This is a genomic window from Streptomyces sp. SS8, from assembly GCF_054072955.1.
Window position 1 is genome coordinate 53,070 of sequence record NZ_JBSVCZ010000003.1, and the last position, 55,966, is coordinate 109,035.

The following is a 55,966-nucleotide window of genomic DNA, read 5'->3' on the forward strand; positions in this document are numbered from 1 at the left end:
GAGCAGGTAGACCGCGGGCGCGGCGGCGGTCAGCGGCAGTGCCACGCCGGCCGTCATGTGGACGAAGCGGGAGGGGAAGTCGTAGCTCGCCACCCGCAGCCCGATCAGCGCGCACGCCCCGGCCGCCAGCCCCAGCACCGCGCCGGAACCGCCCAGGGAGGTGAACTGCCCGGCGGCGGCACCGGCCCCCGCCGCGGCCGACAGCGAGACGACCACGGAGACCGCCTGCGGCAGCGGCAGCGCCCGGACGAGCGCGGCGGCCGCCACGGCGAGCGCGCCGGCCGTCACCGCGTCGGGCTCGGCGGCCAGATGGCCGGTGGCGAGCACCGCGAGGGCGGTGGAGGTGACCCCGGCCGTCAGGGCGTACAGGCGCTCGTCGGGCGAGGAGTGGTTGCGCAGCTGGAGGACGAGGACGAACAGGACCCACGCTCCGAGCGTGCCGATGACGACGGCCGAGGCGTGCTCCACGCCGAGCGCCAGCAGGGCGATGTCCGCGGTGACGCCCGCCAGGAACGCCAGGGCGATGCCCTGCCGCGCGGGCCACATGCCGTTGAGCCGGAACCAGCCCGCTGCCGTGACCGCCTGGAGCAGCACCACGGCGACGGCCGACACCGGGCGGGAGAGCTGGGCGGTGGCCGCGAGGAGAGCGGCCAGGAGGGCGGTGAGGGCGGCGGGCGTCAGGCCCGGCGCGATGATCGGGCTGCTGGTGCGCCGCGGGGCGCCGGCGGAGCCGGCCGCGGCGGCGGGGGCCGCGGCGGTGACGGTGGGCGCGGCGGACGCCGCGCCGGGTGCGCCGGCCGCGCCGCCCTGCTCCGGCGGCAGGGGCCCGGGGCCGGGGTGGTGGGGCGGAGCGGGTACGCCGGGTGCGCCGTACGGCTCCTGGCCCGGGGCGGCGTACCGGCCGTGCTGGTCGTACTGCTGGTACTGCTCGTGCTGCTGGTACCGGCCGTACCGGTCCTGCCCGCCGTGCTCCGCGTACGCCTCCTGCCCGCCGTGCCCGCCGTACGCGTCGTACCCGCCGTACGCGGGGCCCGTGCGGCCCGAAGGGCCGTGGCCGTGGCCGTGCTCGCGGTCGTACTCGTGGCCGTAGGGGCCGGGCTGCGAGCCGTACGGCTGCCCGGGCGGGTACTGCTGGTCGGTCATCGGGAGCCTCCCGCGAAGGGGGGAAGCACCTCGACGGTGCCGCCCTCGGTCAGTCGGACGAGATGGTGGTCGCGCTTGCCGACCGGCTCGCCGTCCACCAGGAAGGAGCACATGCCCAGCACCCGGTCGAAGTCCGGCCGGCCGGCGTGCCGCCGGCTCGCCTCGGCCAGCGCCTCGGCCAGCGTGTGGGCCTCGTATCTCTCCTCGGTGATCCCGGCGGCGGCCTTGGCCGCGGCCCAGTAGCGGATCATGCCGCTCGGCATGGTGTGTCCCTCTCAGCCGTCCGTCGTGCCGTCACCATGATGGCGCGGCGCCCGCCCGGTCCGCGCCGTCGCCCAGGCGGCGATCCGCTCCAGCAGCTCCGGGGGCGCGGCGTTCTCGGCGTGTCCGAAGCCGCGCTCGACCCACAGTTCCGTGTGCGCCGGGTCGGCGGCGTCGAGCAGCGAGTACGGGTGGTCCAGCGGGAAGTAGGCGTCCCGGTCGCCGTGCACCACCAGCAGCGGGGTCGGGGCGATCAGCGGTGCGGCCTCCACCGGCGACAGCGGTACCGGATCCCAGTCCTGGTGGTGGATACGGGTACGCAGCCCGTAGCGGGAGACCAGGCGCCCGGCGGGGTGCTGGATCGCCCAGTGGACCCGCCGCATGGCCGGGGTGCCCCGGTAGTACCAGCGGGCGGGGGCGCTCACGGCGACGACCACGTCGGTGTGTGCGCCTGTGCGCCCCCGGTGCATCCTGTGCGCAGCGTCACCGGCACCGCTCCCGGCGGCCGGTCCTCTCCCGCCGGCCGGTCCGGCACCGTATGCCGCCCCGGCCGGCTCCGCCCGGTGGAGCGCCGCGTGCCGCAGCACCACCGAGCCGCCCATCGAGAAGCCCGCCGTCGCCACCGCCGAGTGCCCCAGCGAACGCGCCCAGCGCACCGCCGCGGCGAGGTCGAGCACCTCCCGGTCGCCGACCGTGGAGCGCCCGCCGGAGCGGCCGTGCCCGCGGAAGGAGAACGTGACCACGCCCGCGTGCCGGGCGAAGACCTGTGACACTCGTCGCACCGCGGGCCGCTCCAGCGAGCCGGTGAATCCGTGCGCGACGACGATCGCCGGGCCCCGTCCGGCAGCCCGTGCCGCGCCCTCGTCCCGGCCGCCGGAACCGCCCTCGCGCGGCTGGTAGCAGGCGTCTATGCCCACCCCGTCGTCCGTCCGCAGCCGGGCTCGCAGGAGCGTGCGCGAAGGCGCCCGCCGCCCCGCGTCCCCGGCACCCTCGGTGACCGTCCCGCCACGGGAAAGCCCTTCCTTCCCCTCCGCGTCCTCGCTCATGTGGGATATTGTCGGTGACGAGAAGGATCCGGGCAGCGCCGCCCCCGGGTCCTTTCGTGCTTTCGGAGCGCAGTACGAAGCAGTGCCGCCACACGCCCCACCAAGGGGCCGGGGAAGGACTCGACGTCATGAGCTCACTACTCCTGCTGACCAACGCCCTCCAGCCCTCCACCGAAGTCCTGCCCGCGCTCGGCCTGCTGCTGCACAACGTCCGTGTGGCCCCGGCCGAGGGCCCGGCGCTGGTGGACACCCCCGGCGCCGACGCCGTCCTGATCGACGGCCGCCGCGACCTTCCGCAGGTGCGCTCCCTGTGCCAGCTGCTGCGCTCCACGGGGCCGGGCTGCCCGCTGATCCTGGTGGTCACCGAGGGCGGCCTCGCGGCCGTCACCGCCGAGTGGGGCGTGGACGACGTACTGCTGGACACCGCCGGCCCGGCCGAGGTCGAGGCCCGGCTGCGGCTGGCCACCGGGCGGCGGCAGATCTCCGGTGAGGACGGCCCGGCGGAGATCCGCACCGGCGACCTGTCGGTCGACGAGGCCACCTACAGCGCCAAGCTCAAGGGGCGCGTACTGGACCTGACCTTCAAGGAGTTCGAGCTGCTGAAGTACCTGGCGCAGCACCCCGGCCGGGTGTTCACCAGGGCGCAGCTCCTCCAGGAGGTGTGGGGCTACGACTACTTCGGCGGCACCCGGACCGTGGACGTCCACGTACGGCGGCTGCGGGCCAAGCTCGGCCCGGAGCACGAGTCGCTGATCGGGACCGTGCGCAACGTCGGCTACCGCTTCGTGCTGCCGGAGAAGAAGGAGCCGACCGCCGAGGAGCGCAAGGCGCGCAAGGACGCGAAGGCGACCGTGGACGCCGCCGAGAGGATGGCGCAGGACGCGGCGAACGGCGTCGGCGGGGAGGCGGCCGGGAGCGGGCGGAGGACCGCCGCTCGCCGGGGAGGGAACTGAGTCGGCGCGCGTAGACTTCCGCTGTGGCGAAGGTGACGCGGGACGATGTGGCGAGACTGGCGGGTACGTCGACCGCGGTCGTCAGTTATGTGATAAACGATGGGCCGCGGCCGGTCGCGCCGGCGACCCGCGAGCGGGTGCTCGCCGCGATCAAGGAGCTGGGGTACCGGCCGGACCGGGTCGCGCAGGCGATGGCGTCCCGGCGCACCGACCTGATAGGGCTGATCGTCCCCGACGCCCGGCAGCCGTTCTTCGCGGAGATGGCGCACGCGGTCGAACAGGCCGCCGCCGACCGCGGGAAGATGGTGCTCGTCGGAAACTCCGACTACCTCGACGAGCGCGAGGTGCACTATCTGCGGGCCTTCCTCGGCATGCGCGTCTCGGGCCTGATCCTGATCAGCCAGGGCCCCAGCGAGCGCGCCGCCGCCGAGATAGAGGCGTGGGACGCGCGCGTGGTGCTGCTGCACCGCAGGCCCGAGGCGATCGACGACGTGGCCGTCGTCCTCGACGACGTCGGCGGCGCCCAGATGGTCACCCGGCACCTGTTGGAGCACGGCCACGAGTACGTGGCCTGCCTGGGCGGCGTGGAGTCCACCCCCGCCTACGGCGACCCGGTCACCGACCACGTCGAGGGCTGGCGCCGGGCGATGAAGGAGGCCGGCCGCTCCACCGACGGCCGCCTCTTCCAGGCCCCCTACAACCGCTACGACACCTACCGCGTCGCCCTGGACCTGCTGGCCGGTCCCGACCGCCCGCCCGCGCTGGTGTGCGCCACCGACGACCAGGCCATCGGCGTGCTGCGCGCCGCCCGCGAGCTGGGCCTGGACGTGCCCGGCGAGCTGGCGGTGGCCGGGTTCGACGACGTCAAGGAGGCGGCGCTGACCGACCCGCCGCTGACCACGGTGGGCTCGGACCGCGAGGCGATGGCCCGCGCGGCGGTCGACCTGGTGCTGGACGACGGGGTGCGCGCGACGGGCTCGCGGCGCGAGCGCGTGCGGCAGTTCCCGTCGGGGCTGGTGGTGCGCCGCTCCTGCGGCTGCGGCGGCTGACTGGGCCGGCCGGGGCTCCGGCCGGGACACCCCGGGGGCGGTTCTTCCCCGGGTCTCAGCCCGCCCTCATGAAGTTCTCATGCCGGACGCGCACGGTTGTGCGCATGAGCGACCACGAGACGAATCAGGCGTATCCGCCCCGCCCGCCGTACGAGCCCTCCGTTCCGGACGCCACCACCCCCCAGCCCCAGCCCGCGCCCCAGTCCGCGCCCGGGCCCGCACCCGGGGCGCACGCCCGGCGGCGGGCGCGCCGCCCCGCCGGGCTGCTGGCGGCCGTGGCGATCGTGGCCGCCGCGGTCGGCGGCGGTACGGCGACCCTGGCCGCCGGGGCGTTCGGGAACGGCGCCGCGCCCGCCGCCACCTCCTCCGTCCCCGGAACCAACGCCGCCGACACCGGCACCGGCGTCGCCGAGGTCGTCAAGGCCGTCACCCCGAGCGTCGTGGAGATCGGCGCCTCCTCCCGCTCCGGCTCCGCCACCGGATCCGGCGTGGTGATCTCCGAGAAGGGCGAGATCCTCACCAACAACCACGTCGTCTCCGGCGCCACCGAGATCGAGGTCACCTTCTCCGGCGGCGACACCGCCCGCGCCGAGATCGTCGGCACCGAGCCCGACCTCGACATGGCGCTGATCCGGGTCGAGGACGCGGGCGGCCTCACCCTCACCCCCGCCGAACTCGGCGACTCCGACGCCGTCCGCGTCGGCGACCGGGTCGTGGCCTTCGGCTCGCCCCAGGGCCTGTCGGGCACGGTCACCAGCGGCATCGTCTCCGCCAAGGGCCGCGAGGTCACCGTGGAGCGGACGGGCGAGGAGGGCCGGCCCAGGGACGACCGGTCCTGGCCCTTCGAGTTCGACGGCGACCGGTACAACGGCGAGCTGGGTCCCGAGACCACCACCTACGAGGCCATCCAGACCGACGCCTCCCTCAACCCCGGCAACTCCGGCGGCCCGCTGGTCGACATGAGCGGCCGCGTCATCGGCATCAACTCCGCCATCCACGGCAACGCCTCCGCCGCCGCCGAGGCGGGCAGCGTCGGCCTGGGCTTCGCCGTACCCGTGAACGACGTGAAGGAGATCCTCGACGACCTGCGCGCCGGCGGATGAGGCGGGTGCGACACTCGCCACCATGACCACTGCCTCCTCCGCCACGTCCCACCCCGCCCCGCCCGCGCGCGTGCTGGTCGTCGACGACGAGCCGGCCGTACGGGAGGCCCTGCGCCGCAGCCTGGCCTTCGAGGGCTACGAGACCGAGCTCGCCGCCGACGGCCTGGAGGCGCTGCGGCAGGTGGAGGCGTACCGCCCCGACCTGGTGATCCTGGACGTGCTGATGCCGCGCATGGACGGGCTGACCGCCGCCCGGCGGCTGCGCGCGAGGGGGGTGACCGTCCCCGTGCTGATGCTCACCGCCCGCGACACCGTCGGCGACCGCGTCACCGGCCTGGACGCGGGCGCGGACGACTACCTGGTCAAACCGTTCGAGCTGGACGAGCTGCTGGCCCGCATCCGCGCCCTGCTGCGCCGCAGCTCCTACGCCCGCGAGCAGGCCGGCGCCGAGGAGACCGAGGCGCTCTCCTTCGCAGACCTGCGCATGGACCTCACCACGCGCGAGGTCACCCGCGGCGGGCGGCCGGTGGAGCTGACGCGCACGGAGTTCACGCTGCTGGAGATGTTCATGGCCCACCCGCGCCAGGTCCTCACCCGCGAGCAGATCCTCAAGGCCGTCTGGGGCTTCGACTTCGAGCCCTCCTCCAACTCCCTGGACGTGTACGTGATGTACCTGCGCCGCAAGACCGAGGCGGGCGGCGAGCCGCGCCTGGTGCACACCGTGCGCGGTGTCGGCTACGTCCTGCGGGACGCCCCGGGCACCGCTCCCGGCACAGCACCCGGCCCCGCACCGGGAGAGGCGCACCCGTGACCTCCCGGCTCAACTCCCTGCCGCTGCGCTCACGTCTGGCACTGCTGGTCGCGGCGGCCGTGGCGGTCGCGGTGGCGGCGTGCTCGCTGGCCGCCTGGCTCCTGGTGCGGGCGGAGCTCGTCGACTCCCTCGACGACGCCCTGCACGCCAACCGGGTCCCCGGCAGCGGGCTCATCGAACTCGTACGCGCCGGGCAGTGCCGGGCGGTGCCGGAGGAGGAGCGGCTGGACACCCCCAACCCGTTCGACTCCACCGTGCAACTCGTGGACCGCGACGGCGACAGCTGCATGGCCTTCGGGGAGCGGCCCCTGCCGGTCTCCGCCGCCGACGTGGCCGTCGCCCGCGGCGAGCGCGCGGAGGCCCTGCACACCGTCACCGCCGGGGGTGAGGAGTACCGCGTGCTCACCACCCCCCTGCGCGGCACGGACGCCGCCGTGACCGTGGCCCGCCCGATGACCGAGATCGACCAGAGCCTGGACACCCTCGCCCTCGTCCTCGGCCTGGTCGCCGCCACCGGCGTGCTCGGCGCGGCGGGCGCCGGCGTCCTGCTCGCGCGCGCCGGCCTGCGCCCGGTGGACCGGCTGACGGACGCGGTCGAGCACGTCGCCCGCACCGAGGACCTGGCCGTCCGCATCCCCGTCGACGGCGACGACGAGATCGCCCGCCTGTCGCGCTCCTTCAACGCCATGACCGCCGCCCTGGCCACCTCCCGCGACCTCCAGCAGCAGCTGATCGCCGACGCCGGACACGAACTGCGCACCCCGCTGACCTCGCTGCGCACCAACATCGACCTGCTGGTGCGCAGCGAGCAGGCCGCCCGCCCGCTGCCGCCCGGGGACCGCCGGGAACTGCTGGAGTCGGTACGCGCCCAGATCGGCGAACTCGCCGCCCTCATCGGCGATCTCCAGGAGCTGTCCCGGCCCGACGCGGCGTCCGCCGGCGGACCGGTGGAGATCACCGGCCTCCACGAGATCGCCGAACGCGCGGTGGAACGCGCCCGGCTGCGCGGCTCGGACATCACCATCACCCGCGACCTGGCCCCCTGGTACGTGCGCGCCGAACCGGCCGCGCTGGAGAGGGCGGTGGTCAACCTGCTGGACAACGCGGTGAAGTTCTCCCCGCCCGGCGGGACGATCGACGTACGCCTCGACGGATCCACCGGCACCCTGCGCGTACGCGACCGCGGCCCAGGCATCCCCGAGGACGAACTCCCCCACGTCTTCGACCGCTTCTGGCGCTCCCCGTCCGCCCGCAGCCTCCCCGGCTCGGGCCTGGGCCTGGCCATCGTGGCCCGCACCGTGCGCCGCAGTGGCGGCGAGATCGCCCTCCACCCGGCCCCCGGCGGCGGCACGGAGGCCGTCCTGCGCCTCCCCGGCGCCCCGGTGCCCCCGCCGGATCAAAACCCCTGATCGTCCGATCCGCCGAGCGCAAGGTGAACACCGGATTCCCGTGCCGCGGTTTCCTCGGGGAGGTGCCCACGGGGCCGGACGGCCTTGCGGATGGGGGCGTTGACGGAATCGACCGCGTTCGTCGAGCGGATCACCCTGCGGATCTCCCCCTGCGGATCTCCACGTCGAAGGAGAGAAAGGGCACGAACTCGGCCCAGGAGTTCTCCCGGAGCCGGACGACCGCCGGGTACTTCCTGCCCCAGACTTCCCGGAACTCGCCGAACCGCTCGGCCGCGGTTCCAGCAGGTCGCCTCTCTGATCGGCGGAGATTCCACCAAGCCGTCATCACGCACCAGGCAGACGAACTTGCTCAGGTTCCGGAGGTCGTCCTCTTCGATCGAGGGACGCCGCAGGGACCGCCGGTCGCCGGTCTCGCGGAACTCCATGGGACGACCGTAGGGCACAGGCCGGCGCGCCGCGGCGGAACGGCGCGGAACGCGCTACGGGGCGAGGCGCTCGGCGAGTTCCGTCTCGTCGGCGACGAACCACGTCTGCCTGCCGCGGTCGCACTCGCGGACGAAGTCCCGCAGCGCCGTCCCGGCCGCCGTGCGGGCGGAGACGTCGCCGACGACGGCGAGCCCCATGCGGTAGTTGGCGAACTTCTGGACGATCTCCCCGGCGAGGCCGGTGCGCAGCCGGAAGAAGTCCTCGTGCAGCCGCCCGGCGGGCACGGCGACCCACCGGGCGCCCTGGTACCCGGCGTCGCCGATCAGGTCCAGCGCCTCGCGCTCCCCGATGGCCGCGCCCTCGTCGGCGCACATCAGGACGGGGATGCCGTGGAACGTCCGGAGGGTGGTCATGGCGGTCGAGCCTAGGCGGGACGGCGCGCGGCGTCGAAGCGTTTTCCGGCCCGCCGCGCGGAGCCGCCGCGGACGCGGAACGCCGCCGACCGGTCGGGGGACCGGTCGGCGGCGTTGTGGGGGGCTCCGCGGGCCGGGGGAAGGCGGCCCGCGGAGGGAGGGTCATCCGCCGTGGGGGGTTACCGGATGACCGTGATCCGGTCCGCCGCCGGGGCGCCCAGCGGGTCGCCGGCGGAGGAGTTGGCGGTCAGGTAGTCCTGGAGGGCGGCCAGGTCGTCGCCGCCGACCAGCGGGTCGGTGCCCCGCGCCAGCGTCGGGAAGCCGTCGCCGCCGCCCGCCAGGAAGGAGTTGACCGCGACGCGGTAGGAGGCCGACGGGTCGATCGGCTCGCCGTTCAGCCGCACCGAGTCCGCGACGATCCGGTCCGCGCCGGACCGGGTGAGGTCGAGGGTGTAGGTGAGGCCGGAGGAGACCTGGAGGATCTTCGGGGAGTCCTCGTTGGCGCCGCTGACCTGCTCGCGCAGCACCGTCAGGAGCTGCTCACCGGTGAGGGTGGTCAGGTTGACGGTGTTGGAGAAGGGCTGGACGGTGAAGCCCTCGGCGTACGTCACCACACCGTCGCCCTCGGCGCCGGAGGCCGCGTACACCAGGTCGGCGCGGATGCCGCCGGGGTTCATCAGCGCCAGGTCCGCCTCCGGGTCCAGCCCGCGGGCGTGGGCGAGCTGGGCGTCGGCGATCAGGTCGCCCAGCGGGGACTCGGGCCTGGTGCGGTCGGCGGTGATGTCCTCGGAGATCCAGCCGATGGGACGGCCCGCGACGGGCGCGGCCAGCCCCTTCCAGTAGTCGATCAGGGAGGTGAGGTCGGCGGCCTTCTCCTGGTTGCGGTGGACGACGCGGTTGGAGCCCTGGACCGAGGCGCGCACGATGTCGCGGGTGCGGCGGTCGTACTCCATGTTCAGCTCGGTGAACAGCCGGCCGAAGGAGGCGGCGGAGGTGACCAGGCGGTCCTCGCCCCGCGGGTCGGGGACGGAGCAGACGTACGGCTGGTGGGTGTGGCCGGTGATCAGCGCGTCCACGCCCGCGTTCGTCCGCTTCGCGATGTCCACGATCGGGCCCGACAGCCTGCCGCCGTCCTTGCCGCAGTCGGCGTTGTAGGCGCTGGACTCCGGGATGCCGCCCTCGTGGACCAGGGCGATGACGGCGTTGACGCCCTTGCGGCGCAGCTCCTCGGTGTACTTGTCGATGGTCTCGGCCTCGTCGAGGAACTTCAGTCCCTTGACGCCCTCGGCCGAGACGATGTCGGGCGTGCCCTCCAGCGTGACGCCGATGAAGCCGACCTTGACGCCCTTCATCTTCTTGACGGTGTAGGGGGCCATCAGCGGCTTGCCGGTCTTCTCGTCGGCGACGTTGGCCGCGAGGATCGGGAAGTCGGCGCCGCCGAAGGTGCGGCCCTCGTCGTAGCAGCCGTCCTCGGGGTGGCAGCCGCCCCTCTGCAGGCGCTTGAGCTCGGCGGCGCCCTCGTCGAACTCGTGGTTGCCGACGCCCACGACGTCCATGCCGAGGGCGTTCATCGCCTCGATGGTGGGCTCGTCGTGGAAGAGGCCAGACAGCAGCGGGCTGGCGCCGACGATGTCGCCGGGGGCGACGGTGACCGAGTACGGGTTGCCCTTGCGGGCCTCGCGCAGGGAGGTGGCGAGGTACTCGGCGCCGCCCGCGTCGATCTGCTCGGTGGTGCCGTCGGGGTGCTCGTGGGTCACACGGCCGGAGGAGCCGGCCGGGGGCTCCAGGTTGCCGTGGAAGTCGTTGATGGCGAGCACCTGGAGGTCGACGGTGCGGCCGTGGTGAGCGCCGCGGTCGCCGGGGGCGTCCGACGGGGCGTCCTGCGCGGCTGCGGGCATGGCGGCGCCGAGGGCGCCGACCGTCAGCAGACCGGCCGCGGCTGCGGTGAGTCTGCGGGAGAGGGGAGACCGCTTGGGCGGAGTGGACATGTTCTGTCCCCTTCTGTTCCCTTGTCGAGGCCGGGAGTTGGCCCGGAAGTGGCCGGTGGTGGCGGGGGGAAGCCTAGGTCAACGCGCGTAGCGTGTCATTGTCGCGTTGGTAACCGCATGGTTTCGATGCTGCGTAGGCTTCTCCCCATGAGCGACGTGGTGGTTGTGGACGAGCTGACGCCCGAGGCCGTGCGGCAGGCCCAGGCGCTGATCGACGAGGCCGCCCGGGTGGACGGCCAGCCCGCCGTCTCCGAGCAGGGCCGCCTCCAGCTGCGCGGCGGGCGCCGCGCGGGAGTACGGCACCTGCTGCTCTGGCAACAGGGGGAGCTGGCCGGCTACGGGCAACTGGAGGACACCGACCCGGTCGAGGCCCCGACCGGCGAGTTCGTCGTCCACCCCGACCACCGCAACCAGGGCCACGGACTGGCCCTGGGCCGCGCGCTGCTGGAGGCGTCGGGCCGGCGGCTGCGGGTGTGGGCGCACGGCGGCCACCCGGCCGCACGCCACCTGGCCCGGCTGCTCGGCCTCACCCTCTTCCGCGAACTGCGGCAGATGCGGCGCCCGCTGGCGGGCCTGGACCTGCCCGAGCCGTCGCTGCCGCCGGGCGTGCGGCTGCGCGCCTTCGTACCCGGCCGGGACGACGTCGCCTGGCTGGCCGCCAACGCCGCCGCCTTCGCCCACCATCCCGAGCAGGGCGGCATGACCCAGCGCGACCTGGACGACCGCAAGGCCGAGCCGTGGTTCGACCCCAAGGGCTTCTTCCTCGCCGTGCGCGACGGCGGGCGTGACGGGGAGGGCGAGGGTGAGGAGCTGCTCGGCTTCCACTGGACGAAGGTCCACAGCGCCGAGCAGCTCGGCGAGGTGTACGTCGTCGGCGTCGCCCCGGGCGCCCAGGGCGGCGGCCTGGGCAAGGCGCTGACGCTGGTGGGCCTGCGCTACCTCGCCCGCGACCGCGGCCTGCCGACCGCGATGCTGTACGTGGACGCCGACAACACCGCGGCCGTGAAGGTCTACGAGGGCCTGGGGTTCGAGACCCACGAGGTGGACCTGATGTACCGCACGGAGGGCTGAGCCGGCCGCCGGCCGGGGGTGGCCGACGGGGACCGCCCGGGGCGGCCGGTGGCGGGCTCAGACCGCCACGGGCGCCCCCAGTACGTCCCGCAGCCGGCGGGCCTCCTTCACCAGGCGGCCGCCGCCGCCCCGGTCGGCGGCCTGGGCCACCCCGCCGACCGGACCGCGCGCCCCGCAGGTCCCGGCGCACTCGGCGGCCAGCGCCAGCAGATCCGGCAGCCCCCGCACCGGCTCACCTGTCGCCAGCATCCCCGGCAGCGCGGCGGCCAGCACCGCGAACACCGTGGCCGGGGCCCCGGCACGCACCGCCTCCCGCAGCGACTCCAGCAGCCGGTTCGGCTTCACCGTCCCGGCCGCCACTGTCTCGGCCACATCCCGGCCCAGCCGCGCCGCGTCCAGATCGCCGCGCGCCGCCAGCACCAGCAGCGCGTCCACGGCCGCGGTGCGGTCCTCCGGATGCCGCGCGCCCAGGGTGTGCGCCAGCCCCAGGTGGACGGCCGGCCCCGCCGCGCCCCCGGCCTCGGCCAGCGCGGGCAGCAGCGCCGCGCCGCCGCGCAGCTCCTCGTCGCCGGTGGCGGCGAAGGTGGGCTGCAGGCGCAGGGCCACCAGCTCGCGGTGGACGGGCAGGACGGACGGCCACAGGCGGGCGCCGGTGTTCCAGGACGTCTCGTCCCGCTTGCCGTCGGCGATGTACACGCCCAGCAGCCGCTGGAAGGCGGTGCCGAGCGGGCAGGGCGGGGTCGCCGCCGCGCTGGAGAGCCGCACCCGGACGACGGGGCTGCCGTAGCCGCGCAGGCGGTGCGTGGGCCGTGCGTCGCGGACCGGCTCGGGCAGCGACGGGCCGCCCGCCTCCAGCCAGACGCGCACCCGCCGCCCGGCCTCGCCGTCCAGCCGTCCGGCGGCGGCCAGGACGTCCGGACCGGCGGCGGAGATGTCCAGCCGGAGCAGTGCCTGGTCCAGATCGCAGGGGCCGGGCACGGCGCCCGTCCGCTCGTACTCGGCCAGCCGGGCGACCAGTTCGGCCGGGTCGATCCGCCCGTCGGCGGTGGTGGGGGCGGCCAGCAGGAACGGCGGCGGGTCGTTCAGCACCCGCCACGCGGCCTCCAGCAGACGGGCCGCGAGAGCCTCCCCGAAGGGCGTGAAGTCGCGTCCGCGCGGATGTGGCACCGCATGGGCGCCCGATGTCGACGGTGGGAGAGGGGAGTCCTCGCCGCACAGCACCGCCGCCACGTAGTGGATGTGGCCCGGCCCCGGATCGCCCCACCAGGCATGCCGCCCGTTCCAGGGGCGGTCGCGTATGACCGGCTCCAGCGCCCGCACCAGGCCGTCGCGGTCCCGGTGGGCGTGGCGGACCAGACCGTCCAGGGCCCGCTCGAAGGCGGCCGCGTCGACACCGGGTGCGGTGGCGGGCCGGAACTCGGCCGCCCGTACGGCGGCCATGACGGCGCCGACCTCCTCGGCCACCTCGGCGGCCGTGGCGAGCGGCGGCGCCAACGGCACCGGCTCGGGGACGGGTGGCAGGAGATCCTCCCAGGGCCCGGCGGCCCCGTCGTCCGGCGGCTCCACCCCCAGCAACTCGGCGGCGCGGGGACGCAAGGCGGGGCTCAACGCCTCGGCAGACGAGGCCAGTTCGGGGAGCACCGCGTCCCCGGCGTGCTTCAGGTGGCGGGCGATCAGGTTCAGCGCCCGCTCCTGGAGGGCGGTGTCCTCGTGTCCGAGGGCGTCGGCGGCGGCGAGCACCACAGCCCCGGCCCGCCCCCGGTCGCGGCGGGCGGCGGCGTCCAGCCAGCTCAACTGGGCGCGCACCAGCTTCTTCTCCGTCCGGAACAGCACCGCCCGCGACGCCTGGGCCAACCGCTCGTCGTCCAGCCGCCCGGCCGCGTCCAGGGCGGTCAGCCGCTCCTGGGCGTGGGCCGCGACGGTGGAGGGCGCGTCGGGCAGCAGCCGCAGCAGGGTGGTGGCGCGGGCCGCGTACTCGTCGTCGGTGGGGGCGAGCCCGTTCAGGACGGAGAGGAAACCGCGCAGCTCGGCCGGGCGTCCACCCCGCAGCAGCCGGGACAGGCAGCCGTCGAGCAGTGCGGAACGCTCCAGCCGCCCCTCGGCGGCGAGCGCCGCCAGGGCCTTCGGCCAGGAGTCGGTGCCCTCGGTCAGCAGGGCGCCGACGCCCTCCACCTCAAGCATGAGCGGGGCGAGCGCGTCCAGGAACGGATCGGCGCGCAGCCGCTCCAGAAGCGAGTAGGGGGTGCCGTCCGGGGTGCCGGGCCGGTGCTGGGGCCGAGAAGGCCAGCTCCGGTTCCGCACCCATTCCTGGACGAACGCCCCGCCGGTCGGCACGGCGCATCCCGAGCGCAGGACCAGCGCCTCGACCAGGGTGTAGTGGCCCCAGCCCCACTCGCTGTCCGCCTGGCGGCGCCCGGCGACACGGTGGGCGACATCCCCCTGCCAGTGCGCCGGCCGGTCACCGAGGACCGCCAGGAGACAGGGGGTGTCGGCGGGCTCGACCAGGCTCAGATCGGTGTGCCCGAGCCACTGGGCGGCAGCGGCCGCGCCCGTGTGGCAGCCGGCGCCCGCGATGACCAGCGCCCGCCTGCGCGGCCGGGCCTGGTAGCCCCACTCCTCGCGCAACCGGGTGCGCCACGCCTTCAGATGAGGCACGCACGAGCGCCGCTGGGCGTCGGACAGGGCGGCGATCAGGTCGGGCAGCCGCCGGTGCTCGCCGCCCGCCACGGCGAGCAGCACCGCGTACGAGTCCCCGTCCAGCTCCCGCTCGGCTGCCGCCAGCACCTCGCGTTCCCCGTCGGTCAGATGGTCCGTGCGCGCCCGTCCGCGCACCAGCCGGGCCAGGGCGCCTCCCATGCCGCTCACCGGGCACCCGCCCGGGTGGTCGTGGCGGCGGAGGCCGGGGTGTCCCGGGTGTCCTGGCCGCCCCGGGCGTCCAGGGCGATGCGCACGGCCAGGGCGTGACGGCACGGGCCACGCCCGCCCCGGTAGCGGGCCCACCAGCGGCAGGTGCAGCTCAGTCCTTCGCCCCCGGCCCGCACCCGGTGGTCGTGGTCGCCGGCGGTGACGGTGAAGGTGCCGTCCGCCTCCGCGCGCACCGCACCGGCGGCCACCAGCTCGCGGGCGGCACGCAGCCGGGGGTTGTGCCGCTCGGCCCGCCCGGCGTCGTAGGGCAGCTCGCGGTGGAAGTACGCCGCCTCGGCCGCGTCGTAGCCGATCCGCCCGGCGGTGCCCAGCACGGTCAGGGCGGCGCGCACCCGCTGCGCCGTCAGACCAGACCGCCGGGCAAGCTCCCCGACGTCCACGCGCGGCTCCCAGGCCAGCAGCACCGAGACCAGATCGGCGTCCTCGGCCGCCTCCTCACCGGACAGCGCCTCCAGCACCGCTCCCTCCCCCGAGAAACCGCGCGCGGGATCGGGGGAGAGGGTGAGCGTCAGCCGCATCCCCGGCAGCAGCAGCTCCCAGGCGGAGGCCGCCGCGCCGCTCGCGGTCGTCGCGGGCGGCCCGTACAGGCGCAGCCCGGTGGCGTGGCGCAGCACCCGCAGCAGGGCCGAGAGCCGGTCCGGTCCGGGCAGGCAGACGGCGCCGGGCACGGGCCGGGTGGTCGGCCGCAGGGAACGCCCGGCCTGCACCACCCAGAGAGCGGACCCCGAACCCGGACGGGTGCGCGGCAGGGAACGCAGGAGGCGCACCGCCTCGGCGGCGGTGACCTCCGCGCGCAGGTCGAAGGCGGAGGCGATCACCTGGGTCTCGGCGAAGCCGCGCAGCCAGCGGTCCGGCAGCGGCACCTTCTTCTCCACCACCGGCCCGTCGAAGGTGGTCACCTCCAGCTCCTCCGGACCGACCCGCAGGTGGAGGGGATCGGAGGGGCCCACCCGGACCAGCGCCTCGCGCAGCGGGTTGTTGACGTCCACGTTGGTGGTGCCGTGGCCGATGTCGTCCCCGTCCAGGCCCTCGCCGAGGATGTCGAGACGGGCGTAGACGCCGCAGCAGCCGGAGAACGACTCGAACCGCAGCCGGTCGCCGTTGCCCGTCACCACCGGGTCCAGGGACGCGGCCGCCAGGCGCTGGTAGTAGCGGGCCGAGGCCACGTCGGCGACGGACAGCAGAGCCGCGGCGGCGGCCTCGGGAGCGGTCACGAACCCGGAGAAGAACCGGGGATGCGCGCTCATCCCCGTCGGCGTCGCCCCGCCCGAGGTCTCCAGCCCCAGCTCGGGCCCGCCCGCGCCGCCGCGCACGGCCGAGGGCCGGAGATAGGTGTAGGTGTGCACCGCTGATGCCGTGGTCGTCATGGCACACGAACGTAGAGGCGACCTCTGACAATCAGTCCGAGCGGCTGTGGAGGGCCCGGTCAGCGACCGGCGGCGTACGCGGTGAAGTCGGCCCACGCCTCCGGCGTGAACGTCAGCCGGGCTCCCCGTATGCGCTTGGAGTCGCGGACGTGGACCGTGCCGGAGGCGGTGGCGACCTCAACACACGCGGGTCCATCGTTGGTGCTGTGGCTGCTCTTGGTCCACTCCAGCTCCGAGCCGTCTCCGGCGGAGGGCTTGAGAGTCATGTCATCTCTCCCAGCACTTTCCTGATGAAGGCCAGAGACTCACGCGGTGTGAGGGCCTGGGCACGAAGCATGCCATACCTCATCTCCAGAATCCGCACCTCTTTCGGGTCGGAGATCAGGCGGCTGGTGAGCTGAACTTCGTTCTGGGCGACTGCTGTTCTGTCCTTGAAGCTCAGAACCCTCAGCGATCCGCTGAGCGCGGCATGCTCCTCGATCTCCGTGGGCATCACCTGGATCTTGACGTGCCGCAATTCGCTCAGTTCCAGGAGATGTTCAATCTGGCGTCGCAGGACAGCCCTGCCTCCGAGCGGGCGCCGAAGTGTGGCCTCTTCCTGAACAAAGGTCAGAAGAGGGGCGGGATGCCGCGTCAGGATCTCCTGCCTGGCCATGCGTGCGGCCACCAGTCGTTCGAGTTCCTCCTCACTGCATGCGGGGAGGCGCAGGCCGAACAGCGCTCTCGCGTACTCCTCTGTCTGGAGGAGGCCGTCGATGACGGTGTTGGTGTACGACCCCACCTCCACGGCCTCGGACTCCAGCTTGGCCAGATCCCGCACCTTCTTCGGGTAGCTGGCCTCCTCCACGTCCTTCTTCATCGCGGCGAGCTTGCCGTCCGCGCCCATGACCCGGTCCGCCTTGGTCAGGAAGTCCGGGTGCGGCAGCCGCTTGGCGCGCTCGACGGCCGAGACCATGCCCAGGCTGTAGCCGATGGCGTCGCCCAGCTCCTGCTGCGTCAGGCCCGCTCCTTCTCGCCACAGCTTGATCTGGCGGCAGGTGGCCCGGATCGCCGGGCCGTAGTCGTCCTCCCAGTCCTCTTCCCAGGAGGCGCCGTCCGCGCCGTCGGTGGTGTGGTCCGAGCGGTCCCTGCCGCCGTTGTCCGTGCTCATTCGCACCATCCCCTCAGTCACGCCCGTGTCCAACAGGCCCGCCCCCGGCCCGTCACCCCGTACAGGCCGCACAGATCCGGCCCGCGATTCCACAGCGCCCGATGTCCGGAACACGGCCGGAACGCCGCCATCGACCACGGTAGTGATGTATCGGTCACTATGGGTCACAAGGGTTCGAAAATCGCTCGAACGAGGAATTCCGCCTCGCCCGGCCCCGGCTCGTACCCCACTTCGCCCCCACCCCGGCGGCGCCCGCCGCACCCCGCCGTACACTCCCGGAGCACCGCCGCGACGGTTCGCCGGAGCGAACCGTTCCGGCGCGCGGCACCCGCGCGAAGTGCGGGGATCGCCTGACAGCCATGTCGGCTTAACCGGCGATTCAAACTCGCTTGCGAGCATCGCGGAATGCAGCCCGTCGTGCCGAAGGCGTCGGCCCCGGGGCCACGCCCCGGGCCGCAGCTTCCCGACGCGCCGTTGCCTCTGGCGGCGCGGAACAATGGAGGAATGAGCCAGCCTGTCCAGCCTTCAGTCGGTTCCATCGCCGCCTCGCGCCCGCACGCCATGATCGCGCCGGGGCACGCGCTCGAGCCCGGCCTCGACGCCGACTCCGACGCCTACCGGGAGGGCGAGGGCCCCGACGGGGCGGACGAGGAGCTGCCGCAGGGACGTTTCCTCGACCGGGAGCGCAGCTGGCTCGCCTTCAACGAGCGGGTGCTGGAGCTGGCCGAGGACCCCGCCACGCCGCTGCTGGAGCGGGCGAACTTCCTGGCCATCTTCGCCAGCAACCTCGACGAGTTCTTCATGGTGCGCGTCGCCGGCCTCAAGCGCCGTATCGCCACCGGGGTGGCCACCCGCTCCGCCTCCGGCCTCCAGCCGCGCGAGGTGCTGGAGCTGATCTGGAACCGCTCGCGCGAGCTCATGGCCCGGCACGCCGCCTGCTTCCAGCAGGACGTCCTGCCCGCCCTGGCCGACGAGGGCATCCATCTGGTGCGCTGGCCGGACCTCACGGAGAAGGAGCAGGCCCGCCTGTTCACCCTCTTCCGGCAGCAGATCTACCCCGTGCTGACCCCGCTGGCGGTGGACCCGGCGCACCCCTTCCCCTACATCTCCGGGCTGTCGCTGAACCTGGCCGTGGTGGTGCGCAACCCGGTCAGCGGGCACAACCACTTCGCGCGGGTGAAGGTACCGCCGCTGCTGTCCCGTTTCCTGGAGGCCTCCCCGCAGCGCTACGTGCCCATCGAGGACGTGATCGCCGCCCACCTGGAGGAGCTGTTCCCCGGGATGGAGGTCCTCGCCCACCACAGGTTCCGGGTCACCCGCAACGAGGACCTGGAGGTGGAGGAGGACGACGCCGAGAACCTGCTGATGGCGCTGGAGAAGGAGCTGATGCGGCGCCGCTTCGGCCCGCCGGTGCGCCTGGAGGTCGAGGAGTCCATCGACCCGTACGTGCTGGACCTGCTGGTGCGCGAGCTGAAGGTCACCGAGGCCGAGGTCTACCCGCTGCCCGGCCCGCTGGACCTCACCGGCCTGTTCGGGATCGCCTCGCTGGACAGGCCGGAGCTGAAGTACCACAAGTTCGTCGCCGGCACCCACCGCGACCTGGCCGAGGTCGAGTCGGCCTCCGCACCCGACGTCTTCGGGGCGCTGCGCGAGCGCGACGTGCTGCTGCACCACCCCTACGACTCCTTCTCCACCTCCGTGCAGCGCTTCCTGGAGCAGGCCGCCGCCGACCCGGACGTGCTGGCGATCAAGCAGACGCTGTACCGCACCTCCGGCGACTCCCCGATCGTGGACGCGCTGATAGACGCGGCCGAGTCCGGCAAGCAGGTGCTGGTGCTGGTGGAGATCAAGGCCCGCTTCGACGAGCAGGCCAACATCAAGTGGGCGCGGAAGCTGGAGGAGGCCGGCTGCCACGTCGTCTACGGCCTCGTCGGCCTCAAGACGCACTGCAAGCTGTCGCTGGTGGTGCGGCAGGAGGGCGAGACGCTGCGCCGCTACAGCCACGTCGGCACCGGCAACTACCACCCCAAGACCGCCCGCCTGTACGAGGACCTGGGCCTGCTGACGGCCGACCCGCAGGTCGGCGCCGACCTGTCCGACCTGTTCAACCGGCTGTCGGGCTACTCGCGCCGCACCACCTACCGCCGGCTGCTGGTCGCGCCCAGCTCGCTGCGCGACGGGCTGATCCAGCGCGTCAACCGGGAGATAGCCCACCACCGGGCCGGGCGGCCGGCGTATGTGCGGATCAAGGTCAACTCGATCGTCGACGAGGCGCTCGTCGACTCCCTCTACCGCGCCTCCCGGGCCGGGGTGCCCGTGGATGTGTGGGTGCGCGGCATCTGCGCGGTGCGGCCGGGGGTGGCGGGGCTGTCGGAGAACATCCGGGTGCGCAGCGTGCTGGGGCGCTTCCTGGAGCACTCCCGGGTCTTCGCCTTCGCGGGCGGAGGCGATCCGGAGGTGTGGATCGGCAGCGCCGACATGATGCACCGCAACCTCGACCGGCGCATCGAGGCGCTGGTACGGGTCACCGACCCCGGCCACCGGGCCGCCCTCGACCGGCTGCTGGAGACCGGCATGGCGGACACCACCGCCTCCTGGCACCTCGGCCCGGACGGCGAGTGGACGCGTCACGCGACCGACGCCGAGGGACGGCCCCTGCGGAACGTCCAGGAAATGCTCATCGACGCCCGGAGGCGCCGACGTGGTCCAGCCACATGACCTGCCCCTCAACGCGGCCGACGGGGGAGGGGAGCCGTATCCGCAGACGCTTCCGGAGGTCCGCGAGGACCCCGGCGAGGCGCCCTTGGATCTGGGGGAGGCCACGGCGGGCGAGGTGCTGGCCGAGTACCTCCACCGGCAGGCCACCGGTTTCCTGCGCGGCCTGCGGCTGCACGAGGAGAGCGCGGGCAGCGCGGAGTCTGCGGCCGTCGCGGCCGAGGCCGTGCGGACGATGCGCCGCTGCGCCCGCCGCATCGGCGCGGCACTGCGGGTCTACCGGCCGCTGACCGAGGCGGCCCGGGCCGACCAGCTCTGCTCCGAGCTGGCCTGGCTGTCGGGCGTGCTGGGGCGGGAGCGGGCGTACGAGGCGCGGCTGGAGAGACTGCTGGGGGCGCTGCACCGGCTGTCGTCGGCGCCGACGGGGGCCGTGGGCGCCGAGCCGCCCGGCCCGCCCGCCCAGCGCGGCTCCTCCTCATCCGGCGGCGGCCTGGGGATCGGGGCGGCCCGCGCCGGGGCGCTGCTGGAGCGGCAGCTCACCCTCGCCCGGACCCGCGCCCACTCCGCAGCCCTCCAGACGCTCGGCTCGGCCCGCTTCCACGCCGTGGCCGACGCGGTCGCCGTCCTGGCCTCCGAGGCGCCGCTGACCGGCGAGGCCGCCGCCCGCCCGGCCGTACGCGTGCTGCCGCCGCTGGCCGAGCTGGCCCACCGGCGGGCGGCGGAGGCGGTGGAGGCGCTGCCGCTGACCCGGGCCCGCCAGTCGTACAACGGCGAGGCGTTCGCCCACACCCTCGTCGTGGACGGGGAGCTGGACGCGGCCTGGAACCAGGTGCGGCTGCTGGTGCGGTTGCGCCGTTACGCCCACGAGGTGCTGGGCGCCGACGATCCCGCGCTGACCGCCGCGAGCCGGGCGCTGGACCGGCACCGGGACGCCGCCGAGGCCGCCTCCGCGGCGGCCGCCGCGGCCCGCACCCCCCGTATCGCCCCCGCCACCGCCTACGCGCTGGGGGTGCTCCACGCCGACCAGCGGCACGAGGTGGAGGCGGCGAGGTTCGGCTTCGGGCGGCTGTGGCGCCCGGCGGCCTCCGCCCACCAGAGCCGGCAGGCGGGAGCGGACCGGCGGGCGCCCGGGGCGGACGCGGCCGCGGTGGCCTCCGGTGCGGAGCGGGGCCGCTGATGGGCGGCCCGGGCGCCGGCCCCGCGCCCGGCTCCGGCTCACGCTCCGGCCCCGGCCCCGGCACGCGTACGATCCGCGCGGCCGGCTGTGTGCTGTGGCGCCGTACGCGCTCCGGTGCGGGGGCGGGCGCCTGCGCCGGCGAGGCGGGCATCGAGATCGCGCTCGTCCACCGGCCCAAGTGGGACGACTGGTCGCACCCGAAGGGCAAGCTCAAGCAGGGCGAGGCGGCCCTGCCCGCGGCGGTGCGCGAGGTGCGCGAGGAGACCGGCATGTCCTGCACACCGGGCGCGGTGCTGCCCACCACGCGCTACGAGACCGGCGGCCGCACCAAGGAGGTCCGCTACTGGGCCGCCGAGGCGACCGGCGGGGCGTTCACCCCCGGAGACGAGGTGGACCGGCTGCTGTGGCTGTCCCCGGAGGAGGCCCGGCGGCAGCTCACCCAGGAGCAGGACCGGCTGCTCGTCGACGCCCTGCTGGCGGCCCTCCACCTCGACTGAGACCCGGCCGGACTCCCTCACCGCACCTCTGAAGAGACCGCTCTGACCTGCCCTTTCGATAAAGTTGAGTCCGCACTTGTCAATTTTCCTCCCTGGAGTTATATATGGAGTCAGAGGGCATCACAGGACGCAGTGCCAGGGAAGGAGATGACCCGTGATGCTGATGCGCACCGACCCGTTCCGTGAGCTCGACCGCCTCACCGAGCAGCTGCTGGGCACCACCGCCCGCCCGGTCGGAATGCCGATGGACGCCTACCGCTCCGGTGACGACGTGGTGGTCCACTTCGACCTCCCCGGCGTCGACCCGGAGAGCATCGACCTCGACGTCGAGCGCAACGTCCTGACCGTCCACGCCGAGCGCCGGTGGCTCGGGCCGGAGGACGCCGAGCGGATCGCCGCCGAGCGGCCCACCGGCAAGTTCAGCCGCCAGATCTTCCTCGGCGACACCCTCGACACCGACCGGATCGACGCCTCGTACGACGCCGGTGTCCTGACGCTGCGCATCCCGGTGGCCGAGCAGGCCAAGCCGCGCAAGATCCAGATCAGCGGCGGCTCCGGAAAGAAGCAGCTGACGAGCTGAGCGGCCGGCCCCGAGGGCGCCGGGGCCCGAGGAACTCGAGACCCGCGCCCTCACATCCCCTTCCTGCCGCTGCCGCCCGGCGCCAGGGCCTCCCACCGCACGGTGACCTCGCCCTGGCGCCAGCGGCGCGGTCCGTCCACGACCGGCCAGCGGGCGGCGACCTCCTTCACCGAACGCATCCAGCGCTGCCGCGCGCCCAGCGCGGCGTACGGTGAGGCCGCCGCCCAGGCCCGGTCCATGTCGAGCAGGAAGGCGTGCACCGGCTCACCGGGCACATTGCGGTGGATGAGCGCCTTGGGCAGCCGTTCGGCCAGGTCGGAGGGGGCGCCCAGGGAGCCGAGCCGGGTCGCGAACGTCACCGTGCGCGGCCCCTCCGGGCCGATCGCCACCCACACGTGCCGCCGCCCGATCTCGTCGCACGTCCCCTCCACCAGCAGCCCGCCGGGCGCCAGGCGGGCGCGCAGCCGGTCCCAGACGGGGGCGACCTCCCGCTCGTCGTACTGCCGCAGCACGTTCGCGGCCCGGATCAGCATGGGCCGCCGCCCGTCCGGCAGCGGCACCTCGAAACCGCCGTGGGCGAAGACCAGACCGGGGCGCTCGTAGGGGCGGGCCGCCTCGACCCGTGCCGGATCGATCTCGATCCCGGTGACGCTCACGGACCCGCACGCCGCCCGCAGCCGCTCCAGCAGCTCGACGGCCGTCCAGGGTGCGGCGCCGTACCCCAGGTCCACGGCGACGGGGCCGTACGGGCCGGCGGCGCGGCGCAGCGCGGGCCCGTGGACGGCGGCGATCCAGCGGTCCATGCGCCGCAGCCGGTTCGGATTCGTCGTTCCCCGCGTGACGGCCCCCACGGGCCGCTCCGCCCCACGCCTGCCCATGCCCGCAACCCTACGGTTTCCGCCGGGGCGCGGTTACCGCTGCCGCCCGAGGTCACGAGGCCTCGCCGCCCTCACGGACGCAGGACCGGAAAGTCGGCCCTGGCCCAAAGAGCACGGATGGCGGCGGCTCTGTCGTCGACGGGGTCGTCGTCGGTGCTCCATATCCTCGCCTGGACGGTGGATTCGTCGACCGACGGCCAGCCCGGGTCTCCGGTGGCGGCGAAATCGGCCCACGCGCGCATCATGCGGCGCGCCAGTCCGTGATCCGCGGGTGTGGGCGCGCCGCCGATGAGGAAAGCCAGGCAGTCGGTGTCGAGGTTGCCGAAGGCGAAGGGGATGTCCGCACAGTGCCAGGCCCGGACGGCCCCGTGCGGGCCGGTGCGCCGACGATCGAACCGCGACAGGAACGCCCTGCCACCGGCTCGGGCGTGAATCTCGGCGAGCCGATTGCTGTACTCGCCGAACAGCAGATCCCCGAAGACGGCGAGGTAGACGTCGAGCACCGGGGCGTGGTGGGGCATCGCGGCGCGGTAGCCGGCCACCAGACCGTCGGGGAGGCCGAAGCCTTCGGCGAAGACAGCCAGCTGTTCGTCAGTGGTGACCCTGGCGCTGCTGCCGACGGCGTCGAGCAGCCAGTACTCCTCCGTGGTGTGGCAGACCAGCAGGTCCACTCCCCGGGTCGCACCGGCGGCCATCCCGGTGAGGGGGTCGGCGGGCAGGACACCGCCGTCGAGGACGGGAGCGTAGAGCGAGGGGTCGTAGTGGCGGGACCCGGAGGCGGGATCCCGCCGGTAGTCGTCGACCACTTGGTCGGAGGCGGCGACCAGGGCGTGCGGAGTCACAGACGTCAGGCCCTCCACCGTGGCGGGGCAGCCCGCCGCGGCGGCGATCTCGCGGGTGGTCGCCGCCGCGATCTCGTGTGTGTAGCAGGGACTGGCGGCGCTGTGGGCGATGGCGCGGTGGAACAAACCCCGGGCGCGGTCCATCACCATCAGGCACGCGACCGAAGAGGCTCCCGAGGACTGGCCGGCGACCGTGACGTTGCCGGGATCACCGCCGAAGGCGGCGATGTTCTCACGGACCCAGCGCAGGGCTGCGACTTGGTCGAGCAGGCCCCGGTTGTCCGGGTAGGCGGTCGCTTCCGCGTCGGGGATGTGGCCGAAGCCCTCGAAACCGAGCCGGTAGTTGAGGGTGACCACGACCAGATCGGCGCGAGCCAGCGCGGTGCCGTCGAAGTCGGGCTGAGCCGAGGAACCGAAGGTGTAGGCACCGCCGTGGATCCAGACCAGGACAGGCAGACGGCCGCCCTCGGGGGCCGGGGTCCATATGTTGAGGGTGAGGACGTCCTCGTCGCCGGCCGACCACACCGGTGAGCCGGGCAGCTGCGCCGACTGCGGGGCGATGGGGCCGAAGGCCGTGCAGTCCCGTACTCCGGTCCATGCCGGTGCCGGGAGCGGTTCCCGGAACCGGTTGGCGCCGAACGGCGGCGCGGCGTAAGGGATGCCGAGGACGGCCACGACTTCGGCGGAGGCCCGAAAACCTCGGACCGGACCGTTCGTCGTCCTGAAGAGGTCCATGGGAAGAACGCCTCTCATCTCGTGACGCGCCAGATCGCCGGGAGGACGAGGCCCCAAGCCTTGCATCGCGCGGTACGCCATGACCAACACCGGGATCACGACGATCGACGCGCCGGTGATGTCAATCGCCCGCCGCCACCAGTTCGCGGTGTCGGCGGACGGCGGCACCTTCGAACGATCAACGCACCACCCGGGGATGATCACGTGGTCGTGGAGGCGCAGGCGCGTGACCACGGGTTCTCGCCGGCTTGGCGGGATGGGATCCGAAGACGCCGGCGAGAGGGCCGGACGCCCGGCGAGAGGGTTGGCGAGAGGGCCGGCGAGGTGCCGCGCACCGGCGTGCTCCGCCTGCCGTGCGGGTGACCGCCGGTGCCCGCGCCGAGCCGTCGCGTCACGTTTTGGCAAAGCGGGCGGGCGCGGGAAGGGAACGGCCCCCGCCGGTGTTGACGACCCGAGAGAGCGGACGGTCGCTCGGCGTCCCATCCCGGAGGAGGCAGCGCAGGTGAGCCCGCACCCCACCAGGCTCGGTCGGCGGCTGCACCGGTTCACGCGACGGCCCCGCCGCGTGGCCATGCTCAGCGTCCACACCTCGCCGCTGCACCAGCCCGGCACCGGCGACGCCGGCGGCATGAACGTCTACATCGTGGAGCTGGCCAGGCAGCTCGCCGCCCAGGGCACCGAGGTGGAGATCTTCACCCGCGCCACCGCCGCGGCCCTCCCGCCCGCCGTCGAGCTCGCCCCCGGCGTACTGGTGCGGCACGTGGACGCCGGCCCCTACGAGGGGCTCGCCAAGGAGGACCTGCCCGCCCAGCTGTGCGCCTTCACCCACGGAGTGATGCGCGCCTGGGCCCGCCACCGGCCCGGCCACTACGACCTGGTCCACTCCCACTACTGGCTCTCCGGCCACGTCGGCTGGCTCGCCGCCGAGCGCTGGGGCGTCCCCCTGGTGCACGCCATGCACACCATGGCCAAGGTCAAGAACGCCGCCCTGGCCGAGGGCGACACCCCCGAGCCCGCCGCCCGCGTCATCGGTGAGACGCAGATAGTGCGGGCCGCCGACCGGCTCATCGCCAACACCGCCGAGGAGGCGGGCGAGCTCGTCCACCACTACGGCGCCGACCCCGCCCGCACGGCCGTCGTCCACCCCGGCGTCAACCTCGACCGCTTCCGGCCCGCCGACGGCCGCGCCGCCGCCCGCGCCCGCCTGGGCCTGCCGCAGGACGCCTTCATACCCCTGTTCGCCGGGCGGATACAGCCGCTCAAGGCCCCCGACGTCCTGCTGCGCGCCACCCGTCTGCTGCTGGACGAGGACCCCTCCCTGCGCGAACGCCTCGTCGTCCCCGTCGTCGGCGGGCCCAGCGGCAGCGGGCTGGCCAAGCCCGAACAGCTCCAGAAGCTCGCCGCCCGCCTCGGCATCACCGACGTGGTGCGCTTCCACCCGCCGGTGGGCCAGGAGCTCCTCGCCGACTGGTACCGCGCGGCGAGCGTGCTGGTGATGCCCTCCCACAGCGAGTCCTTCGGCCTGGTCGCCGTCGAGGCGCAGGCGTGCGGCACCCCCGTCGTCGCCGCGTCCGTCGGCGGACTGCCGGTGGCGGTGCGCGACGGGGTCAGCGGCTTCCTCGTGGACGGCCACGAGCCGGCCGGCTACGCGCGGGCGCTGCGGTATCTGATCGACGGCCGCGAGCTGGCGGCCCGTATGGGCGAGGCCGCCGCCCGCCACGCGAGCGGTTTCGGCTGGGACACCGCCGCCGCCACCACCGCCGAGGTGTACGCCGAGGCGATGACCGGACGCCGCCGTCACCTACGATCGGCGCATGGGTGACAAGCGCGACAACAGCGGCGGCGGCAACAGCGGCGGCGAGGCGACCGCGAGGGCCAGGGCCGCCATCGAGCGGACGCTGCGCGAGGCCGAACTGGAGTGGGAGAGCCCGTCCGACGGCAACTACGTCGTCACACTGCCGGGCACCCGCAAGCTCTCCACGACCTGCTCCCTGATCGTCGGCAGACACTCCCTGTCCGTCAACGCCTTCGTCGTCCGCCGCCCGGACGAGAACCACGCCGAGGTCCACCGCTGGCTGCTGGAGCGCAACACCCGCCTGTACGGCCTGGGCTACGCCCTCGACAGCCTCGGCGACGTCTATCTGGTGGGGAAGCTGCCGCTGCCGGCCGTCACCCCCGAGGAGGTGGACCGGCTGCTCGGCGTGGTCGTGGAGAACGCCGACGGGGCGTTCAACACCCTGCTGGAGATGGGCTTCGCCACCTCCATCCGCAAGGAGTACGCCTGGCGGACCTCCCGCGGCGAGTCCACGCGCAACCTGGAGGCTTTCGCGCACCTGCTGCGCGACGAGTGAGCGGACGGGCGGGCAGGCGGAACGGCGGGCGGTCCGGCGGGGCCGCACCGCGCGAGCGGGACGCCCCGGCGCACATGTGGCCACAGCCCATGCGCCGGGGCCTTCCTGTGTACGGCACGGACATTGCCGGTGGATGCGGGTGGGGCGGACGCTGCCAGGCATCACCACCGCGAGCCGGCCACCCACCGGTGGCCGCCCGTACACGATCCGCCGAGGAGCCCTCCCGCCATGCGCAGACCCGCCATCACCTCCCTCGCCGCGGCAGCCGTGGCAGCCGCACTCGCCACCTCCTGCTCCAGCCCCGGCTCCACCGCGTCCGGCGACGGGGGAGCGAAGGAGGTCGAGGTCGCCCTGATCACCTCCACCAGCGGCCCGCTGGCCTCCTACGGCGAGCAGTACCTCCAGGGCTTCGAGGCGGGGCTCGACCACGCCACCGGCGGCACGGGCAGGATCGACGGCGTCGAGATCAAGGTCAGCAGGTACGACGACGGCGGCGACCCCGCCAAGGGCGTCTCGCTGGCCAAGAAGAGCGCCGGCCAGGGCGTGCGGATCATCGCCGGCACGGCCGCCTCCGGCGTCGCCACCCAGATCGCGCCGGTCGCGGCCCAGAACAAGATCCTCTACATCTCCGGCCCCGCCGCCACCGACGCCCTCACCGGCGCCAACAAGTACACCTTCCGCTCCGGGCGCCAGACCTTCCAGGACGTGGCCACCGCCCAGCAGATCCTCATGAAGCAGGACGACGGCGAGGGCGGCGGGAGCGGCGAGGGCGGCAAGGGGAAGAAGGTCGTCGTCCTCGCCCAGGACAACGCCTTCGGCCAGGCCAACGTCGCCGCCGTCGAGAGCGTGCTCGGCACCGGCGGCACCACCGTGGACTCCGTCCTCGCCCCGCCCAGCGCCACCGACCTCACCCCGACCGCCACCAAGGTCAAGGCCGCGAAGCCCGACATGGTCTTCGTCGCCTGGGCCGGCGACACCGCCCAGTCGATGTGGACCACCCTCGACCAGCAGGGCGTGCTCGACGCCGCCACCGTCGTCACCGGACTCGACAGCCGTGCCAGCTACCCCGTCTTCGGCAGGGCCCGCGACAAGGTCACCCTCCTGGCCCACTACGTGCCCGGCGCCATCGACACCCCCGAGGCGGAGGCCGTCGAGGAGTACTTCGGGAAGAAGGGCTGGAAGACCGACCTGTTCACCCCCGACGGCTTCAACGCCGCACAGATGGTCGCCCAGGCCGTCCGCGAGGCCGGAGCCGACGGCGACACCGACGCCATGGTCGAGGCCCTGGAGGGCCACACCTTCGCGGGCGTCAAGGGCGAGAACACCGTCCGCGCGAGTGACCACGCCCTGCTCCAGCCCATGTTCCAGGCGGAGTTCGACGGCGACACGCCGAAGGTGGTCCTCACCGCCGACGCGCAGGGGGTCGCCCCCGCCGAGAAGAAGATCGGCTGACGGCTGTGGCACCTGTCCTCGAACTGAGCGGACTGAGCTGGTCCGTCGGTGCGGCGACCATCGTCGACGGGATCGAACTGGCTGTGGAGGAAGGTGAGTTCGTCGCCGTCATCGGCCCCAACGGCGCCGGCAAGACCTCCCTGTTCAACCTCGTCTCCGGCATCACCCGCCCCACCGCGGGCGCCGTCCGCCTGGACGGCGCCGACATCACCGGCCTGCCGCCCCACCGCCGCGCCCGCCGCGGGCTGGGCCGCACCTTCCAGTCCTCCTCCGTCTTCCCGACCATGACCGTGGCCGAGCACGTCGCCCTGGCCGCCCGCGCGGCCGGCGCGAAGCGGGTCGCGGAGGACGGGGAGGGCGTGCGGGGCGTACTGGAGCGCGTACGGCTCGCCCACCGCGCCGGCGACCTCGCCGGAGGCCTGTCCCACGGCGACAAGCGCAAGCTGGAGCTCGCCGTGCTGCTCGCCCCCACCCTCGCGCGGGGCGGCTCCTCACCCGGCGGGCCCCGTCTGATGCTCCTGGACGAGCCCATGGCGGGCGTCGCCGCCGAGGAGGTCGGAGAGCTGACCGATGTCGTCCGCACCCTCCACCGCACCGAGGGCCGCACCGTGCTGATGGTCGAGCACCACATGGACATCCTGCTCGGCCTGGCCGACCGGGTGGCCGTGATGCACCACGGCACCCTGCTGGCCACCGGCACCCCCGACGCGGTGATGGCCGACCCGACCGTCCAGGAGGCGTACGTGGGGGAGGAACTGTGAGCACACCGGCCGGGCACGAGAGCCCGCCGCCCATCCTGTCCGTGCGCGACCTGCGGGTGCGCATCGGCCAGTCCAGCATCCTCCAGGGCGTCGGCTTCGACGTCGCCCCCACCGGCACCACCGCCCTGCTGGGCCGCAACGGTGTGGGCAAGACCACCACCGTCCGCGCCGTGCTGGGCCTGCTGCCCGAGGAGGGCGAGGTCACCGGCGGCACCGTCCGCCTGGACGGCGAGGACGTCACCGGCCACCGCACCCACACCGTGGTACGGCGCGGCATCGGCTACGTGCCCGAGGACCGCGGGGTGTTCGGCACCCTCACCGTCGCCGAGAACCTCACCCTCGCCGAACGCGCCGGCGGCCCCCACCACTACGACCTCGTCCACGACCTCTTCCCCGAGCTGAAGACCCGGCGCGCGCAGCGGGCGGGCACCCTCTCGGGCGGTCAGCAGCAGATGGTCGCCCTCGCCCGCGCCCTGCTCAACGACAACCGCCTGGTCATCGTCGACGAGCCGACCAAGGGGCTGGCGCCCCGCGTCGTCACCGAGGTCGCCGAGGTGCTCCAGCGCGCCGCCGAACGCGTCCCCGTGCTGCTGGTCGAACAGAACCTGGCCGTCGTACGCCGCCTGGCGCGCGACGCCGTGGTGCTGGACGCGGGCCGCACCGTCCACACCGGCGACGCGGCCGAACTCCTCGCCGACCGCGAGCGCACCACGAGCCTGCTCGGCGTCGGCCGCCACGAGCGGTCCGGGCAGGCCGGGGCGCAGCCCGGGGCGCGGTCCGAGGCGCGGGAACAGCGCGAGCACGCGACCAAGGAGGCCACCTGATGAGCACGCTGGTCCTGCTCACCCTCACCGGACTGGGCCTGGGCGCCCTGTACTTCCTCATCGCCTCCGGCCTCGCCCTGATCTTCGGCCTGATGGACGTCCTCAACTTCGCCCACGGCGCCTTCCTCACCGTCTCGGCGTACGCGGCCTGGCGCACCGCCGAGACCGTCGGCGGCACGGGCGGCCTGGCGCTGGCCGCGCTGGTCGGCACCGCCACCGGCGCGCTGCTGGCGATCGTCGTCGAACTCGTCCTCATCCGCCGCCTCTACGGCCGTCCGCGCGAGCAGATCCTGGTCACCGTCGGCCTCTCGCTGGCCGTCCCCGCGCTCGTCCAGGCCGTCTGGGGCGCGGACTCCCGCCCCTTCCCCGTCCCCGACGCGCTGTCGGGCACGGTCTCGGTGCTGGGCGCGCAGGTGCCGGTCAGCCGCTTCGTGCTGATCGCGGTGGCCCTCGCGGTGCTGGCGGCCGTCAACCTCTTCCTGTCCCGCACCCGCTACGGACTGATCGTGCGGGCGGGCGTGGAGGACCGGGCGATGGTCACCGCCCTGGGCATCGACGTCACCCGCGCCTTCACCCTCGTCTTCGCCATCGGCGGCGCCCTCGCCGGACTGGCGGGCGTACTCGGCGGGCTCTACTTCGGCTCGCTCTCACCCCACCAGGGCACCTCGCTGCTGGTGTTCGCCTTCGTCGTGGTGGTCATCGGCGGCATGGGCTCCATCCCCGGCGTGGCACTCTCCGCGCTCGCCGTCGGCCTGGTGCAGCAGTACGCCAACTACTACGTCGACGGCTACGGCGACTTCGCCGTCGTCGTACTGCTCGCGGCCGTCGTCCTCGCCCGCCCCGCACCCCGACTCGCAGGAGGAGTCGCATGACAGCCTCCCCGGCCGCCAAGGCCGCCGCACCGCACTCCTCCGGCGAGCGGCCCGCGCCCACCACCGGACCCGCCGGGTCCAAAGGCCCCGCCGCCCGGCCCGCCCGCCGCCGGCGGGGGTTGGCCGCACCGGCCGCCGTACTGGCGGCCCTGGCCCTGCTGCCGTACTCCGCCCTGGAGATCCCGGTACTGCTCGACGGCCCGGTCAACTCGCCCGGATCGCTCCAACTGCTCGCCCTGTGCCTGGTGTTCGGCGGACTCGCGCTCGGCTACGACCTGATGTTCGGCCGCACCGGCCTGCTCTCCTTCGGTCACGCCCTCTACGTCGCCGGCGGCGCGTACGGCACCCAGCTCGCCATGACCGAACTGGGCCTGGGCCTCCTCCCCGCCGTCGGCCTGGCCCTGGCGGGCGGCACGGCAGCCGCCGTCCTCCTGGGCGCCGTCTCGCTGCGCGGGCTGGCCCTGGGCGGCATCGGCTTCGCCATGGTCACCCTCGCCTTCGCCCAGGCCGGATCGATCTGGGTGCAGCGCAACCCGGGCGGCCTCACCGGCGGCGAGGAGGGCCTGCCGCTGCACACCGGAGGGGTGCCGGACGCGCTGGTCGGCGTGGAGAACACCGCCAACGTCTACTGGCTGGCCCTGGCCTACCTCGCCCTGACGGCCGCAGTGGTGTGGACGGCCGTTTCCCGGCCGGTCGGCAGGGTCTGGCAGGGCATCCGCGACAACGAGCAAAGGGTCTCCGTCCTCGGCTACGACCCGTTCCGCCACAAGCTCGGCGTCTTCGTCCTGGCCTCCGCCCTCGGCGTGCTGGGCGGTGCGACGCACCTGCTGGTCACGGCGGGCGCCACCCCGCGCTCCAGCACCCCGGAGTTCACCCTCACCCTGCTGGTGATGGTCGTCCTGGGCGGCAGCGGCACCCGCTGGGGCCCGCTGATCGGCGGCGTGCTGTTCACCTTCCTCGACCAGCGGCTGGCGGTGCTGGCGAGCTCGGACCTGGTGCACGGGCTGCCGGGTATCCTGCGCGCGCCGCTGTCGGAGCCGATGGTCGTCCTCGGCACGCTGTTCGTGATCGCCGTGTACGCGGCACCGGGCGGCATCGCGTCGATACGGCGCTCGCTGACCTGGCGGAGAGGAGAGGAGGCCCGATGACGGACCCGACGACGGACCCGACGACGGACCCGACGACGACCGGACGCACCCGGCGCACCGGACGCACCGCGGAGGAGACGGCCGTCCCGGTGCGTGGAGGGGAACTGGCCGTCTCCCGGTGGCCCGGCACCGGGGAGCCGGTGATCGCCCTGCACGGCATCACCGCCAACGGCCGCTCCTTCGCGCCCCTGGCCGCCGCCCTGGGCGAGGGCACCCCGCTGTACGCCCCCGACCTGCGAGGCCGGGCGCGCAGCGCCGCGCTCCCGGGGCCGTACGGGCTCGCCGCCCACACCGAGGACGTCATCGCCCTCCTGGACCACCTGGGACGGGAACGCGTGGTGCTGGTCGGCCACTCCATGGGCGCCTTCGTCGCCGCGCTGACGGCCGCCCGCCACCCGGACCGGATCGCGGGCGTGGTGCTGGTGGACGGCGGCGTGGGCTTCCCCGCCCCCGGGGGGACGGACATCGACGAGCTGCTGGAGGCCGTCATCGGCCCGGCGATGCGGCGGCTGTCGATGACCTTCCCCGACCGGGAGGCGTACCGCGCCTTCTTCCGCGAGCACCCGGCCCTGGGCCCGCACTGGAACGACGACGTCCAGGCCTATGTCGACCGCGATCTGGTGGGACGGGAACCGGAACTGCGCAGCAGCTGCGTACTGGAGGCGGTACGGGCCGACGGGGCGGACGTCCTGGCCGGCCCGGAGACCCTCGCGGCGGTACGGACCGCCGCCTCGGCCGGGGTGCCCATGACCCTGCTGTGGGCCGAGCGCGGCATGCTGGACGAGCCGCGGGGGCTGTACGACGAGGACCGCCTCGCCGCGGCCGGTCTCGGCCCGGGGCATGGCAGCGGTGTGACCGTGCGGTGCGTGCCCGGAGCCAACCACTACTCCGTCCTGCTCGCCCCCGGCGCCACGGCGGCCGTCCGCGCGGCACTGGACGCCGTACGGACCGCCTGACCCGCCTCAGGACCGCCCGAAACGCCGCCGCCCGCGGGCGGCGGCGTGTCGCCACGGGGGCTGCCGGGGCGGCCCCTCCCTTCATCGGCCCGCGGCCGAACCGACCCCGTCCGCCGCGTCACTCGCCGCAGCCGTCCCTGCGCCCGACGCCTCCGCGTCCGCGGCCCCGCCGCCCTGCCGGGCCGCGGCCCGCACCAGCAGCACATAACCCGCCGCCGCGACCGCGCCCACCACCGCCGAGGCCGCCCACAGCGTCCCCGCCCCCCAGCGGTCGATCACGGACCCGGCCGCCAGCGGCGCGACCAGCGCGGCCAGCGACCAGGAGAGCGTGTACACCCCCTGGTACCGCCCCCGCCCGTGCACCGGGGAAAGCCGCGCCACCAGCCCCGTCTGGACGGGCGCGTTGACGATCTCGCCGAGCGTCCACACACAGATGACCAGCGCGTACGTCCCCGTCGACCCGGCGAACGCCGTCAGCCCCATCCCGCCCCCCACCAGCAGCGAGGAGACCACCAGCAGCCGGGTAGGGTCCCGGCGCTCGATGAGGCGGGTGACGGGGATCTGGAGGACGACGATCAGCACGCCGTTCGCCGCGATGGCCAGCCCGTAGTCGGAGCTGCCCAGCCCCTTGGCGGCCATGTCCAGCGGCAGCGCCACGTACGCCTGCATGAACAGCACCGACACCAGGAAGCTCAGCCCCACCACGGCCATGAACGGCCCGTCCCGCAGCACGTCCCCCAGGGACACCCCGGCCGCCCCCTTGCCGCCCTCTCCGCCCTTCCCGGCGCGCCCGGCCACCGCGTCCGTCCCCGCCACCGCGTCCGGCCCCGCCACCGCGTCCGTCCCCGCCCCCGCGTCCGGCCGGGACTCCGGGAGCTTGACGTAGACGAGCACCGCGCACACCAGCGTCAGCGCCGCCTCGCCGAGGAACAGCAGGAGGTAGCCGTGCTCGGCGATCAGCCCGGCGGCGGAGGCCGAGACGGCGAAACCGAGGTTGATGGCCCAGTAGTTGAGCGAGAACGCCCGCATCCGGTCCTCGGGCGCCACGATGTCGGCGATCATCGCCTGCACCGCCGGACGCGAGGCGTTGCTCGTGGTGCCGACGGCGAAGGCGGCCGCCGCGATGGCGACCGGATGCTCCATGAAGCCCAGCAGCGCCACCGAGAACGCCGTACCGAGCTGTGAGGCCAGCAGAGTCGGACGCCGCCCCAGCCGGTCGGTCAGCACCCCGGCCCCGACGGAGGAGGCCACCCCGCCCAGCCCGTGCAACGCGGCGACCAGACCGGCGTACGTCGCGGAGTGGCCGCGCTCGACGGTCAGGTACATCGCCAGGAAGGTGGCGACGAAGCCACCGAGCCGGTTGACCAGCGTGCTCGTCCACAGCCACCAGAACGCTCGGGGCAGCCCCGACAGACTCCGCACCACGGTACGCCTCCCACAACCCGTCGGCCGGTGACGGCCGCCCCTGGAGCACGCACGCTACGGACGTCCCGTCCCGCCCCTCCACCGAATTGACGCGGACCGTCAACCGGCCGCCCCCGTACGCCCGCCCGGGGCCGTGTCTCGCCAGTCGGCCGCCCCCGGCCCGCCCACCGGACGTCGATTAGGCTCGGGCCCATGGCCGACGCACCGTACAAGCTGATCCTCCTCCGCCACGGCGAGAGCGAGTGGAACGCGAAGAACCTGTTCACCGGCTGGGTGGACGTCAACCTGACCGAGAAGGGCGAGAAGGAGGCGGCCCGCGGCGGTGAGCTGCTCAAGGACGCCGGCCTGCTCCCCGACGTCGTGCACACCTCCGTCCAGAAGCGCGCCATCCGCACCGCGCAGCTCGCCCTGGAGACCGCCGACCGCCTCTGGATCCCCGTCCGCCGCTCCTGGCGCCTCAACGAGCGGCACTACGGCGCGCTCCAGGGCAAGAACAAGGCGCAGATCCGCGACGAGTTCGGCGAAGAGCAGTTCATGCGGTGGCGCCGCTCCTACGACACCCCGCCGCCGGTCCTGGAGGACGGCGCCGAGTGGTCGCAGAGCGACGACCCGCGCTACGCGATGATCCCCAGCGAGCTGCGTCCGCGCACCGAGTGCCTCAAGGACGTGGTGATCCGGATGATGCCGTACTGGTACGACTCGATCGTCCCGGACCTGATCACCGGCCGCACCGTCCTGATCGCCGCGCACGGCAACAGCCTCCGCGCGCTGGTCAAGCACCTCGACAACGTCTCCGACGCCGACATCGCGGGCCTGAACATCCCCACCGGCATCCCGCTGAGCTACGACCTGGACGCCGACTTCCACCCGGTCAACCCGGGCGGCACCTACCTCGACCCGGACGCGGCCAAGGCCGCCATCGAGGCCGTCAAGAACCAGGGCAAGAAGTAGCCGTACGGCACGAACGAGCCCCTGCCGGCGACTCCGCCGCCGGCAGGGGCTCGTCGCCGTTCCGCGCGGCGGCTCCCGTCCGTAGCCGCCGCACCGCCCCCACCGCCCCCACCACCCCCGTCGTCCTGGCGACATCCGCTCGGAAAGTTCTGGAAAGCCGCGATCACCGCCGTATGGCAGAAGCGCGGCTCCCGGCGGGGCGGACGCTCCAGCGGATCCGGGACGTCTCCGGGGGCCGGGAGGCGGTCGCGCTCCACACTGCCCGGAGCGTGACGTGGCGCGACTCCGCGGGGGCCGATGCCGACGAGGAGGTGCGGCCCGACATCGTGCTGGGATTCCACGCCCTGTGCCTGGTGAAACCCGTCGATGACGAGGACTGGTACATGGGTTGCCTCAACGACGACGGCGGTGCCGACCGCTGGAGCGTCTGCGGAGACCTCTCCGAGGCCCTGCGCGGGCTGTAGCCCGTGACGTCCGGAGCCGGGCGGTGTCCGGGACCGCGCAACGCACCGATGCCACGCGGTGGTTCCACCGCGTGGCATCGGTCGGCCCGTCACATGGGTGAACCTACGGGGCGGGCTCCCTGCGCCGGCATTGTCCGGATCAGGTTGTGGAGGTCGCCTTCCGGTGTCTCCACCTTCAGGCCTCTCAGCCCGACCGTCGACGTCGGCCTCAGCGGAAGCCGAAGCTTTCCGCCCAAGTCGGCTACTCCGGTCGAACTCCCTCGCTCGTCCCGTAGGTCCAATTCCACGGTAACTCTTCTGCGGTGAAGCGGAAGGGGTTAAGGGCGGTTTTTTCGCTTTTTGCCCCTTCGCCGGGGTCGAGGCCGTGACGGGGTCCGGGGCGGGGGCGGATCGGGTCCCTTGGCGGCCCGTCGTCCCGCCGCCCTCCGGGCGGCGGAGCCGGGAACTCGGACTCGTTTGCGTATCGGTCCGCTCGGAAGGGTGGTCGGGATACGGACTGAGCGTTACCTTTCAGCCACCCTGCGGTGGCTTCCAGGGGGGTGCCGCGCTCCGGCTTCCGAATCGGTTCCAGGCGTGGTTCTCAGTGAACGCCGACGCGGGAGCAGTACCGGTTAAGTGAGGGGTGGCACGGATGCGAAGAAGACGGTTCCTGGGCCTGGCGTCGGGGGTGGCCGGATCTGTCGCATTGACGGCGACCGGGTGCGGCAGCGGGGGCGGGGCGTCCCGTACCGGTGACGTCACCCTGACGATGGTCGCGTCGGATCACGGGGACCTGGAGGGCAGCAACCCGGCCCAGGAGTACTGGGACGGGGTGGTCGCCTCGTTCGAGAAGCAGAACCCCGGCATCAGGGTGAAGGTGTCCGTCCACCCCCCGGGGAAGGCCGAACAGAAGGTCGCGCAGATGGTCGGGGACGACCGGGCACCGGACCTGGCGCAGATCGATTCCTTCGCCGACCACGCGGCGGCCGGGCGGCTCCACCGGGCCGACGACGTGCTGTCCATCCCCGTCCAGGCCGACTTCGTCTCCGCGCTCAGCACGGCGGGCGAGCTGCGCCGGGTGCGGTACGCGATGCCGTTCACCGCCGACGTCCAGCTCCTCTTCTACAACAGGGATCTCTTCGCCGAGGCCGGTCTGGACCCGGAGAAGCCGCCGCGGACCTGGGAGGAGCTGAAGCAGGCCGCCGTCGCGCTCAAGGCGGCCGGTGTGGACGTGCCCTACGGACTGCCGCTCGGCAGCGAGGAGGCGCCCACCGAGGCGATGACCTGGATGCTGGGCAACGGCGGCGGCTACACCGGCGACGGCGGCATGTACGCCATCAACGACCCGGCCAACGTCGAGGCCATGGGGTGGCTGCGCGACGAACTCGTCGACCAGGGCCTGACCACCTCCAACCCCGCCGTCACCAACCGCCAGGGGCTGTTCAACCTGTTCACGGGCGGGCACGTCGGCATGCTCAACGGGGATCTGTCGCTGACGCGGCAGGCCGACCGGAAGAAGACCGACTACGGGACGGCCCCGCTGCCCGGCCGCGACGGGCTGTCGGACACCACCACCGCGTCGGCGGGCTGGATGCTGGCCTTCCGCCGGGAGGGAAACCGGGAGGCGGTCGCCGCGTTCCTCGACCACGTCTACGACGTGGAGAACCAGTTCGCCTTCGCCGACCGCTACCACACGCTGCCGGTCACGGTGTCCGCCTCGGACCGGATGCGCGGCGACAAGCGCCACAAGCGGATGCGGCCCTTCCTGGACCAGCTCGGGGCCGCGGAGTTCTTCCCCTCCAACAAGGTCTCCTGGACGAAGGTCAGCCGGGAGATCGGCCTCTACGTCGGTCAGTCGGTACTGGCCGACGGCGACCCGGCCGCCGTGCTCGGGACCCTCCAGCGCACGGCGGAGAAGGAGGAGGAGGCGGCCAAGGACCTGTGACGGGCCGCTCCGGGAGCCGCGGCGGGACGGCCGGGCGCCGGGTCGTCAGGGCGCGGCGGCTTCGCCGTCGGACGCCGCGCGGACGTCCCTGACGCCGGGGACGGGCGTGGTGCCGGAGAAGTCGTCCTTCATCGTGTCCACGCCCCACTGCGGGCGGGCCAGGTCGAGGAAGGACTGGCGGTCGGCCCGGTTGGCCTCGGCGTCCAGACCCATGGCCCGGTCGCGGTCCCGCTTGAGGTCCTCGTCGCACTCGCCCTCGCGGTTGAAAGACCACATGAGCTTGGGGTCGCCGTAGGGGAGGTCCATGCCGGATCCGTGGCCGTGCCCGTGGCCGCTGGTGTGCCAGGTGTGCCAGGTCTTGCCATAGGAGTTGACCAGCTGCTTCATGAACGCCGTCTCCGCGGAGCGGGGGAGCCCGGGGGCGGCGAGCTGCCCGGAGAACACCTCGAAGTTGTGCGGGTGCCAGTAGGCCCGCTCCTCCTCGGGCAGGGTCCCGAACAGCCGCTCGGAGACGATGTACTCGATGCCGATCAGGTTCGCGTCCCCGGTGTTGCCGTCGAACAGGACGCACTGCAGCAGGTCGTCGTTGACCACGCGGCAGTAGTGGTGGGCCTCCATCTGGAAGTCCGGCTCGCCCTTGGCGCAGTGGAAGCCGACGACGTAGACGTCGAAGCCCTTCAGCGGTGTCGCGGACTGGAGCAGGTTCGAGCCCTGCTCCAGTGCGGCGAGCCAGGCGCCCTTGTCCTGCCCGGTGTCCTGCCCGGCCGGGGTGGTGCCGGTCATGCGGTCCCTGATCCTCGGGTTGAGGGCCATCTCCGCTGCCTCCGTCGTGTCGGCGTCGCTGTCGGAAGGAACCGGACCCGGCCGGCTCCGTGGCTCCGTGGCGACTACCCCGCTGCCCGTCTCCCTCACCCGCCGGGGCGGTCCGGGGGCTCGCGGGACCCGTACGGCGGCGGAGTACGCGGCGGGGCCCGGCCGGTGGTCCGGCCGGGCCCCGCTCCGGTGCGGGCGTGCGCACCGGTGGTCGCTTCGACGGGTCAGCAGCTCCCGCCGCACTGGCAGGAGCCGCCGGACTGGCAGCCGCACGAGCACCCCGATCCGCAGCCGCAGGCCCCCAGTACGGGCAGCGAGGGCCTCTCGCCGGAGTGCTCGGCCGTGGTGGGTGGAGTCGGGAAGTCCGCCATGAGTGCCTCCTCCGCGTCGCGCCGGCTGTCGCCGGCTCGTCTCGCCACCCATTGACGGCCCGCACCGCCGAGCGCGTCAACGGCGTGCGGGGGCACGTACCGCGTGCTCGGGGACCGGGGGCGCATCGGCCCGGCCGACAGGCGCTCCGCGCCCCTCGCGCGCTCCGGGCCCGCGCCCCGCGCCCGCGGTCACGCGTCCCCGGCCGGAGCCTCCTCCACGCCGGACGCGCCGGCCGAGGCGGCCGCGGCGGTGGCCGGGTCGACCTCGTCCGCGTAGTCGCCGGTGACCAGGTAGACGACGCGGCGCGCGACCGAGACCGCGTGGTCGGCGAAGCGCTCGTAGTAGCGGCCCAGCAGGGTGACGTCCACGGCCGTCTCGATGCCGTGCTTCCAGCGGTCGTCCATCAGGTGCTGGAAGAGGGTGCGGTGCAGGAGGTCGATGGCGTCGTCGTCCTGCTCCAGCTGGAGCGCCAGGTCGACGTCCTTGGTGATCAGGATCTCGCCCGTCTTCGCCATCAGGCGCTGCGCGAGCTGGCCCATCTCCAGGATGGTCGCGTGCAGGTCGCGCGGGACGGCCGACTCGGGGTAGCGCAGCCGGGCGACCTTGGCGACGTGCTGGGCCAGGTCGCCGGAGCGCTCCAGGTCGGCGCTCATCCGCAGCGAGGTGACGACGATCCGCAGGTCGGTGGCGACCGGCTGCTGCCGGGCCAGCAGGTTTATGGCCTTGGTCTCCAGATCGCGCTGGAGGTTGTCCACCTTCTCGTCCGCTGCGATCACGCTCTCGGCGAGATTGAGGTCCGCGTCCAGCATCGCCGTGGTGGCGCGGCCGATCGCGGAGCCGACGAGCCGGGCCATCTCGACCAGGCTGTCGCCGATCGAGTCCAGCTCCTCGTGGTACGCGTCCCGCATGACTTTCCTTCCCCTCGCATGACGTGACCGTAGGGCCGCGGGTCTTCCGCGAAGAGCGCGCGGGCCCCGGTTCTCCCCTACGCTCCCACGTTCTGTCCGAAACACGTCCGGTTCCGCCCGACCAAGTGAACCGGCGCCGACACCGGCGTGAACTCTCGGAGACGTCTGTTCGAGCAGGTGCCCGAACGGCTGGGGCGGTGTTCCGGGGCCCGCATAACCTGGACACATGGACGTGAACGCGGCGGTCGCCGCAGCGGCAGCGATCGCCGGGGTGTGCACCGGCGTGTTCGCGATGCTCGCGTTCCGCTGGAGCGAGCGCGAGCAGACCCGTCCCACGCGCAGCTCGCTGCACACCGAGGCCGTGCTGCCGCCCGGAGTGGACACCGTGCTGTCGGTGCTGCGCTCCTCCGCCGTGGTGCTCGACGAGGCCGACGCCGTCGTCAAGGCCAGCTCCGCCGCGTACGCCCTCGGGCTGGTGCGCGGCGGGAAGCTCACGGTGGAGCCGATGCTCAAGATGGCCCGCGACACCCGCCGCGACGGCGAGATCCGCCAGGTGGAGCTGGACCTGCCGCGCCGGGGCACGGGCCGCGGCGAGGTGCTGGCGGTCTCCGCGCGGGTGGCGCCCCTGGGCTCCCGGCTGGTGCTGCTGCTGGTCGAGGACCTGACCGAGGCCCGCCGTATCGAGGCGGTGCGGCGCGACTTCGTGGCGAACGTCAGCCACGAGCTGAAGACCCCGGTCGGCGCGCTGTCGCTGCTGTCGGAGGCCGTGATGGACGCCTCCGACGACCCGGAGGCGGTGGAGCGCTTCGCCGGGCGCATGCAGACCGAGGCGACCCGTCTGACCAACCTCGTCCAGGAGCTGATCGACCTCTCCCGGGTGCAGAACGACAATCCGCTGGAGGACTCCGAACCGGTCCGGGTGGACGAGCTGGTGGCCGAGGCCATAGACCGCTGCCGCCAGGCGGCGGGCGTGAAGCAGATCACCATGGCCACCGGCGGCACCGCCGACCTGCACGTGTGGGGCAACCGCGGCCAGCTCGCGGCGGCCCTGGGCAACCTGGTGGAGAACGCCGTGAACTACTCCCCGGCCCGCACCCGGGTGGGCATCGCCGGACGCCGGGTCGCCGCCCCGGGCGGGGACATGATCGAGATCGCGGTGACCGACCAGGGCATCGGCATCTCGGACAAGGACAAGGACCGGATCTTCGAGCGGTTCTACCGCGTCGACCCGGCCCGCTCCCGGGCCACCGGCGGCACCGGCCTGGGCCTGGCCATCGTCAAGCACGTGGCCGCCTCGCACGGCGGGGAGGTCACGGTGTGGAGCGCGGAGGGCCAGGGCTCCACCTTCACCCTGCGCCTGCCGGAGGCGGCCAGCGCGCGCGAGCGCGCCGAAGCCCGGAGGCTGGAGAGGGAGCGCGCCGCGGGCGCGCTGCGGGAGCCGGCGGACTTCGGCGACGACGACGCTGACGACGGCGATGACGGCGCCGGCGAGGAGAACGACGAGGGCGCCGGGCGGGGAACCGGGGACTACGGCGACGTGCGCGGAGCCGGCCCGGACCCGGACGGCGCGAGCGACCCGGCAGGCCCCGGAGCCCCCGGCACCCCCGGCACCCCCGGCACCCCCGACGGCCCCGCGTCCGGCGGCCCGTACGGCGCGGGCGACGGCCCCGGCCCCGTACCCCCGTACGGGGCCTCTCACCGGACCCCCACCACGTCCCGCGGACTTCCCCGCGGGACCCGCAGAACCCCCCACGACCCCATCGATCACCACCCTGATCCCGCCCCGGAGGTCCTCCCGTGACCCGAGTGCTCGTCGTCGAGGACGAGGAATCGTTCAGCGACGCACTGTCGTACATGCTGCGCAAGGAAGGCTTCGAGGTGGCCATCGCGGCCACCGGCCCGGACGGGCTGGAGGAGTTCGAGCGCAACGGCGCCGATCTGGTGCTGCTCGACCTGATGCTGCCGGGGCTGCCCGGCACCGAGGTGTGCCGGCAGCTGCGCGGCCGCTCGAACGTGCCGGTCATCATGGTGACCGCCAAGGACAGCGAGATCGACAAGGTCGTCGGCCTGGAGATAGGGGCCGACGACTACGTGACCAAGCCCTTCTCCTCCCGCGAGCTGGTGGCCCGGATCCGGGCCGTGCTGCGGCGGCGCGGCGAGCCGGAGGAGGCCGCCCCGCAGGCGCTGGAGGCCGGCCCGGTGCGGATGGACGTGGACCGGCACGTGGTGACGGTCTCCGGAGCCAAGGTCGATCTGCCGCTGAAGGAGTTCGACCTGCTGGAGATGCTGCTGCGCAACGCCGGGCGCGTGCTGACCCGTATGCAGCTCATCGACCGGGTGTGGGGCGCCGACTACGTGGGTGACACCAAGACCCTGGACGTGCACGTCAAGCGGCTGCGTGCCAAGATCGAACCGGACCCGAGCGCGCCCCGCTACCTGGTGACGGTGCGGGGGCTGGGCTACAAGTTCGAGCCGTGACGGGCCCGTTACCGGCCCATGACGGGCCGTGCCGGACGCCGCCGCGCCCGGGATCCGGTGCGGCGGCGTCCGAGGCACGGTACGACGCGGGTGGGGGCCGCTCCCCGATCAGGAGCGGCCCCCACCCGCGTCCGTGCCCCCGGCCGGCGCTCGCGCGCCGGCCGGGGACGGGGGTCACTGGCCCCCGATGCCCTCGCCGCCGTCCTCCTGGGAGTTCCCGATCTCGCCCTGGGTGCCGTCGTCGCCGCTGTCGTTGGCGCCCTCGTCCTCGGCGCCCGCGTCGTCCTCCTCGGGCGCGCCCGGGGTCTCGGTCGGGGAGGCGCCCGGGTCGGGCAGGCCGGACTCCGTGGGCGCCGGGGCGCCGCTGGGTCCGAAGTCCTTCCAGGTGCCCTCGGCCGGGACGACGGTGGCGCGCAGCTCCACCCGGCCGGTCGAGCTGAGCTCGAAGACCAGCGGCTGGGCGTTCCCGGCCTCGATGCCGGCCTGTCCGGGGTCGTCGATGATCGCGGACGCGTTGCCCTCGCCGCCGAGCGCCAGGGAGCCGCCCGCGGGGACGGTCAGCTCCTGCTCGCCCTCGGCCGGGCTCAGCTCCACGCGCTGACCGTCCACCGTGATGGACTCCAGCGTCTCGTCCTCGGTGCCGCCGTTGAAGATGCGCGCCGAGACGGAGGCGGGGCCGGAGCCCTCCTCGGAGGTGACGACGTTGACGTTCTGGACCTCGATCTCGTCGACCTGGGCCGAGGCGTTGTCGGGGTTGATGTTCAGGCTCTGCGCGTTCGGCCCGGCCCCGCAGGCGGTCAGGGACGCGATCGAGAGCGCGAGAGAGCTGGCGGCGAGGGCGCCGCGTCGAAGGCTGCTGCTCACGGCGGCGGCAACTCCTTGCGGGATGGATGGGTCTGTCGGCGGGCTCAGAGTACCGACCCCGTGAAACGCCCCCGCACCCGACCCGCCCCACAGGCGTCCGAGTGCCGCACCCCGGCGCGCGCGTGAGGGATCCCGGGCGGTGCGCGCGGGGGCGCGGCGTACGGGGTTTGCGCGCGAGGCCGGGGGAGGGGCGGAGGCCGGCGGGCGCCTTCCGCGGAATATCGACTGCACGTCCGTACGAACGATTACGAGCATTCCGGGGAAGTGCCGGTGAAGGAGGCGGGGGAAGTTCGCCGGAAAACATCCCCGGGGCCGTTCGCCCGTGCGCTGATCAATTCGCTTCCGGCCGTTCGGCCGGATCAACGATACCGACAAAACGGACGTACAGGTGTTTCGGTCAAGCTCCGAAGGGCGCTTCCGTGTGCGATTCCCGCCCCGTTCAGACCCCCTCCGACCTGCGGATTCCTGCCCTCCGGGGGGCCGCGCAGCACGATCCGGGCGTTGTTGTCAAGCCCCGAGATATGCCCTGACCTGCGAAAACGCCATTCAGAAGAGGGCGTTCCCGTGTTACCCTGGATAGCCACGGAAGGGGTACCTGTCACATGACGTTCAAGGTTGGCGACACCGTGGTCTATCCCCATCACGGGGCCGCGCTGATCGAGGCTATCGAAACTCGCCAGATCAAAGGCGTGGACAAGACCTACTTGGTTCTGAAGGTTGCCCAGGGCGACCTGGAGGTGCGTGTCCCGGCGGAAAACGCGGAGCTCGTCGGCGTGCGTGACGTGGTCGGCCAGGACGGCCTCGACCGGGTCTTCGAGGTGCTCCGCGCGCCCTACGCCGAGGAGCCGACCAACTGGTCCCGCCGGTACAAGGCGAATCTGGAGAAGCTCGCCTCCGGCGATGTCATCAAGGTCGCCGAGGTCGTGCGCGACCTGTGGCGCCGGGAGCGTGAGCGCGGACTCTCCGCCGGTGAGAAGCGGATGCTCGCCAAGGCCCGCCAGATCCTGGTGAGCGAGCTGGCTCTCGCGGAGAACACCAACGAGGACAAGGCCGAGACGCTGCTGGACGAGGTCCTGGCGTCCTGACCCGGACGGCGCCGGCCCCGAGCGAGCCGGCGGCCCCTGCGGCGGAAGCCCGCCGCCCGCCGCCATCCGTCGGCGGGACACGACAACGACGCACGGCGCGGCGCCGGCCGGTGACCGGCCGGCGGACGTGAGGACGCGGAGATCGCCGCGGTGCCCGGGTGACGGCGCGAGCCGTCGCCGGGCGCTGTGGTGTGTCGCAGCGCTGCGGCATGTCGCAGCCATGTCGGTGGAGCGCGCACGGGGACCCACTCGGATCCCCCGGGCGCGCGGGGCTGCCGGGATGCGGTTGTAAGGGGTCGTACGGGCCGCCCGCGATACTCGATGCCGCACCGTCCGGTGCGGAGAGTGCCGGGCCCGGGCGGCTGCTCGACCGGTCGTCACGGAAGGGTCCGGTCGGGGCTTCGCGCCCGGCACGCTGAGTGCCATACCCACCTCCGCCGAGGAAACAAACCTGAACGGGCGACCAATGCCAGACGAAACCAGGTACGCAGAAGCGACCGACGGCGCGCCGTCCCCGCGCACCGCGGCGGTCATCCCCGCCGCGGGCCGCGGCGTACGGCTCGGCCGCGGCGCCCCCAAGGCGCTGCGGCCGCTCGGCGGCACCCCGATGCTCGTCCACGCGGTCCGCGCGGTCGCCCGCGCCCGCACGGTCTCGCTCGTGGTCGTCGTGGCGCCGCCCGACGGAGCCGCGGCCGTCCGCACGCTCCTGGACGAGCACCCCCTGCCCCAGTCCGCCGGGGACACCGAAGTGATCGTCGTCACCGGCGGCGGCACCCGGCAGGAGTCGGTCGCCCGCGGGCTCGCGGCGCTGCCCGGCGACGTCGACACCGTCCTCGTCCACGACGCCGCCCGCCCGCTGGTCCCGGTGGAGACGGTGGAGGCCGTGGTCGCCGCCGTGCGGGCCGGGGCGCCGGCGGTCGTTCCCGCACTGCCCGTGGCCGACACCGTCAAGCGGATCGAGCCCGGCACACCCGCCGGGGAGCCCGAGCCGGTCGTGGCCACCCCCGAGCGGTCCCTGCTGCGCGCCGTGCAGACACCCCAGGGCTTCGACCGCACCACCCTCGCCAAGGCGCACGCGGACGCCCCGCGCGAGGGCGAGGGCGCCACCGACGACGCCGGGCTGGTCGAGCGGCTGGGCGTGCCCGTGGTGCTGGTGCCCGGCCACGAGGAGGCCTTCAAGGTCACCCGCCCCCTGGACCTCGTGCTCGCCGAGGCCGTACTCGCCCGCAGGAGGGTGACCGATGGCTTCTGAGCCCGCGCTTCCCCCCGCCCTGCCGCTGGTAGGCGTCGGCACGGACGTGCACGCCTTCGAGGAGGGCCGCGAACTGTGGTGCGCCGGCCTGCTGTGGGAGGGGGAGACGCACGGCCTGGCCGGGCACTCCGACGGCGACGTCGCCGCGCACGCCGCCTGCGACGCCCTCTTCTCGGCGGCCGGACTGGGCGACCTGGGCGCCCACTTCGGCACCGGCCGCCCCGAGTGGTCCGGCGCCGCGGGCACCGTGCTGCTGGCGGAGGCCGCCCGGATCGTCCGCGCCGGGGGCTTCGAGATCGGCAATGTGGCGATCCAGGTGATCGGCGTACGGCCCAAGATCGGCAAGCGCCGCGCGGAGGCGCAGAAGGCGCTGTCGGAGGCGGCCGGCGCGCCCGTGTCCGTCTCCGGCACCACCACCGACGGCCTGGGCCTGACCGGCCGCGCCGAGGGACTGGCGGCCGTCGCCACGGCGCTGGTCGTGCGCCGCGCCTGACCCGTGCCCGGCCCGCGACCGGTTCCCGCCCGGTCCGCACCGCCCCTCTTGCGTTTCCGACTACCCTTGACTCGTGACTCTTCGCCTGTACGACACCAGCACCCGGCAGATCCGTGACTTCACCCCGCTCGCACCGGGCCGCGTCTCGATCTACCTGTGCGGCGCGACCGTGCAGGCGGCCCCGCACATCGGTCACATCCGGTCGGGGCTGAACTTCGACATCATGCGCCGCTGGTTCACCCACCGCGGCTACGACGTGACGTTCGTCCGCAACGTCACGGACATCGACGACAAGATCATCGCCAAGTCCGCGCAGCAGGGCCGCCCCTGGTGGGCGATCGGCTACGCCAACGAGCGCGCCTTCGACGACGCCTACACCGCGCTGGGCTGCCTGCCGCCCACCTACGAGCCGCGCGCCACCGGTCACATCCCCGAGATGATCCGGATGATGCGCGAGCTCATCGACCGCGGCCACGCCTACGCCGCCGACGGCAACGTCTACTTCGACGTGCGCTCCTTCCCCGGCTACCTCTCCCTGTCCAACCAGGACCTGGACGACCTGCGCCAGCCTTCGGGCGAGGGCGAGACGGGCAAGCGCGACCCCCGCGACTTCGCGATGTGGAAGGCCGCCAGGCCCGGCGAGCCGAGCTGGGAGACCCCCTGGGGCCCCGGCCGCCCCGGCTGGCACCTGGAGTGCTCGGCGATGGCCCACAAGTACCTGGGCCGCGCCTTCGACATCCACGGTGGCGGCGTCGACCTCGTCTTCCCGCACCACGAGAACGAGATCGCCCAGTCGAAGGCGTACGGCGACGACTTCGCCGCCCACTGGCTGCACAACGCCTGGGTGACGATGAGCGGCGAGAAGATGAGCAAGTCGCTGGGCAACTCGGTGCTGGTCTCCGAGATGGTCCAGCGGTGGCGGCCCATCGTGCTCCGCTACTACCTGGGCACCCCGCACTACCGCTCGATGATCGAGTACAGCGAGGACGCCCTGCGCGAGGCCGAGGCCGCCTTCGGCCGGATCGAGGGCTTCGTCCAGCGGGCCGTGGAGCTGGCCGGATCCGTGGAGCCGGCCGCCGAGGTGCCCGAGGAGTTCGCGGCGGCCATGGACGACGACTTCGGCGTCCCGCAGGCGCTCGCCGTCGTCCACACCACCGTCCGGCAGGGCAACGCGGCCCTGGCGGAGAACGACAAGGACGCGGTGGCCGGCGCGCTGGCCGGTGTCCGGGCGATGCTGGACGTGCTCGGCCTCGACCCGCTCGACGCGCACTGGGCCGGGGGCGACTCCACCGGGCGCGGCGAGGAGCTGGCCGGAGTGGTGGACGCCCTGGTCGGGCTGGTCCTGGAGCAGCGTCAGGCGGCGCGGGCCCGCAAGGACTACGCGACCGCCGACGCCATCCGCGACCAGCTCCAGCGCTCCGGCCTGGTCATCGAGGACACCCCGTCCGGACCGCGCTGGGAACTGGGCTCGCGCGACGCCCGCTGAGCCCGCGCGCCCCACCGCACCGAACCCGACCGACCACCCGTTCCACCGAGTTCTACCGAGCTCCACCGAGCAGCAAGAAGAGATGAGTGATCCCGATGGCCGGGAACAGCCAGCGCCCCAACCGCCGCACGTCCAACAAGAAGGGCGCGCAGGTCGGCAGTGGCGGCAAGCGGCGCCGCGGCCTTGAGGGCAAGGGCCCCACGCCGCCCGCCGAGATGCGCAAGGGCCACGTCAAGAACCGCATGGCCAACGCCAAGGCCCGCCAGTCCGCCCGCCGCCCCGCGGCCCGGCGCGGCGGCAAGGGCACCTCCGAACTGGTCGTCGGCCGCAACCCGGTGGTCGAGGCGCTGCGCGAGGGCGTGCCCGCGAGCACGCTGTACGTGCAGCAGTTCATCGACAACGACGAGCGCGTGCGCGAGGCCCTCAAGCTCGCCGCCGACCGCGGCGGAATCCACCTGATGGAGGCCCCGCGCCCCGAGCTGGACCGGATGACGAACGGCCTCAACCACCAGGGCCTGGTCCTCCAGATCCCGCCGTACGAGTACGCCCACCCCGAGGACCTGTCCGCGGCCGCGTACGACGACGGCGAGGACCCGCTGATCGTCGCGCTCGACGGCGTCACCGACCCGCGCAACCTGGGCGCGGTGGTCCGCTCCGTCGCCGCCTTCGGCGGCCACGGCGTGGTCGTCCCCGAGCGCCGCGCGGCCGGCATGACCGCGGGCGCCTGGAAGACGTCGGCCGGCACCGCCGCCCGCACCCCGGTCGCGCGGGCCACCAACCTCACCCGCGCCCTGGAGGCGTACCAGAAGGAGGGTCTGTTCGTGGTCGGCCTGGCGGCCGACGGCGAGGCCGAGATCCAGGACGTGGCCGCGCTGGACGGCCCGCTGGTGATCGTGGTCGGCAGTGAGGGCAAGGGCCTGTCCCGGCTGGTCGGCGAGACCTGCGACATGCGGGTGCGCATCCCGATGCCGGGTGGCGCCGAGTCCCTCAACGCCGGTGTCGCCGCGGGTGTCGCCCTCTACGAGGCCGCCCGCCGCCGCAGGGGGTGACCCCGCCTCCGTCCGGGCTTTGACGGACCCCCGACAGATCGGGGCCGTCAAGGCAGTGTCCTATGCGTCCGTCACTCGGTTAGATGAGTGTGGACACCAGAACACCCCGCGGTTTCTTCGACGACGAGCCGGTGCTGAGCACGGTCAAGGTGCCCAGCGACCCGGCCGAGGTCGTCGTCAACCACGCCAGCTTCCGGGTGCGGCTCGCCTCGCCGCCGCCCCGCGGCCGCGTGCTGACCGGGGCCGCCGTGCCACCGGCGGTGCGCGGCGCCGTCCCGGTCCGCCGCCCGGCCGCCGGGCGGCGCGCCGCGCCCGTGGTGTGGAGCGGCCGTACGGAGCCCGGTGACGTACGGGCCACCCGGCTGCTCCAGGCGGTACGCCGCGCGAGCGCCGCGATGGAAGGGAACGGCGGGGAGAAGACGGGCAACGCCGCCACACAGGTGCTGCCGCGCGTGGTGCCGCGCCCCGCGCCGGGCCCGGACGGCGGCCCGCGCACCACGGTGATCCCCGCCCTCGACGACACCCTCGGCGACCGCGGTCCCACGATCATCGCCCCCCGCGCGCCCCGGCCGCCCGAGCGTCCGCTGTCGGCGGGTGTGCGCCCGGCCGGGGGCGCGTACGGCGCGCCGGGCGCCCCCATCCACCCCTTCGAGCCGTACGAGCCCGACGCCCACGACCGGGACGGCGGGTACGAGGACGGGTACGACGGCTACGCCGCCTACGACGACGAGCCGGAGGGCTACGACGGCCACGACGGCCATGACGACTACGACGGCTACGGGGAGGAGAGCCCGCGCGAGGAGGCCCGCCGCGCCCGGCACGGCTTCTACCCCGACCGCCGCATCAACCTCGGCGTCGTGCTGCTGCCCCTGCGGACCCTCCTCGGCTTCGTCTCCGTCTACGCCGGGATGGGCAAGCTCTGCGACCCGGTCTACTTCGACGGCGACGAGCGCGGCTCCCTGGTGGCCTGGCTCGGCTCCCTCCAGCCGTGGGCCGTCGCCGCCCCGCTGCGCGACTTCGCGCTCGCCCACCCCGTCGGAGCCGGGCTCACCGTGGCCTTCCTCCAGATCATCATCGGTGTGCTGACCTTCATGGGGCTGTGGCAGCGGGCCGCCGCGGGGCTGGGCGCGCTGCTGTCGGCGGCCCTGATCCTGACGGTGAGCTGGCGCACGGTCCCGGTGTACGACGCCCCGGACTTCATCTACCTGGCCGCCTGGAGCCCGCTGGTCATCGCGGGAGCGCCGTACTACTCGCTGGACGCGCGCCTGGCGGGCGAGGCCTGGCGGCGGCTGGGCCCGCGCGTGGAGGTGTGGGAACTGCGGCGGCGCGTGCTGCGGCGCGGCACGGCCGTCGCCGCGGTGGTGCTCGGCCTGACGCTGCTGGTCGGCTCGGTGCTGGGCAGCGCGGTGCGCTCGGCGCAACTGGCCACCGTGCCGCGGCCGGGCGAGCCGCTGACGAACAACCAGCCGGGCTCGCCGCTGCCGCAGCGGTCCACCGGCGGTCCGAGCCCGTCCACCTCGGGCACGGGAGCCGGAGTGCCGGAGGCGGAGGACGGCTCGTCGCCGAGCCCGTCCACCTCCGGCGCCGGGGACTCCGCCCCGAGCGCGGGCAGCACCGGCACCGGGGAGCGGCCGGGCACACCGAGCCAGGGGCAGACGGTGGAGGCGCCGCGGCAGCCCGCCGCCCCGCCCGCACCCGAGCCGGGCACCCCGACCGGCCCCGGAGGCCCGGGCGGCGGTGGGGAAACCGGTGACGCGGGCGGTACGGGCGGCGGCGAGGACGACGACACGGACGACGGCGGAGCCGGCTCCGGCGACGGTGGCGGCAGCGGCGGCGGTGCGCTGGGCGGCCTGCTGGGCTGAGCGGGGCCGCGGGGCGGGACCGCCGAGCGGTCCCGCCGGGCGCGATCCGCGCACCACCCGCGCGGGCCACGGCCGCACCTTTGGGGCCCCGTGCACCGGGTTGTGCCCGGACCGGGCTACCGGTGGGAACGGCCGTGGCCCGCGAGCTCCCTGGCGGCCTCGCTGAGGTCCTTGGCGGTGTCGATGGCCCGCCAGTACGCGCCCTGCGGGATCTGGAATCCCGCCAGGGCGCGTTCGCGCGCCAGCCGGGGGAAGGTGGTCCGCTCGTGGTCACCACGGTCGGGCAGCAGCGCCGTGAAGGGCGCGGAGAAGACGTAGACGCCCGCGTTGATCAGATACGGCGAGGGCGGGGCCTCGATGAAGTCCAGGACGTGGCCGAACTCGTCGGTCTCCACGGCGCCCCAGGGGATGCGCGGGCGGGCCAGCGCGAGAGTCGCGGTCGCGTCGCGCTCGGCGTGGAACTCCGCCATCTCCCGCAGCGGGAAACGCGTCCAGATGTCCCCGTTGGTGGCGTACCACGGCTCGCCGGGGCGGGGGAGGGAGGCGGCGGCGTACTTCAGGCCGCCGCCGCGGCCGAGGGGCTCGGTCTCGACGACCGTCGTCACCCGCAGCGGCAGGTCGGCGCCGTCCAGCCACTCCTGGAGCACCTCGGCGAGATGCCCGCAGGAGACCACGGCGTCGGTGACGCCCTCGGCGGCCAGCCAGGCGAGCTGGTGGCCGATGATGGGGGTGCCCGTGCCGGGGATCTCGACCATCGGCTTGGGGCGGTCGTCCGTATACGGACGCAGTCGCGATCCCTGGCCGCCGGCCAGGACCACGGCCTGGGTCGGATACGTGTGCGCTAGCTGGTCGTCGAGTGTCATGCGGTGACGATATGCGCACTCCTCCCCTGCCCCTCCGGCACCCGTCGTCCCGCGCGGTCACGCGCGGGAGCCGGAGGTGCGAGGAACGCCGGAGAAGCGGGGTGTGGGGGTGTACGGCGAAACGGCCCCCATGTGCCCGGGGCAGCGGTGCCCGGGGCCGCGCCGGTCAGCGGGCGTCGGCGACGCCCGCGGCGAAGGAGGTGTCGCACACCGGCCGGGAGTAGGCGTGGGCGCGCGCGGGGCCGTACTTCTCGACCGCGGCCCGGCCCAGCGCGCGGGCGATGGAGGTGCAGTGCCGCGCCAGCGACGGCCGGCGGGCGATCTCCTTCTGCAGGCCCGTCAGGGCCACGCCCGGATTCTCCCGCTGGAGCTCGGCGACGAGCCGGTCGCGCACCACCTCGTGCGGGGCGCGGGGCCTGTCGCGAGGGGCCGCCGCCTGCTCGGCGGAGGCGGTCAGCATCTGCGTCCCCGACCGCGGCGCCCAGGGAACGGCGGTGACGGCGAGGGTCCCGGACAGGACCAGGACGACCGGGAGGACGAGGGCGAGAGATCGGCCGATGCGGCGCGCTGCCTGATTCACTGTGGAGTCTTCCTCGCGAGGGACGGTGTCGGGGGCCCGTTGCGGGGCGTCTGCGATGGTAGCGAGGAGTGGTGATTTGGCGACATTCGGTCACTCTCACGGGTGACGGAGAAACCCGTAGTCCCAGGTGCGGGGACGTTCCCGTGTTGACGCGGGCCCCGGGCCGGGAGGCCCCGCGATTCCGCCGGAGACGGCCGGGAACGGCCGAGGGGCCCGTACGGTCCGCTGCGCGCGGACGTACGGGCCCCGTGTCGGCCGTGTGGAGGACGCGGCCGGCCGATGGCCGACCGGTCGCCCGGACGGTCAGTCGCTCAGGCGCTCACCGGTGGAGGTGGAGAACACGTGGGTCTCGCCGGCGCGCGGCACCACGTGGATGACCGCGCCCTTCTCCGGCACCTCGCGGCCGCCGACGCGGACCACCAGGTCCTTCGCCTCGCCGCCGACCTGGGCGGTGCCGTAGACGTATCCGTCGGCGCCCAGCTCCTCGACGACGTTGACGGTGACGGCCAGACCGGCGTCGCTGCCCTCGGCCGTGGTGTCCAGGTGCTCGGGGCGGATACCGACCGTGACGGTCTTGTCGCCCTTGCGGGCGGCCTCGTCGACGGCGTCGCGCTCGACCGGCACGACGCTGTTGCCGAACTTCACGCCGCCGTCGGTGATCGGCACCTCGACCAGGTTCATCGCCGGGGAGCCGATGAAGCCCGCGACGAAGAGGTTGGCCGGCCTGTCGTACATGTTGCGCGGCGAGTCGATCTGCTGGAGCAGGCCGTCCTTGAGCACGGCCACCCGGTCGCCCATGGTCAGGGCCTCGGTCTGGTCGTGGGTGACGTAGACGGTGGTGATGCCCAGGCGGCGCTGGAGGCTGGCGATCTGGGTGCGGGTCTGGACGCGGAGCTTGGCGTCGAGGTTCGACAGCGGCTCGTCCATGAGGAACACCTGCGGCTCGCGGACGATCGCGCGGCCCATCGCCACACGCTGCCGCTGACCACCCGAGAGCGCCTTGGGCTTGCGGTCCAGGTAGGGGGTCAGGTCCAGGATCTTCGCGGCGTCCTCGACCTTGGCGCGGATCTGGTCCTTCGGCACGCCCGCGATCTTCAGCGCGAAGCCCATGTTCTGGGCGACGGTCATGTGCGGGTAGAGCGCGTAGTTCTGGAACACCATGGCGATGTCCCGGTCCTTCGGCGGAAGGTGGGTGACGTCCCGGTCACCGATGCGGATGGCGCCGCCGTTGACGTCCTCCAGGCCCGCGAGCATGCGCAGGGAGGTGGACTTGCCGCAGCCGGAGGGGCCGACGAGGACGAGGAACTCGCCGTCCTCGATCTCGATGTTCAGCTTGTCGACGGCGGGCTTGTCGGTACCCGGGTAGATCCGGGTGGCGTTGTCGTACGTGACCGAGGCCATGGTCGGTTGTCTCCTCCACCGGCAGGAACGTGCCGGACGATCCGAGTAAAGGTCGCGTTCCACGTGTGTGAACCTGTGTGAACGTGGGCCGACGGTAACCCGTCGGGGGTTGTCTTGTCAGTACTTCCGCGGTCACGAAAGGGCTCCGGCCCGGCGCCGGGAAATGGGTACACTGCACACTGCGTACGTGCCGAGGCCCCCGCCGGGCCCGCGGCGCCACCGCACACGCCGCCTTAGCTCAGCTGGTAGAGCGCCGCTCTTGTAAAGCGAAGGTCGTCGGTTCGAACCCGACAGGCGGCTCCAGCCCCGAACGGGGACGAAGCCCCGGACCGATCATGGTCCGGGGCTTCTGACATCCACAGGTGACATCGGCGAGGCCGGTCACCCGCGATCGGGACGGCGCCGCAGCAGCCGGTCCGTGCCGTCGGCCGCGCCGGGGTCTCCGCCGCCGCGGCGAGGGGCGAAATCCCTTTGCACGGGCGCGAGTCGCCGGGCCACAGTGGTGCCCGTTCCTCCGGTGCGCCGGGGTCGGTTACTTCTCTCCACAGCGGAGGGAGAGGCGCCGCGGGTCCGAATCCCGCCGGCCCTCCGGGGCCGGTGCGGCCCGGCGGCCGCAGCGCCTGTGCCACCGACCCCGCCCCGACCTCGGGGGACACGCCAATTCCATACACACCTCCCGGTGCGCCGGGCAGCGGCTACTTCCCTCTCACGGAACCCCTCCGCGGCCCGACCCCGAACTCGGGAGGTACGGCAGTCGAGGGGCGCCCGGTGCGTCGTACGGCGGTTACTCCGGGTTCGATTCCTGCGGCCCCCCTCCCTCGGTCCATCCCGCGGGAGGAGGGCACAGCCCACGTCGGGTGGGTGCCCCGCCGTCTCCCGGGATCTCGGGCGCCCCCGGCTGCTGGAACCGGCCTCCCCCTCCGACCCGATCCGTACACCACATCTCAGCGAGAGAGGGCTTTCGCATGGCCCGCTTCAACATCCGCAGGGCCCGGCCGGCGGTGAAGTCACCCGTGACGACGACCGGGCGGACGGCCGCCACGTTCGAGGGCGGAACCGGTCACCTCCGCGACGCGCGGAGCGAGCTGTTCCTCCTCGCGGTCACGACGCTCGGCTCCGACACCTTCTACGAGACCGGCGGCGCGCGGGACGACCGGTACACCCGGCTCGTCCGCCGGCTAGCGGTCGAGGACCCGGCGTGGACGGCCGGGCTGCTGCGGTGGCTGCGCGGTGACGGGCAGATGCGTACCGCGGCGCTGGTGGGCGCGGCCGAGTTCGTCAGGGCCCGGCTGGAGGAGCGGCAGGCGGTGGCGCACGGCACCGGCCTCCCGGCCGACGGTCCCCGCGCGGACGGCGGCGGCCCGCACTCCAACCGCTCGGTGATCGCGAGCGTGCTGCTGCGGCCGGACGAGCCGGGCGAGCTGCTGGGCTACTGGATGTCCCGGTACGGGCGGGCGATCCCGAAGCCGGTCAAGCGGGGGACCGCCGACGCGGTCCGGCGTCTGTACGGCGAGCGGTCCCTGCTGAAGTACGACAGCCCGGCGCGGGAGTTCCGGTTCGGTGACGTGCTGGAGCTGGTGCACGCCGCCCCGTCGCCCGAGCTGCCGTGGCAGGGAGACCTGTTCAGGCACGCCATCGACCGGCGCCACGGCCGGGGCGACGACATCCCCGAGCGGCTGCCGATGCTGCGGGCACGGGTACGGCTCATGGCGGTGCCGGCCGGGGAGCGGCGCCGGATCCTCACCCGGGACCGCGACCTGCTGGAGCGGGCGGGTATGACCTGGGAGGCGCTCGCGGGCTGGCTGCAGGGGCCGATGGACGCGGAGGCGTGGGAGTCGATCGTGCCGTCCATGGGCTACATGGCGCTGCTGCGCAACCTCCGGAACTTCGACGAGGCGGGGGTCTCGGACGAGGTCGCCCGGCAGGTCGCGGCGCGGCTGTCGGACCCGGGCGAGGTCGCCCGGTCGCGGCAGTTCCCGTTCCGCTTCCTGGCCGCGTACCGGCACGCGCCGTCGCTGCGGTGGGCGTACGCGCTGGAACAGGCGCTGAACCACTCCCTGGGCAGTGTGCCGGAACTGCCGGGACGGACCCTGGTCCTGGTCGACCGGTCCGGCAGCATGTTCGGCGGGCTGTCGGAGCGGACCAGGCTGAACCGGGCCGACTCGGCCGCGGTGTTCGGCGCCGCGGTGGCGCTGCGCGCACAGGCCGCGGACCTGGTGGAGTTCGGCACGTCGAGCCGGGCGGTGCCGTTCCGGCGCGGCGAGTCGGTCCTCAGGGTGCTGGAGCGGTTCGGGAACCTGGGCGGGACGAACACCTCCGAGGCCGTCCGGCGGCACTACCGCGGGCACGACCGGGTGCTGATCGTCACGGACGAGCAGCACGCGTACAGCCCGCACGGATCCCCGGACCGGCAGGTCCCCGGCGAGGTGCCGATGTACACGTGGAACCTGGCGGGGTACCGGGCCGGGCACGGTCCCGCCGGCACGGGCACGCGGCACACCTTCGGCGGACTGACCGACCACGCCTTCCGGGCCGTGCCCCTGCTGGAGGCGGGGCGGGACGCGGCATGGCCGTGGGCCGGCTGACCGGGACCGCGGGGCCGCGCCCCGCCCGCTGACGCACGGGGCGGGTGAACCGCTGCCGGGAGCGGCCCCGGACCGTGACCGGCCCGGGGCCTCCGGTCTCCGGCTTCCGGCGTGCGCGGGCGCCGGGCGGTGCGTGCGGGTCCCGTCGCGGGTGGGCCCCGGCGCGGCGGCCGGGCGGCGGCCTCCGGCCGGACTACCCTCCGGGACC

At 74.0% G+C, this 55,966-nt stretch carries 49 protein-coding genes, 1 tRNA gene and 1 pseudogene (1 of these 51 running past the window's edge); 32 read left to right on the plus strand and 19 right to left on the minus strand.

The window, feature by feature from the left end:
• The 3 genes in view from ACW69E_RS04160 to ACW69E_RS04170 are tightly spaced (at most 12 nt apart) and all read right to left on the minus strand, a layout consistent with a single transcriptional unit that may run on beyond the window.
• Positions 1–1,143, minus strand: the 5' portion of a protein-coding gene (locus ACW69E_RS04160; RefSeq protein ID WP_457496799.1) for a hypothetical protein. It extends 18 nt beyond the left edge of the window; only the first 1,143 of its 1,161 coding nucleotides appear in the window; the start codon lies at positions 1,141–1,143; its stop codon lies off the left edge, out of view.
• Positions 1,140–1,406 carry a MoaD/ThiS family protein gene (locus ACW69E_RS04165; RefSeq protein ID WP_457496800.1) on the minus strand — a complete coding sequence of 89 codons (267 nt, stop codon included), beginning with the start codon at positions 1,404–1,406 and terminating at the stop codon, positions 1,140–1,142. Before ACW69E_RS04165 ends, ACW69E_RS04160 begins: the two co-directional genes overlap by 4 nt.
• A 12-nt stretch (positions 1,407–1,418) precedes the next feature.
• Positions 1,419–2,450 (minus strand): alpha/beta hydrolase, encoded by a 1,032-nt coding sequence (locus ACW69E_RS04170; RefSeq protein WP_457496801.1) that lies wholly within the window; start codon positions 2,448–2,450, stop codon positions 1,419–1,421.
• A 128-nt stretch (positions 2,451–2,578) separates the two neighbouring features.
• Here ACW69E_RS04170 and ACW69E_RS04175 point away from each other — a divergent pair, with 128 nt between their 5' ends.
• The 5 genes from ACW69E_RS04175 to ACW69E_RS04195 all read left to right on the plus strand — a co-directional run bounded on the left by ACW69E_RS04175 (position 2,579) and on the right by ACW69E_RS04195 (position 7,775).
• Positions 2,579–3,403, plus strand: coding sequence for a response regulator transcription factor (locus ACW69E_RS04175; RefSeq protein ID WP_457496802.1), 825 nt, complete (start codon positions 2,579–2,581; stop codon positions 3,401–3,403).
• A 23-nt stretch (positions 3,404–3,426) separates the two neighbouring features.
• Positions 3,427–4,452 carry a LacI family DNA-binding transcriptional regulator gene (locus ACW69E_RS04180; RefSeq protein WP_412694868.1) on the plus strand — a complete coding sequence of 342 codons (1,026 nt, stop codon included), beginning with the start codon at positions 3,427–3,429 and terminating at the stop codon, positions 4,450–4,452.
• 104 nt (positions 4,453–4,556) lie between these two features.
• Entirely contained in the window at positions 4,557–5,555 is a 999-nt protein-coding gene (locus tag ACW69E_RS04185; RefSeq protein ID WP_457496803.1) for a S1C family serine protease, read from the plus strand.
• A 22-nt stretch (positions 5,556–5,577) separates the two neighbouring features.
• Positions 5,578–6,366 carry a response regulator transcription factor gene (locus ACW69E_RS04190; RefSeq protein WP_457496804.1) on the plus strand — a complete coding sequence of 263 codons (789 nt, stop codon included), beginning with the start codon at positions 5,578–5,580 and terminating at the stop codon, positions 6,364–6,366.
• Positions 6,363–7,775 (plus strand): HAMP domain-containing sensor histidine kinase, encoded by a 1,413-nt coding sequence (locus tag ACW69E_RS04195; RefSeq protein ID WP_457496805.1) that lies wholly within the window; start codon positions 6,363–6,365, stop codon positions 7,773–7,775. Before ACW69E_RS04190 ends, ACW69E_RS04195 begins: the two co-directional genes overlap by 4 nt.
• On the opposite strand, the pseudogene ACW69E_RS04200 reads toward ACW69E_RS04195, so the two are convergent.
• The 3 genes and pseudogenes from ACW69E_RS04200 to ACW69E_RS04210 form a co-directional block, all read right to left on the minus strand.
• Positions 7,769–8,049 (minus strand): annotated as a pseudogene (locus ACW69E_RS04200) (transposase); the annotation flags it as partial. The gene ACW69E_RS04195 and the pseudogene ACW69E_RS04200 sit on opposite strands and share 7 nt — an antisense overlap.
• 205 nt (positions 8,050–8,254) lie before the next feature.
• On the minus strand, positions 8,255–8,614 hold the full coding sequence (locus tag ACW69E_RS04205) for a DUF4180 domain-containing protein (protein ID WP_457496806.1): 360 nt from the start codon (positions 8,612–8,614) through the stop codon (positions 8,255–8,257).
• Positions 8,615–8,793: 179 nt separating this feature from the next.
• Complete coding sequence (locus tag ACW69E_RS04210; protein ID WP_457496807.1) at positions 8,794–10,602, minus strand: bifunctional metallophosphatase/5'-nucleotidase; 1,809 nt, start codon at positions 10,600–10,602, stop codon at positions 8,794–8,796.
• 147 nt (positions 10,603–10,749) lie between these two features.
• Between ACW69E_RS04210 and mshD the strand changes: the two genes are divergently transcribed.
• A complete protein-coding gene (mshD, locus tag ACW69E_RS04215; RefSeq protein WP_457496808.1) occupies positions 10,750–11,673 on the plus strand; it encodes a mycothiol synthase in 924 nt (307 codons plus the stop codon).
• Between the two features lie 57 nt (positions 11,674–11,730).
• On the opposite strand, the gene ACW69E_RS04220 is transcribed toward mshD, so the two are convergent.
• From ACW69E_RS04220 to ACW69E_RS04235, 4 genes are read right to left on the minus strand one after another with little or no spacing between them, the layout of a single operon-like run.
• Entirely contained in the window at positions 11,731–14,538 is a 2,808-nt protein-coding gene (locus tag ACW69E_RS04220; RefSeq protein ID WP_457496809.1) for a DUF6493 family protein, read from the minus strand.
• On the minus strand, positions 14,535–15,965 hold the full coding sequence (locus ACW69E_RS04225; RefSeq protein WP_093847143.1) for an SWIM zinc finger family protein: 1,431 nt from the start codon (positions 15,963–15,965) through the stop codon (positions 14,535–14,537). The genes ACW69E_RS04220 and ACW69E_RS04225 overlap by 4 nt, the downstream gene beginning before the upstream one ends.
• A gap of 59 nt (positions 15,966–16,024) precedes the next feature.
• Positions 16,025–16,231: a DUF397 domain-containing protein gene (locus ACW69E_RS04230; protein ID WP_093847141.1), complete on the minus strand. Its 207-nt coding sequence runs from the start codon at positions 16,229–16,231 to the stop codon at positions 16,025–16,027.
• Positions 16,228–17,115 (minus strand): helix-turn-helix domain-containing protein, encoded by an 888-nt coding sequence (locus tag ACW69E_RS04235; protein ID WP_457496810.1) that lies wholly within the window; start codon positions 17,113–17,115, stop codon positions 16,228–16,230. The genes ACW69E_RS04230 and ACW69E_RS04235 overlap by 4 nt, the downstream gene beginning before the upstream one ends.
• 504 nt (positions 17,116–17,619) lie before the next feature.
• Here ACW69E_RS04235 and ACW69E_RS04240 point away from each other — a divergent pair.
• The 4 genes from ACW69E_RS04240 (at position 17,620) to ACW69E_RS04255 (ending at position 22,084) form a co-directional block, all read left to right on the plus strand.
• Positions 17,620–19,833, plus strand: coding sequence for an RNA degradosome polyphosphate kinase (locus tag ACW69E_RS04240; protein ID WP_457496811.1), 2,214 nt, complete (start codon positions 17,620–17,622; stop codon positions 19,831–19,833).
• Complete coding sequence (locus ACW69E_RS04245; RefSeq protein WP_457496812.1) at positions 19,817–21,007, plus strand: CHAD domain-containing protein; 1,191 nt, start codon at positions 19,817–19,819, stop codon at positions 21,005–21,007. The genes ACW69E_RS04240 and ACW69E_RS04245 overlap by 17 nt, the downstream gene beginning before the upstream one ends.
• Positions 21,007–21,504, plus strand: coding sequence for an NUDIX hydrolase (locus ACW69E_RS04250; RefSeq protein WP_457496813.1), 498 nt, complete (start codon positions 21,007–21,009; stop codon positions 21,502–21,504). Before ACW69E_RS04245 ends, ACW69E_RS04250 begins: the two co-directional genes overlap by 1 nt.
• A gap of 157 nt (positions 21,505–21,661) precedes the next feature.
• Complete coding sequence (locus tag ACW69E_RS04255; RefSeq protein ID WP_457496814.1) at positions 21,662–22,084, plus strand: Hsp20/alpha crystallin family protein; 423 nt, start codon at positions 21,662–21,664, stop codon at positions 22,082–22,084.
• A 50-nt stretch (positions 22,085–22,134) separates the two neighbouring features.
• Here ACW69E_RS04255 and ACW69E_RS04260 read toward each other — a convergent pair whose 3' ends face one another.
• A complete protein-coding gene (locus ACW69E_RS04260; protein ID WP_457496815.1) occupies positions 22,135–22,962 on the minus strand; it encodes a class I SAM-dependent methyltransferase in 828 nt (275 codons plus the stop codon).
• A gap of 71 nt (positions 22,963–23,033) precedes the next feature.
• Positions 23,034–24,539 (minus strand): carboxylesterase/lipase family protein, encoded by a 1,506-nt coding sequence (locus ACW69E_RS04265; RefSeq protein ID WP_457496816.1) that lies wholly within the window; start codon positions 24,537–24,539, stop codon positions 23,034–23,036.
• Between the two features lie 502 nt (positions 24,540–25,041).
• Here ACW69E_RS04265 and mshA point away from each other — a divergent pair.
• The 8 genes from mshA to ACW69E_RS04305 all read left to right on the plus strand — a co-directional run bounded on the left by mshA (position 25,042) and on the right by ACW69E_RS04305 (position 32,903).
• Positions 25,042–26,361, plus strand: a complete 1,320-nt coding sequence (gene mshA / locus ACW69E_RS04270; RefSeq protein ID WP_457496817.1) for a D-inositol-3-phosphate glycosyltransferase — start codon at positions 25,042–25,044, stop codon at positions 26,359–26,361.
• Positions 26,354–26,890: a YbjN domain-containing protein gene (locus ACW69E_RS04275; RefSeq protein ID WP_457496818.1), complete on the plus strand. Its 537-nt coding sequence runs from the start codon at positions 26,354–26,356 to the stop codon at positions 26,888–26,890. Before mshA ends, ACW69E_RS04275 begins: the two co-directional genes overlap by 8 nt.
• Positions 26,891–27,118: 228 nt before the next feature.
• The gene (locus ACW69E_RS04280) at positions 27,119–28,342 is read left to right on the plus strand and encodes a substrate-binding domain-containing protein (protein WP_457496819.1); all 1,224 of its coding nucleotides are present in this window, start codon (positions 27,119–27,121) and stop codon (positions 28,340–28,342) included.
• 5 nt (positions 28,343–28,347) lie between these two features.
• Entirely contained in the window at positions 28,348–29,103 is a 756-nt protein-coding gene (locus ACW69E_RS04285) for an ABC transporter ATP-binding protein (RefSeq protein ID WP_457496820.1), read from the plus strand.
• Positions 29,100–29,927: an ABC transporter ATP-binding protein gene (locus ACW69E_RS04290; protein WP_457496821.1), complete on the plus strand. Its 828-nt coding sequence runs from the start codon at positions 29,100–29,102 to the stop codon at positions 29,925–29,927. The genes ACW69E_RS04285 and ACW69E_RS04290 overlap by 4 nt, the downstream gene beginning before the upstream one ends.
• Positions 29,927–30,799, plus strand: a complete 873-nt coding sequence (locus tag ACW69E_RS04295; protein WP_457496822.1) for a branched-chain amino acid ABC transporter permease — start codon at positions 29,927–29,929, stop codon at positions 30,797–30,799. The genes ACW69E_RS04290 and ACW69E_RS04295 overlap by 1 nt, the downstream gene beginning before the upstream one ends.
• A complete protein-coding gene (locus ACW69E_RS04300; RefSeq protein ID WP_457496823.1) occupies positions 30,796–31,947 on the plus strand; it encodes a branched-chain amino acid ABC transporter permease in 1,152 nt (383 codons plus the stop codon). The genes ACW69E_RS04295 and ACW69E_RS04300 overlap by 4 nt, the downstream gene beginning before the upstream one ends.
• Positions 31,944–32,903, plus strand: a complete 960-nt coding sequence (locus tag ACW69E_RS04305; RefSeq protein ID WP_457496824.1) for an alpha/beta fold hydrolase — start codon at positions 31,944–31,946, stop codon at positions 32,901–32,903. Before ACW69E_RS04300 ends, ACW69E_RS04305 begins: the two co-directional genes overlap by 4 nt.
• Before the next feature lie 81 nt (positions 32,904–32,984).
• Here the strand turns inward: ACW69E_RS04305 and ACW69E_RS04310 are convergent, their stop codons facing one another.
• On the minus strand, positions 32,985–34,328 hold the full coding sequence (locus ACW69E_RS04310; protein ID WP_457496825.1) for an MDR family MFS transporter: 1,344 nt from the start codon (positions 34,326–34,328) through the stop codon (positions 32,985–32,987).
• 192 nt (positions 34,329–34,520) lie between these two features.
• On the opposite strand from ACW69E_RS04310, the gene ACW69E_RS04315 reads away from it, so the two are divergent.
• The 3 genes from ACW69E_RS04315 to ACW69E_RS04325 all read left to right on the plus strand — a co-directional run bounded on the left by ACW69E_RS04315 (position 34,521) and on the right by ACW69E_RS04325 (position 37,667).
• On the plus strand, positions 34,521–35,279 hold the full coding sequence (locus tag ACW69E_RS04315; RefSeq protein ID WP_457496826.1) for a phosphoglyceromutase: 759 nt from the start codon (positions 34,521–34,523) through the stop codon (positions 35,277–35,279).
• Positions 35,280–35,452: 173 nt separating this feature from the next.
• Positions 35,453–35,743 carry a hypothetical protein gene (locus ACW69E_RS04320; protein ID WP_457496827.1) on the plus strand — a complete coding sequence of 97 codons (291 nt, stop codon included), beginning with the start codon at positions 35,453–35,455 and terminating at the stop codon, positions 35,741–35,743.
• 748 nt (positions 35,744–36,491) lie between these two features.
• The gene (locus ACW69E_RS04325; RefSeq protein WP_457496828.1) at positions 36,492–37,667 is read left to right on the plus strand and encodes an extracellular solute-binding protein; all 1,176 of its coding nucleotides are present in this window, start codon (positions 36,492–36,494) and stop codon (positions 37,665–37,667) included.
• Between the two features lie 45 nt (positions 37,668–37,712).
• Here the strand turns inward: ACW69E_RS04325 and ACW69E_RS04330 are convergent, their stop codons facing one another.
• Positions 37,713–38,450, minus strand: a complete 738-nt coding sequence (locus ACW69E_RS04330) for an OBAP family protein (RefSeq protein WP_457496829.1) — start codon at positions 38,448–38,450, stop codon at positions 37,713–37,715.
• A 237-nt stretch (positions 38,451–38,687) separates the two neighbouring features.
• Between ACW69E_RS04330 and ACW69E_RS04335 the strand changes: the two genes are divergently transcribed.
• A complete protein-coding gene (locus ACW69E_RS04335; protein WP_457497003.1) occupies positions 38,688–38,906 on the plus strand; it encodes a hypothetical protein in 219 nt (72 codons plus the stop codon).
• A gap of 134 nt (positions 38,907–39,040) precedes the next feature.
• Here the strand turns inward: ACW69E_RS04335 and phoU are convergent, their stop codons facing one another.
• Entirely contained in the window at positions 39,041–39,760 is a 720-nt protein-coding gene (gene phoU, locus ACW69E_RS04340) for a phosphate signaling complex protein PhoU (RefSeq protein WP_457496830.1), read from the minus strand.
• A gap of 226 nt (positions 39,761–39,986) precedes the next feature.
• Here phoU and ACW69E_RS04345 point away from each other — a divergent pair, with 226 nt between their 5' ends.
• Both ACW69E_RS04345 and ACW69E_RS04350 read left to right on the plus strand, forming a co-directional pair.
• Positions 39,987–41,561 (plus strand): sensor histidine kinase, encoded by a 1,575-nt coding sequence (locus ACW69E_RS04345; RefSeq protein ID WP_457496831.1) that lies wholly within the window; start codon positions 39,987–39,989, stop codon positions 41,559–41,561.
• Positions 41,558–42,238, plus strand: a complete 681-nt coding sequence (locus tag ACW69E_RS04350; RefSeq protein ID WP_093658825.1) for a response regulator transcription factor — start codon at positions 41,558–41,560, stop codon at positions 42,236–42,238. Before ACW69E_RS04345 ends, ACW69E_RS04350 begins: the two co-directional genes overlap by 4 nt.
• Positions 42,239–42,412: 174 nt before the next feature.
• Here ACW69E_RS04350 and ACW69E_RS04355 read toward each other — a convergent pair whose 3' ends face one another.
• Positions 42,413–43,102: a DUF461 domain-containing protein gene (locus ACW69E_RS04355; protein ID WP_457496832.1), complete on the minus strand. Its 690-nt coding sequence runs from the start codon at positions 43,100–43,102 to the stop codon at positions 42,413–42,415.
• A gap of 602 nt (positions 43,103–43,704) precedes the next feature.
• On the opposite strand from ACW69E_RS04355, the gene ACW69E_RS04360 reads away from it, so the two are divergent.
• From ACW69E_RS04360 to ACW69E_RS04385, 6 genes are all read left to right on the plus strand, one after another.
• Positions 43,705–44,187, plus strand: a complete 483-nt coding sequence (locus ACW69E_RS04360) for a CarD family transcriptional regulator (RefSeq protein ID WP_093658831.1) — start codon at positions 43,705–43,707, stop codon at positions 44,185–44,187.
• Positions 44,188–44,653: 466 nt separating this feature from the next.
• Positions 44,654–45,439: a 2-C-methyl-D-erythritol 4-phosphate cytidylyltransferase gene (ispD, locus tag ACW69E_RS04365; RefSeq protein WP_457496833.1), complete on the plus strand. Its 786-nt coding sequence runs from the start codon at positions 44,654–44,656 to the stop codon at positions 45,437–45,439.
• A complete protein-coding gene (ispF, locus tag ACW69E_RS04370; protein ID WP_457496834.1) occupies positions 45,429–45,932 on the plus strand; it encodes a 2-C-methyl-D-erythritol 2,4-cyclodiphosphate synthase in 504 nt (167 codons plus the stop codon). The genes ispD and ispF overlap by 11 nt, the downstream gene beginning before the upstream one ends.
• A 73-nt stretch (positions 45,933–46,005) precedes the next feature.
• Positions 46,006–47,418 (plus strand): cysteine--tRNA ligase, encoded by a 1,413-nt coding sequence (gene cysS / locus ACW69E_RS04375; RefSeq protein ID WP_457496835.1) that lies wholly within the window; start codon positions 46,006–46,008, stop codon positions 47,416–47,418.
• A gap of 95 nt (positions 47,419–47,513) precedes the next feature.
• A complete protein-coding gene (rlmB, locus tag ACW69E_RS04380; protein WP_457496836.1) occupies positions 47,514–48,467 on the plus strand; it encodes a 23S rRNA (guanosine(2251)-2'-O)-methyltransferase RlmB in 954 nt (317 codons plus the stop codon).
• An 83-nt stretch (positions 48,468–48,550) separates the two neighbouring features.
• On the plus strand, positions 48,551–50,329 hold the full coding sequence (locus ACW69E_RS04385) for a DoxX family protein (protein ID WP_457496837.1): 1,779 nt from the start codon (positions 48,551–48,553) through the stop codon (positions 50,327–50,329).
• Between the two features lie 116 nt (positions 50,330–50,445).
• Here the strand turns inward: ACW69E_RS04385 and ACW69E_RS04390 are convergent, their stop codons facing one another.
• The 3 genes from ACW69E_RS04390 to ACW69E_RS04400 form a co-directional block, all read right to left on the minus strand.
• Positions 50,446–51,192: a nucleotidyltransferase family protein gene (locus ACW69E_RS04390; protein ID WP_457496838.1), complete on the minus strand. Its 747-nt coding sequence runs from the start codon at positions 51,190–51,192 to the stop codon at positions 50,446–50,448.
• A gap of 166 nt (positions 51,193–51,358) precedes the next feature.
• The gene (locus ACW69E_RS04395; RefSeq protein WP_457496839.1) at positions 51,359–51,772 is read right to left on the minus strand and encodes a hypothetical protein; all 414 of its coding nucleotides are present in this window, start codon (positions 51,770–51,772) and stop codon (positions 51,359–51,361) included.
• 303 nt (positions 51,773–52,075) lie between these two features.
• Positions 52,076–53,173 carry an ABC transporter ATP-binding protein gene (locus ACW69E_RS04400; protein WP_457496840.1) on the minus strand — a complete coding sequence of 366 codons (1,098 nt, stop codon included), beginning with the start codon at positions 53,171–53,173 and terminating at the stop codon, positions 52,076–52,078.
• Positions 53,174–53,400: 227 nt separating this feature from the next.
• On the opposite strand from ACW69E_RS04400, the gene ACW69E_RS04405 reads away from it, so the two are divergent.
• Together ACW69E_RS04405 and ACW69E_RS04410 are read left to right on the plus strand one after the other, a co-directional pair.
• Positions 53,401–53,476: transfer RNA gene (locus tag ACW69E_RS04405), tRNA-Thr, on the plus strand.
• A 662-nt stretch (positions 53,477–54,138) separates the two neighbouring features.
• Positions 54,139–55,758, plus strand: coding sequence for a TROVE domain-containing protein (locus ACW69E_RS04410; RefSeq protein WP_457496841.1), 1,620 nt, complete (start codon positions 54,139–54,141; stop codon positions 55,756–55,758).
• The last annotated feature ends 208 nt before the right edge of the window (positions 55,759–55,966 follow it).

What these genes read in the sequence shown, in the direction of transcription:
- ispF (WP_457496834.1), top strand. Translation starts at nt 45,429, where the DNA reads ATGGCTTCTGAGCCCGCGCTTCCCCCCGCCCTGCCGCTGGTAGGCGTC.
- ACW69E_RS04170 (WP_457496801.1), bottom strand. Translation starts at nt 2,450, where the DNA reads ATGAGCGAGGACGCGGAGGGGAAGGAAGGGCTTTCCCGTGGCGGGACG.
- ACW69E_RS04265 (WP_457496816.1), bottom strand. Translation starts at nt 24,539, where the DNA reads ATGGACCTCTTCAGGACGACGAACGGTCCGGTCCGAGGTTTTCGGGCC.
- ACW69E_RS04390 (WP_457496838.1), bottom strand. Translation starts at nt 51,192, where the DNA reads ATGACACTCGACGACCAGCTAGCGCACACGTATCCGACCCAGGCCGTG.
- ACW69E_RS04385 (WP_457496837.1), top strand. Translation starts at nt 48,551, where the DNA reads ATGAGTGTGGACACCAGAACACCCCGCGGTTTCTTCGACGACGAGCCG.
- ACW69E_RS04185 (WP_457496803.1), top strand. Translation starts at nt 4,557, where the DNA reads ATGAGCGACCACGAGACGAATCAGGCGTATCCGCCCCGCCCGCCGTAC.
- ACW69E_RS04305 (WP_457496824.1), top strand. Translation starts at nt 31,944, where the DNA reads ATGACGGACCCGACGACGGACCCGACGACGGACCCGACGACGACCGGA.
- ACW69E_RS04225 (WP_093847143.1), bottom strand. Translation starts at nt 15,965, where the DNA reads ATGACGACCACGGCATCAGCGGTGCACACCTACACCTATCTCCGGCCC.
- ACW69E_RS04230 (WP_093847141.1), bottom strand. Translation starts at nt 16,231, where the DNA reads ATGACTCTCAAGCCCTCCGCCGGAGACGGCTCGGAGCTGGAGTGGACC.
- phoU (WP_457496830.1), bottom strand. Translation starts at nt 39,760, where the DNA reads ATGCGGGACGCGTACCACGAGGAGCTGGACTCGATCGGCGACAGCCTG.
- ACW69E_RS04260 (WP_457496815.1), bottom strand. Translation starts at nt 22,962, where the DNA reads ATGGGCAGGCGTGGGGCGGAGCGGCCCGTGGGGGCCGTCACGCGGGGA.
- ACW69E_RS04295 (WP_457496822.1), top strand. Translation starts at nt 29,927, where the DNA reads ATGAGCACGCTGGTCCTGCTCACCCTCACCGGACTGGGCCTGGGCGCC.
- ACW69E_RS04210 (WP_457496807.1), bottom strand. Translation starts at nt 10,602, where the DNA reads ATGTCCACTCCGCCCAAGCGGTCTCCCCTCTCCCGCAGACTCACCGCA.
- ispD (WP_457496833.1), top strand. Translation starts at nt 44,654, where the DNA reads ATGCCAGACGAAACCAGGTACGCAGAAGCGACCGACGGCGCGCCGTCC.
- ACW69E_RS04360 (WP_093658831.1), top strand. Translation starts at nt 43,705, where the DNA reads ATGACGTTCAAGGTTGGCGACACCGTGGTCTATCCCCATCACGGGGCC.
- ACW69E_RS04250 (WP_457496813.1), top strand. Translation starts at nt 21,007, where the DNA reads ATGGGCGGCCCGGGCGCCGGCCCCGCGCCCGGCTCCGGCTCACGCTCC.
- ACW69E_RS04400 (WP_457496840.1), bottom strand. Translation starts at nt 53,173, where the DNA reads ATGGCCTCGGTCACGTACGACAACGCCACCCGGATCTACCCGGGTACC.
- mshD (WP_457496808.1), top strand. Translation starts at nt 10,750, where the DNA reads ATGAGCGACGTGGTGGTTGTGGACGAGCTGACGCCCGAGGCCGTGCGG.
- ACW69E_RS04275 (WP_457496818.1), top strand. Translation starts at nt 26,354, where the DNA reads ATGGGTGACAAGCGCGACAACAGCGGCGGCGGCAACAGCGGCGGCGAG.
- ACW69E_RS04175 (WP_457496802.1), top strand. Translation starts at nt 2,579, where the DNA reads ATGAGCTCACTACTCCTGCTGACCAACGCCCTCCAGCCCTCCACCGAA.
- ACW69E_RS04330 (WP_457496829.1), bottom strand. Translation starts at nt 38,450, where the DNA reads ATGACCGGCACCACCCCGGCCGGGCAGGACACCGGGCAGGACAAGGGC.
- ACW69E_RS04325 (WP_457496828.1), top strand. Translation starts at nt 36,492, where the DNA reads ATGGTCGCGTCGGATCACGGGGACCTGGAGGGCAGCAACCCGGCCCAG.
- rlmB (WP_457496836.1), top strand. Translation starts at nt 47,514, where the DNA reads ATGGCCGGGAACAGCCAGCGCCCCAACCGCCGCACGTCCAACAAGAAG.
- ACW69E_RS04300 (WP_457496823.1), top strand. Translation starts at nt 30,796, where the DNA reads ATGACAGCCTCCCCGGCCGCCAAGGCCGCCGCACCGCACTCCTCCGGC.
- ACW69E_RS04190 (WP_457496804.1), top strand. Translation starts at nt 5,578, where the DNA reads ATGACCACTGCCTCCTCCGCCACGTCCCACCCCGCCCCGCCCGCGCGC.
- ACW69E_RS04205 (WP_457496806.1), bottom strand. Translation starts at nt 8,614, where the DNA reads ATGACCACCCTCCGGACGTTCCACGGCATCCCCGTCCTGATGTGCGCC.
- ACW69E_RS04280 (WP_457496819.1), top strand. Translation starts at nt 27,119, where the DNA reads ATGCGCAGACCCGCCATCACCTCCCTCGCCGCGGCAGCCGTGGCAGCC.
- ACW69E_RS04255 (WP_457496814.1), top strand. Translation starts at nt 21,662, where the DNA reads ATGCTGATGCGCACCGACCCGTTCCGTGAGCTCGACCGCCTCACCGAG.
- ACW69E_RS04315 (WP_457496826.1), top strand. Translation starts at nt 34,521, where the DNA reads ATGGCCGACGCACCGTACAAGCTGATCCTCCTCCGCCACGGCGAGAGC.
- ACW69E_RS04165 (WP_457496800.1), bottom strand. Translation starts at nt 1,406, where the DNA reads ATGCCGAGCGGCATGATCCGCTACTGGGCCGCGGCCAAGGCCGCCGCC.
- ACW69E_RS04320 (WP_457496827.1), top strand. Translation starts at nt 35,453, where the DNA reads ATGGCAGAAGCGCGGCTCCCGGCGGGGCGGACGCTCCAGCGGATCCGG.
- ACW69E_RS04345 (WP_457496831.1), top strand. Translation starts at nt 39,987, where the DNA reads ATGGACGTGAACGCGGCGGTCGCCGCAGCGGCAGCGATCGCCGGGGTG.
- ACW69E_RS04240 (WP_457496811.1), top strand. Translation starts at nt 17,620, where the DNA reads ATGAGCCAGCCTGTCCAGCCTTCAGTCGGTTCCATCGCCGCCTCGCGC.
- ACW69E_RS04410 (WP_457496841.1), top strand. Translation starts at nt 54,139, where the DNA reads ATGGCCCGCTTCAACATCCGCAGGGCCCGGCCGGCGGTGAAGTCACCC.
- ACW69E_RS04235 (WP_457496810.1), bottom strand. Translation starts at nt 17,115, where the DNA reads ATGAGCACGGACAACGGCGGCAGGGACCGCTCGGACCACACCACCGAC.